The 56,510-nt window shown below is 63.1% G+C and carries 52 protein-coding genes and 5 pseudogenes (2 of these 57 cut by a window edge); 33 read left to right on the top strand and 24 right to left on the bottom strand.

All coding sequences use genetic code 11. The features are described 5' to 3' along the window. Window positions 1-553: the 5' end (the start) of an FG-GAP repeat domain-containing protein gene (locus K8U54_RS20120; protein ID WP_249907461.1), read on the bottom strand. It extends 788 nt beyond the left edge of the window; the window shows 553 of its 1,341 coding nt (coding positions 1-553); it begins with the start codon at window positions 551-553; its stop codon lies off the left edge, out of view. 216 nt (window positions 554-769) lie between these two features. On the opposite strand from K8U54_RS20120, the gene K8U54_RS20125 reads away from it, so the two are divergent. Next, a complete protein-coding gene (locus K8U54_RS20125; RefSeq protein WP_075929994.1) occupies window positions 770-1,663 on the top strand; it encodes a LysR family transcriptional regulator in 894 nt (297 codons plus the stop codon). Between the two features lie 257 nt (window positions 1,664-1,920). Here the strand turns inward: K8U54_RS20125 and K8U54_RS20130 are convergent, their stop codons facing one another. Then, window positions 1,921-2,817 (bottom strand): NAD-dependent epimerase/dehydratase family protein, encoded by an 897-nt coding sequence (locus K8U54_RS20130; protein ID WP_249907462.1) that lies wholly within the window; start codon window positions 2,815-2,817, stop codon window positions 1,921-1,923. Window positions 2,818-3,022: 205 nt separating this feature from the next. Here K8U54_RS20130 and K8U54_RS20135 point away from each other — a divergent pair, with 205 nt between their 5' ends. Next, window positions 3,023-4,018 carry an aldo/keto reductase gene (locus K8U54_RS20135; RefSeq protein WP_249907463.1) on the top strand — a complete coding sequence of 332 codons (996 nt, stop codon included), beginning with the start codon at window positions 3,023-3,025 and terminating at the stop codon, window positions 4,016-4,018. An 89-nt stretch (window positions 4,019-4,107) separates the two neighbouring features. On the opposite strand, the gene K8U54_RS20140 is transcribed toward K8U54_RS20135, so the two are convergent. The 4 genes and pseudogenes from K8U54_RS20140 to K8U54_RS25250 all read right to left on the bottom strand — a co-directional run. Continuing rightward, on the bottom strand, window positions 4,108-4,935 hold the full coding sequence (locus tag K8U54_RS20140) for an aldo/keto reductase (RefSeq protein ID WP_249907464.1): 828 nt from the start codon (window positions 4,933-4,935) through the stop codon (window positions 4,108-4,110). A gap of 83 nt (window positions 4,936-5,018) precedes the next feature. Next, window positions 5,019-6,176 (bottom strand): MFS transporter, encoded by a 1,158-nt coding sequence (locus tag K8U54_RS20145; RefSeq protein ID WP_434060036.1) that lies wholly within the window; start codon window positions 6,174-6,176, stop codon window positions 5,019-5,021. Window positions 6,177-6,383: 207 nt separating this feature from the next. Continuing rightward, complete coding sequence (locus K8U54_RS20150) at window positions 6,384-7,244, bottom strand: SDR family NAD(P)-dependent oxidoreductase (protein WP_249907466.1); 861 nt, start codon at window positions 7,242-7,244, stop codon at window positions 6,384-6,386. Further along, a pseudogene (locus K8U54_RS25250) lies at window positions 7,244-7,673 on the bottom strand (metallophosphoesterase); the annotation flags it as partial. The pseudogene K8U54_RS25250 and the gene K8U54_RS20150, both read right to left, overlap by 1 nt. 161 nt (window positions 7,674-7,834) lie before the next feature. Between K8U54_RS25250 and K8U54_RS20155 the strand changes: the two are divergent. Further along, on the top strand, window positions 7,835-8,755 hold the full coding sequence (locus K8U54_RS20155; protein ID WP_249907467.1) for a LysR family transcriptional regulator: 921 nt from the start codon (window positions 7,835-7,837) through the stop codon (window positions 8,753-8,755). A gap of 53 nt (window positions 8,756-8,808) precedes the next feature. Here K8U54_RS20155 and K8U54_RS20160 read toward each other — a convergent pair whose 3' ends face one another. Together K8U54_RS20160 and K8U54_RS20165 are read right to left on the bottom strand one after the other, a co-directional pair. Next, window positions 8,809-9,723, bottom strand: coding sequence for an alpha/beta fold hydrolase (locus K8U54_RS20160; RefSeq protein ID WP_249907468.1), 915 nt, complete (start codon window positions 9,721-9,723; stop codon window positions 8,809-8,811). 24 nt (window positions 9,724-9,747) lie between these two features. After that, complete coding sequence (locus tag K8U54_RS20165) at window positions 9,748-10,662, bottom strand: SMP-30/gluconolactonase/LRE family protein (protein WP_249907469.1); 915 nt, start codon at window positions 10,660-10,662, stop codon at window positions 9,748-9,750. A 377-nt stretch (window positions 10,663-11,039) separates the two neighbouring features. Between K8U54_RS20165 and K8U54_RS20170 the strand changes: the two genes are divergently transcribed. Continuing rightward, the gene (locus K8U54_RS20170) at window positions 11,040-11,690 is read left to right on the top strand and encodes a response regulator transcription factor (RefSeq protein WP_249907470.1); all 651 of its coding nucleotides are present in this window, start codon (window positions 11,040-11,042) and stop codon (window positions 11,688-11,690) included. A gap of 8 nt (window positions 11,691-11,698) precedes the next feature. Here the strand turns inward: K8U54_RS20170 and K8U54_RS20175 are convergent, their stop codons facing one another. Beyond that, window positions 11,699-13,309 carry a hybrid sensor histidine kinase/response regulator gene (locus K8U54_RS20175; RefSeq protein WP_249907471.1) on the bottom strand — a complete coding sequence of 537 codons (1,611 nt, stop codon included), beginning with the start codon at window positions 13,307-13,309 and terminating at the stop codon, window positions 11,699-11,701. Between the two features lie 231 nt (window positions 13,310-13,540). Here K8U54_RS20175 and K8U54_RS20180 point away from each other — a divergent pair, with 231 nt between their 5' ends. Next, window positions 13,541-14,029, top strand: coding sequence for a ProQ/FinO family protein (locus tag K8U54_RS20180; RefSeq protein ID WP_249907472.1), 489 nt, complete (start codon window positions 13,541-13,543; stop codon window positions 14,027-14,029). Between the two features lie 122 nt (window positions 14,030-14,151). Then, a complete protein-coding gene (locus tag K8U54_RS20185) occupies window positions 14,152-14,601 on the top strand; it encodes a hypothetical protein (protein WP_249907473.1) in 450 nt (149 codons plus the stop codon). Window positions 14,602-14,605: 4 nt separating this feature from the next. Here the strand turns inward: K8U54_RS20185 and K8U54_RS20190 are convergent, their stop codons facing one another. Next, on the bottom strand, window positions 14,606-14,827 hold the full coding sequence (locus K8U54_RS20190; protein ID WP_249907474.1) for a hypothetical protein: 222 nt from the start codon (window positions 14,825-14,827) through the stop codon (window positions 14,606-14,608). Window positions 14,828-15,022: 195 nt separating this feature from the next. On the opposite strand from K8U54_RS20190, the gene K8U54_RS20195 reads away from it, so the two are divergent. Next, window positions 15,023-15,241, top strand: coding sequence for a hypothetical protein (locus K8U54_RS20195; RefSeq protein WP_249907475.1), 219 nt, complete (start codon window positions 15,023-15,025; stop codon window positions 15,239-15,241). A 16-nt stretch (window positions 15,242-15,257) separates the two neighbouring features. On the opposite strand, the gene K8U54_RS20200 is transcribed toward K8U54_RS20195, so the two are convergent. Continuing rightward, a complete protein-coding gene (locus K8U54_RS20200; RefSeq protein WP_249907476.1) occupies window positions 15,258-16,034 on the bottom strand; it encodes a helix-turn-helix transcriptional regulator in 777 nt (258 codons plus the stop codon). Window positions 16,035-16,180: 146 nt separating this feature from the next. Between K8U54_RS20200 and K8U54_RS20205 the strand changes: the two genes are divergently transcribed. From K8U54_RS20205 to hrpA, 3 genes are all read left to right on the top strand, one after another. Further along, complete coding sequence (locus K8U54_RS20205; protein WP_249907477.1) at window positions 16,181-16,996, top strand: carbon-nitrogen hydrolase family protein; 816 nt, start codon at window positions 16,181-16,183, stop codon at window positions 16,994-16,996. Window positions 16,997-17,098: 102 nt separating this feature from the next. Then, window positions 17,099-18,421, top strand: coding sequence for an APC family permease (locus K8U54_RS20210; protein WP_249907478.1), 1,323 nt, complete (start codon window positions 17,099-17,101; stop codon window positions 18,419-18,421). 120 nt (window positions 18,422-18,541) lie between these two features. Then, window positions 18,542-22,585: an ATP-dependent RNA helicase HrpA gene (gene hrpA / locus K8U54_RS20215; RefSeq protein ID WP_249907479.1), complete on the top strand. Its 4,044-nt coding sequence runs from the start codon at window positions 18,542-18,544 to the stop codon at window positions 22,583-22,585. 401 nt (window positions 22,586-22,986) lie between these two features. Here the strand turns inward: hrpA and K8U54_RS20220 are convergent, their stop codons facing one another. Next, window positions 22,987-23,538, bottom strand: a complete 552-nt coding sequence (locus tag K8U54_RS20220; RefSeq protein ID WP_249907480.1) for a nucleotidyltransferase family protein — start codon at window positions 23,536-23,538, stop codon at window positions 22,987-22,989. Between the two features lie 32 nt (window positions 23,539-23,570). Beyond that, complete coding sequence (locus tag K8U54_RS20225) at window positions 23,571-24,476, bottom strand: LysR substrate-binding domain-containing protein (RefSeq protein ID WP_249907481.1); 906 nt, start codon at window positions 24,474-24,476, stop codon at window positions 23,571-23,573. A 159-nt stretch (window positions 24,477-24,635) separates the two neighbouring features. On the opposite strand from K8U54_RS20225, the gene K8U54_RS20230 reads away from it, so the two are divergent. The 5 genes and pseudogenes from K8U54_RS20230 to K8U54_RS20250 all read left to right on the top strand — a co-directional run bounded on the left by K8U54_RS20230 (window position 24,636) and on the right by K8U54_RS20250 (window position 29,835). Beyond that, complete coding sequence (locus K8U54_RS20230; RefSeq protein WP_434059961.1) at window positions 24,636-24,803, top strand: hypothetical protein; 168 nt, start codon at window positions 24,636-24,638, stop codon at window positions 24,801-24,803. 226 nt (window positions 24,804-25,029) lie between these two features. Continuing rightward, window positions 25,030-25,533, top strand: a pseudogene (gene ycaC / locus K8U54_RS20235) (isochorismate family cysteine hydrolase YcaC); the annotation flags it as partial. A 194-nt stretch (window positions 25,534-25,727) separates the two neighbouring features. Beyond that, a complete protein-coding gene (locus tag K8U54_RS20240) occupies window positions 25,728-28,076 on the top strand; it encodes an FdhF/YdeP family oxidoreductase (protein ID WP_249907482.1) in 2,349 nt (782 codons plus the stop codon). Between the two features lie 227 nt (window positions 28,077-28,303). After that, complete coding sequence (locus K8U54_RS20245; RefSeq protein WP_249907483.1) at window positions 28,304-29,209, top strand: SDR family oxidoreductase; 906 nt, start codon at window positions 28,304-28,306, stop codon at window positions 29,207-29,209. Between the two features lie 74 nt (window positions 29,210-29,283). Further along, window positions 29,284-29,835, top strand: a complete 552-nt coding sequence (locus K8U54_RS20250) for an ATP-dependent Clp protease proteolytic subunit (RefSeq protein WP_249907484.1) — start codon at window positions 29,284-29,286, stop codon at window positions 29,833-29,835. 132 nt (window positions 29,836-29,967) lie between these two features. On the opposite strand, the gene K8U54_RS20255 is transcribed toward K8U54_RS20250, so the two are convergent. After that, the gene (locus K8U54_RS20255; protein ID WP_249907485.1) at window positions 29,968-30,186 is read right to left on the bottom strand and encodes a hypothetical protein; all 219 of its coding nucleotides are present in this window, start codon (window positions 30,184-30,186) and stop codon (window positions 29,968-29,970) included. Between the two features lie 221 nt (window positions 30,187-30,407). Here K8U54_RS20255 and K8U54_RS20260 point away from each other — a divergent pair, with 221 nt between their 5' ends. Continuing rightward, window positions 30,408-30,845: a hypothetical protein gene (locus K8U54_RS20260; RefSeq protein WP_249907486.1), complete on the top strand. Its 438-nt coding sequence runs from the start codon at window positions 30,408-30,410 to the stop codon at window positions 30,843-30,845. Between the two features lie 3 nt (window positions 30,846-30,848). Here the strand turns inward: K8U54_RS20260 and K8U54_RS20265 are convergent, their stop codons facing one another. Both K8U54_RS20265 and K8U54_RS20270 read right to left on the bottom strand, forming a co-directional pair. After that, a complete protein-coding gene (locus K8U54_RS20265) occupies window positions 30,849-31,124 on the bottom strand; it encodes a DUF1652 domain-containing protein (protein ID WP_249907487.1) in 276 nt (91 codons plus the stop codon). Between the two features lie 82 nt (window positions 31,125-31,206). Further along, the gene (locus tag K8U54_RS20270) at window positions 31,207-31,431 is read right to left on the bottom strand and encodes a PLD nuclease N-terminal domain-containing protein (RefSeq protein ID WP_070885356.1); all 225 of its coding nucleotides are present in this window, start codon (window positions 31,429-31,431) and stop codon (window positions 31,207-31,209) included. 410 nt (window positions 31,432-31,841) lie between these two features. On the opposite strand from K8U54_RS20270, the gene K8U54_RS20275 reads away from it, so the two are divergent. Together K8U54_RS20275 and K8U54_RS20280 are read left to right on the top strand one after the other, a co-directional pair. After that, entirely contained in the window at window positions 31,842-32,183 is a 342-nt protein-coding gene (locus K8U54_RS20275) for a hypothetical protein (protein ID WP_249907488.1), read from the top strand. A 241-nt stretch (window positions 32,184-32,424) separates the two neighbouring features. Continuing rightward, window positions 32,425-33,278, top strand: a protein-coding gene (locus K8U54_RS20280) for an IS5 family transposase (RefSeq protein WP_249906677.1) whose coding sequence is annotated in 2 segments (ribosomal slippage) — window positions 32,425-32,773 and window positions 32,773-33,278 — 855 coding nt in all. Because the reading frame shifts where the segments join, the coding sequence is not laid out codon by codon here. Here K8U54_RS20280 and K8U54_RS20285 read toward each other — a convergent pair. The 3 genes from K8U54_RS20285 to K8U54_RS20295 form a co-directional block, all read right to left on the bottom strand. Beyond that, complete coding sequence (locus K8U54_RS20285) at window positions 33,275-35,074, bottom strand: methyl-accepting chemotaxis protein (RefSeq protein ID WP_249907489.1); 1,800 nt, start codon at window positions 35,072-35,074, stop codon at window positions 33,275-33,277. The genes K8U54_RS20280 and K8U54_RS20285 overlap by 4 nt on opposite strands. Before the next feature lie 258 nt (window positions 35,075-35,332). Next, window positions 35,333-36,493, bottom strand: a complete 1,161-nt coding sequence (locus K8U54_RS20290; RefSeq protein WP_249907490.1) for an L-talarate/galactarate dehydratase — start codon at window positions 36,491-36,493, stop codon at window positions 35,333-35,335. Between the two features lie 298 nt (window positions 36,494-36,791). Continuing rightward, window positions 36,792-37,829 carry a LacI family DNA-binding transcriptional regulator gene (locus K8U54_RS20295; RefSeq protein ID WP_249907491.1) on the bottom strand — a complete coding sequence of 346 codons (1,038 nt, stop codon included), beginning with the start codon at window positions 37,827-37,829 and terminating at the stop codon, window positions 36,792-36,794. A 186-nt stretch (window positions 37,830-38,015) separates the two neighbouring features. Between K8U54_RS20295 and K8U54_RS20300 the strand changes: the two genes are divergently transcribed. The 6 genes from K8U54_RS20300 to K8U54_RS20325 all read left to right on the top strand — a co-directional run bounded on the left by K8U54_RS20300 (window position 38,016) and on the right by K8U54_RS20325 (window position 42,686). Next, window positions 38,016-39,182 (top strand): zinc-dependent alcohol dehydrogenase, encoded by a 1,167-nt coding sequence (locus tag K8U54_RS20300; RefSeq protein ID WP_249907492.1) that lies wholly within the window; start codon window positions 38,016-38,018, stop codon window positions 39,180-39,182. Window positions 39,183-39,516: 334 nt separating this feature from the next. Next, complete coding sequence (locus tag K8U54_RS20305; protein ID WP_249907493.1) at window positions 39,517-39,870, top strand: DUF3509 domain-containing protein; 354 nt, start codon at window positions 39,517-39,519, stop codon at window positions 39,868-39,870. A gap of 298 nt (window positions 39,871-40,168) precedes the next feature. Continuing rightward, complete coding sequence (locus K8U54_RS20310; RefSeq protein ID WP_249907494.1) at window positions 40,169-40,678, top strand: ferritin-like domain-containing protein; 510 nt, start codon at window positions 40,169-40,171, stop codon at window positions 40,676-40,678. A gap of 75 nt (window positions 40,679-40,753) precedes the next feature. Then, complete coding sequence (locus K8U54_RS20315) at window positions 40,754-41,302, top strand: hypothetical protein (RefSeq protein WP_249907495.1); 549 nt, start codon at window positions 40,754-40,756, stop codon at window positions 41,300-41,302. A gap of 120 nt (window positions 41,303-41,422) precedes the next feature. Continuing rightward, entirely contained in the window at window positions 41,423-42,031 is a 609-nt protein-coding gene (locus K8U54_RS20320; protein ID WP_249907496.1) for an SCO family protein, read from the top strand. Between the two features lie 22 nt (window positions 42,032-42,053). After that, a complete protein-coding gene (locus K8U54_RS20325) occupies window positions 42,054-42,686 on the top strand; it encodes a cytochrome c oxidase assembly protein (RefSeq protein WP_249907497.1) in 633 nt (210 codons plus the stop codon). Window positions 42,687-42,727: 41 nt separating this feature from the next. On the opposite strand, the gene K8U54_RS25425 is transcribed toward K8U54_RS20325, so the two are convergent. Both K8U54_RS25425 and K8U54_RS25430 read right to left on the bottom strand, forming a co-directional pair. After that, window positions 42,728-43,567 (bottom strand): methyl-accepting chemotaxis protein, encoded by an 840-nt coding sequence (locus K8U54_RS25425; protein WP_434060037.1) that lies wholly within the window; start codon window positions 43,565-43,567, stop codon window positions 42,728-42,730. A gap of 63 nt (window positions 43,568-43,630) precedes the next feature. Continuing rightward, a pseudogene (locus K8U54_RS25430) lies at window positions 43,631-44,374 on the bottom strand (MCP four helix bundle domain-containing protein); the annotation flags it as partial. Window positions 44,375-44,714: 340 nt separating this feature from the next. Between K8U54_RS25430 and K8U54_RS20335 the strand changes: the two are divergent. The 9 genes and pseudogenes from K8U54_RS20335 to K8U54_RS20370 all read left to right on the top strand — a co-directional run bounded on the left by K8U54_RS20335 (window position 44,715) and on the right by K8U54_RS20370 (window position 55,087). Then, entirely contained in the window at window positions 44,715-45,566 is an 852-nt protein-coding gene (locus K8U54_RS20335) for an STAS domain-containing protein (RefSeq protein WP_249907499.1), read from the top strand. Window positions 45,567-45,570: 4 nt separating this feature from the next. Continuing rightward, window positions 45,571-45,933, top strand: coding sequence for an STAS domain-containing protein (locus tag K8U54_RS20340; protein ID WP_070885344.1), 363 nt, complete (start codon window positions 45,571-45,573; stop codon window positions 45,931-45,933). Then, window positions 45,930-46,334 carry an anti-sigma regulatory factor gene (locus tag K8U54_RS20345; RefSeq protein ID WP_249907500.1) on the top strand — a complete coding sequence of 135 codons (405 nt, stop codon included), beginning with the start codon at window positions 45,930-45,932 and terminating at the stop codon, window positions 46,332-46,334. Before K8U54_RS20340 ends, K8U54_RS20345 begins: the two co-directional genes overlap by 4 nt. Then, entirely contained in the window at window positions 46,331-47,341 is a 1,011-nt protein-coding gene (locus K8U54_RS20350) for an ATP-binding protein (RefSeq protein WP_249910484.1), read from the top strand. Before K8U54_RS20345 ends, K8U54_RS20350 begins: the two co-directional genes overlap by 4 nt. Continuing rightward, the gene (locus K8U54_RS20355) at window positions 47,334-48,209 is read left to right on the top strand and encodes a sensor histidine kinase (protein WP_249907501.1); all 876 of its coding nucleotides are present in this window, start codon (window positions 47,334-47,336) and stop codon (window positions 48,207-48,209) included. Before K8U54_RS20350 ends, K8U54_RS20355 begins: the two co-directional genes overlap by 8 nt. Further along, a complete protein-coding gene (locus tag K8U54_RS20360) occupies window positions 48,199-50,142 on the top strand; it encodes a response regulator (RefSeq protein ID WP_249907502.1) in 1,944 nt (647 codons plus the stop codon). Before K8U54_RS20355 ends, K8U54_RS20360 begins: the two co-directional genes overlap by 11 nt. 381 nt (window positions 50,143-50,523) lie before the next feature. Then, window positions 50,524-51,549: pseudogene (locus K8U54_RS25435) on the top strand (methyl-accepting chemotaxis protein); the annotation flags it as partial. Between the two features lie 198 nt (window positions 51,550-51,747). After that, window positions 51,748-52,455, top strand: a complete 708-nt coding sequence (locus K8U54_RS25440; RefSeq protein ID WP_434060038.1) for a methyl-accepting chemotaxis protein — start codon at window positions 51,748-51,750, stop codon at window positions 52,453-52,455. Window positions 52,456-52,624: 169 nt separating this feature from the next. After that, complete coding sequence (locus K8U54_RS20370) at window positions 52,625-55,087, top strand: PAS domain-containing hybrid sensor histidine kinase/response regulator (RefSeq protein ID WP_249907504.1); 2,463 nt, start codon at window positions 52,625-52,627, stop codon at window positions 55,085-55,087. An 18-nt stretch (window positions 55,088-55,105) separates the two neighbouring features. Here the strand turns inward: K8U54_RS20370 and K8U54_RS20375 are convergent, their stop codons facing one another. From K8U54_RS20375 to K8U54_RS20385, 3 genes and pseudogenes are all read right to left on the bottom strand, one after another. Next, window positions 55,106-55,489 (bottom strand): NUDIX hydrolase, encoded by a 384-nt coding sequence (locus K8U54_RS20375; RefSeq protein ID WP_249907505.1) that lies wholly within the window; start codon window positions 55,487-55,489, stop codon window positions 55,106-55,108. Between the two features lie 208 nt (window positions 55,490-55,697). After that, window positions 55,698-55,910 (bottom strand): annotated as a pseudogene (locus K8U54_RS20380) (OprD family outer membrane porin); the annotation flags it as partial. Between the two features lie 278 nt (window positions 55,911-56,188). Then, window positions 56,189-56,510, bottom strand: partial view of an OprD family outer membrane porin gene (locus K8U54_RS20385; protein WP_434059962.1) — the 3' portion only. 734 nt of this gene lie beyond the right edge of the window; the window shows 322 of its 1,056 coding nt (coding positions 735-1,056); its start codon lies beyond the right edge, outside the window; the stop codon is at window positions 56,189-56,191.

Raw genomic sequence — 56,510 nt, forward strand, 5'->3', positions numbered from 1 at the left:
CAGTGCTTCCTATGACGATGTCCGGTAGCCCGTCTCCATTAACGTCGCCGATTGCCAGCCCATTGCCCTGACTGGTTGCTGGTAGGCGGTCGGTCGCATCAGTGAAGCCGCCTTTCCCGTCGCCCAGAAACAACTGATGGTACTCATCCGATTCAGCGACAAACACGACATCCATGTTGCCGTCACCATTGAGATCAGCAGCGCGCACATGTTCGCTGTCGTGCATCCGTGTGCCGAAGGCATCGGGTTTATAGGTCAATCGACCGCTTCCATCATTCAAATACAGACGATTCACCCCGAGTTCGACAGACACTACGACGTCCAGGTCTCCATCCTTGTCGACATCGATGAACACTGAGTCTGTTGCATGCAGGCTCGGCGCTAACGGGACGTGTGTCGCCGTCGCATCAACGAAGAACGCTGATGGCTTTTCAGGTATGAGCGCAAACGCATCTCTTGCGGGATCTCGAACTGCCTCTTGAGCCGAGACAGCGACCGCCCCGAGGCAGCCTGACGCCACCAGTGCGAATTTTCTTTTGAAGTGATGAATCATTGTGATCTACCTCCACCATAGACATGGCCATCGATGACGGCGTGTTGAATTTCATTATGGTGGGAGGGAAGGCGGTTGATTAGGGGCGAAGATCGGGATGCAGATATGACGTTACGTCATTAATTGATGAGGGATTTCTAAGCGACTGCGACTACTATAAGCTTAGATCAACATTATAAACTGAAATATGTAACTAATAATGACGAGTTTTCATTAGTGCTTCATGATGAATTGGGCAGCCTGGTCGCCTTTGTCGCTGTCGCTGAAGAGCGCAGTTTCACGCGTGCTGCGGCTAGGCTCGGCACCTCTCAATCCGCATTGAGCCATAAAATTCGACGACTTGAGGCTCGCCTCGGGATTCGCTTGCTCACCAGGACTACTCGTAGCGTATCGCCGACCGAAGCTGGTGAAAGACTTTTGCAAACGCTGCGGCCTGCACTGGCGGACATCGGTACTCAACTAGCTGGATTGACTGATTTTCGCGACAAGCCGGCCGGGACTGTGCGAATCACCAGCGCCGATCATGTAGCAGAAACAATTCTCTGGCCTGCACTTAATCGGCTGCTACCCAATTTTCCGGACATCGCTGTAGAGGTGAACGTAGATAACGGCTTCGTTGACATCGTTGCCGAGCGCTACGACGCCGGCATCCGATTGGGGCACAACGTTGACAAGGACATGATCGCGGTACCGATCGGAAGGCCGGAGAGAGTCATCATCGTTGGCTCGCCTGCTTATTTTGCGAAGCGGCCAATCCCTAAGACGCCCGACGACTTATCGACGCATCAGTGCATCAATCGTCGGTTCCCCACCCAGGGCTCTCTGGAGGTCTGGAATTTCTGCAAGGATGGCGAGCAAGTCCGGGCCCGCGTATCTGGGCAGCTCGCTTTCAATCGACCCGAAATGATTCTAGAAGCCGTTATTTCAGGCTTCGGGTTAGGGCGTATGTTGGAATCGCAGGTGCTCAGGCACGTGGAGGCTGGCCGGCTTGTCAGGGTGTTGGAGGACTGGTGCCCCGAGCTTCCTGGCTATCACTTGTATTATCCAAGCCGAAATCAGAATACCCCGGCGTTTCAGCTAGTAGTGGATGCGCTGCGCTTGAAGGGGTAACGGCCGTTTGACGTGGTTGTTAAGGATAGGCTTGGAGATGCGCCTTTTAGAGCTTGAATCATCCTGCATCAGCGCGCGGATAACTACCTGTTACTCGGCGGACGCCTTAAAGCTGCCGCACGAAGCAACAGGATCATCCTTCATAAGCCGACCCCAGGATGGCACCTTTGTACCCGCGCCATCCTGGATCCTTTCAGCGGCTTCTGCTTGAAGACCGTATCTGGCTCCCGTAAGCAATCGGCCGGGAGCGGTCACTATTACTGCTCTTTGAGAGCGTCCATCCAGGAATAAGCGGGTTTGAAACCGAGTACGCGCTTTGCCTTCTCGTTGGATAGCAGGACTTCGTTGCCGGTGATCTCCTTGCGCCGCTCGATACCTGGATAGTGAAGGTCAAGCAACTCGCTGCTCGGCGTTCGCATGACCGTTTCATCGTTCGTGATGAAGAACTCATCCTTGCCTCGCACATCGTATTTGAGGGCAAGCTCGATGCTCTGCGCGACGTCGCGGTTGTCGACATACGTCCAGAAGTTCCAAAGGCGAACAGTGGGGGCATCCTGCCAGGACTCAAACTTCGAGTACTCGTCCTGGTTCATGACGTTGGACAGGCGCAGGCAAGTGATTCGTAGCGATGGATCATTGAGGCAGAACTGCCTAGCCATTTCCTCACCGAGCACCTTCGTCAACGAGTAGACGTTGTACCCTCGCATTGGGTAGTCCTCGTCCACCGGTACATACGGAGCATCGGTTTTGTCGTAGGGAACCCCTGTTGCCACCTCACTGGCAGACCAAACGATATTTTTGATCCCCAGTCGCCGGCAGGACTCGAAAACGTTGTAGGTCGTGATCATGTTCACTCGGAACTCATCGCTGTCTGGAATCATGCGTGGGTGCGGCATGCTCGCCAGGTGAACGACGGCATCGAATGCTTGTGGCTCTGCCCGGGCATAGACGTCATTGCCTACCGATGACAACGCATCCAGCGTTTGGCCAAAATCCTCCAGATCCGCAGTCATCATGGCCTCATCCGGATCAAGCGGGCCATCCTTGTCGATTACGAAGACGTCATACCCGCGCTCACGCAAGTAGGGCACTAGTACCGCACCTACCTTCCCATGACCTCCGGTAACAGCTACGCGTTTGATCGGTTTAGACATTTGATCCTCCAGGGTTAAGGCGAATATTCGCCGGTACCTTGAACTGACCTTGGCCGGGCAACATCAACCCTTCGTTGTACCTCAACGCCTGGTTGAAACCAGCTCAATGATCTAGCTGCGCTCAGCCATGTCGAATGGCCAAACCTCGTTCTCACGTGAGAGGCGAGTCAACGACTGGTGCGAAGCAGATGAGGAGGAAGCGAGTATGAAGTTCACCAAACTCGGGAGCACGGGCCTGGATATCTCTAGACTGTGCCTGGGATGCATGACTTTTGGAGACCCTGAGGCAGGCACCCATCCGTGGACGCTGGATGAAGATGACAGCCGGCCAATCATCAAGCATGCCGTCGAAAACGGAATTAATTTCTTTGATACAGCCAACAGCTACTCTGCGGGCACTTCTGAAGTCATCGTGGGTAGGTTGCTCAAGGAGATGACCCGGCGCGACGAGGTCGTCATCGCCACCAAGGTTTTTCACTCGCAAAGCATGCTGGACGATGCCCGAAAACCTAACGATAGAGGCTTGTCTCGCAAAGCCATAATGACTGCTATAGATGCAAGCCTGACCCGGCTTGGCACGGACTACGTCGATCTATACCAGATCCATCGCTGGGACTCTCACACTCCGATCGAGGAGACCATGGAGGCGCTGCATGACGTGGTCAAATCTGGGAAGGCTCGCTATATCGGTGCCTCGTCCATGTATGCCTGGCAATTCGCCAAAGCTCAGCACGTGGCGGCATTAAATGGATGGAGCCGCTTCGTCTCGATGCAAAATCACCTCAACCTGGTTTACCGGGAGGAGGAACGGGAGATGATTCCGCTGTGCATTGACCAGGGCGTCGGCATCATTCCGTGGAGCCCAATGGCGCGCGGTAGGCTGACGCGCCCGCATGGACAGCAGACGGAGCGAACAAAGACTGATGTTGCAGGGCAGTCGTTTTACCAACGCACCGAAGCAGAAGATGGTCGAGTCATTGACGTTGTTGAGCAGATTGCTCGCGAGCGAAGCGTGCCTATGGCACAGATTGCGTTGGCGTGGGTGTTAGCCAAACAGGGGGTGTCAGCACCCATCGTCGGAGCTAGCAAGAAGGGCCAGCTCGACGATTCGATCGCTGCATTGGATATCGTGCTGAGCGAAGATGAAGTCGGCCGATTAGAAGCACCTTATGTTCCTCACGCCGTGAGCGGTTTTTCCTGAGTCGACCGAGAGCGCTCAATGAGATGAGCAAGTTACGCCGGCACGCGACTTTGCCGGCGTCATCCCACCTCTAAGACGTAGGAATCGGGTTACCCGAAAGAGGCCGGATCCGGGCCAAGCCGCGTTCCAGTATTCATTTTCCCGATCGACTCCAGGTCAGCCGCATCGAGGGAAAAGTTGAATACATCCAGGTTTTCACGGATGCGCGAGGGCGTGATGGATTTGGGGATCGCAATGAGCCCTAGCTCCATATGCCACCGGATGATCACCTGGGCTGGGGTTCGGCCATGCTTTTGGGCCATGTCGATTATTCCCGAGTGCGTCAGCGCGCTGCCCTGACCCAGCGGGCTCCACGATTGGGTAGCTATTCCTAACGACGCGTGATGCTTTCGCAAGTACTGCTGCTGCAGGAAGGGATGCAACTCCACCTGATTCAAAACGGGCGATACGCCTGTCTCACCAATCAGCCGATGAAGGTGTTCAGGATTGAAATTGGATACCCCAATTGATCGAGCTTTTCCTGCTTGCTGAGCTGCGATTAACGCCTTCCAGGTTTCAACGTACTTGTCCTGAAAAGGTGCGGGCCAATGTATGAGGAGCAGGTCAACATAATCGACCTCAAGGCGGGCCAGGCTGGCGTCAATCGCTTTGGCCGCATTCTCCCGGCCCTGGGCATCGTTCCAGATCTTTGTAGTCAGGAAAATCTGCTCTCGGGGAACGCTCGCATTGCGGATGCCTTCACCCACACCTTCCTCGTTCCCATAGATTGATGCGGTATCGACGTGGCGATAGCCCGCCTCGATGGCTAGTTCGACGGCATGACGCGCTTCGTACTGGCTAGCTTGCCAGACGCCTAAACCGAGCTGTGGAATTCGATGCCCATCTGAAAGCTGCACGGTCAGCTGTGGCGTTACCATGTCTCTATGTCCTCTCACTGAAGTTGCTCTGTGGCCGGCTGCGCGCGGGCTATGTCACTGCGCCTACCGCGCGATTCACGCGTTCAGGCTGCGACTGCTTTAGCTTTGGCGCGTTTCTCAAGGCTGATCGAGATGGCGAAGAAGAGGGTGCCTAGCGCGGCAAGAGCAGCGCCTACCCAGCCAGTCGACGCCCAACCAAAGCCGCCTGCGATCGAGAGACCACCAAGCGTCGCGCCAATCGCGTTGGAGATGTTGAACGCGCTGTGATTGAGCGCTGCTGCCAAGGTTTGCGCCTCACCGGCGACGTTCATCAGGCGTACCTGCAGAGCAGGTACAAGGGCAAATCCGCAGCCTACAAGGAAGAGCACAGCCAAGGTGCCATCGCTTGAGGAAGCCAACACCGAGAAAAGAGCTAGAAAGACAGTGTTCCAGATCATGATGTAGAAGATGGCCGGCACCAGAGAGCGGTCTGCTAACCAGCCCCCAATCAAGTTGCCCACGATCATGCCCACGCCCCAGAGCGCCAGCACCATTGGCACTTGTCCGGATGTGAAGCCAGTTACCTCAGTAAGTGTCGGTGTGATGTAGCTGTACACTGAGAACATCCCGCCGAAGCCGATAGATGCTGTAGCTAATGTGAGCCAAAGCTGAGGCTTTTTGAGGCCTGACAGCTCGGATTTGGGGCTCGCTTTCTCATCCTTGGGAATCGACGGGATGAGCCACCAGAACAGGACGATTGCTAATGCACCACCGGCTGCCAGGCCGGAAAAGGCGCCCCTCCATCCGAACAACTGACCAATCCATGTTGCAGCTGGCACCCCGGCAACGTTGGCTGCTGCCAGACCTGCCATAACGTACCCAGCTGCCTGTGCTTTACGGTTATCAGCAACCATCGTGGCAGCAACGAGGCACGCTACCCCGTAGTAAGCCCCATGCGGCAGTCCGGCCAAGAAACGGGCGCCGAGCAAACTTGCATGATTCCAGGCAACTGCACTTGCGCCGTACCCTATTGCAAACAGCGCGAGCAGAGCGATCAACAGTGTCTTGCGAGGCCAGCGTGCCGCGAGGATGGCGATCATCGGAGCGCCAATTACCACGCCCAGTGCGTAGGCTGTGATGTACCCCCCAGCCACAGGAATTGATACGCCGGTGCTGGACGCGAGCCCCGGCAGCAGGCTCATTGACGCGAACTCGCCGGTGCCAATGAAGAGGCCCCCAAGGCTCAACATCGCGATAGCAATACCGACGCCATGAGGCACTTCGATTTTCGGAGCAGTGGCGGCAGATGTTTCTGTGTTCGATTGGCTTGTCATTCAATTGCGCCTTACGCCAAACGGTGCCAACGGCACCGCCCGGTGTAGCAAAAGGAGATTGTCTTAAGGGCGGAAAGGGCGGAGATGCCAGGCCTGCCTTGGCATCTCACCCAGGCAGATGTCAGGACAGGGATTTCACTGCGGGGCTATGTCTGCAACATAGGCAGAGAATTGATCCGCGTAATCCTTATGCCAGCGAGACAGGGCAGGGCGCTTCAAAATGAGGTCATCGGCAGCCCATTGCATGCGGCGCTGGTCGAGCTCCCAACTCGCCTCATTGTCTTCACAGAAAATGTAGAACTCTCCTTCAGCCATTTGCGCTACCAGCCGATCGGCTACTTGATCCGCAGTCCAAGGGGCGTCTGGTTTTTGGGTCGACGAGGTCATGTCGGGAAAATTCATCGGCGTGAAGGTGTATCCCGGGATCAATAGGTGCGCGGTGATTCGGTCACCAACCCTTTCGCGCAACTCGTGAGCTAACTGCTCGGTAAGTACCTTTATTGCGGCCTTCGAGACTGAATAGGCCGCGTTCCCAGGTCGCGTAGTTATGCCTTCCTTCGATCCAACGTTTACGATCGCCGCATTTCCTTCCTGAGAGAACATCGTTTCTACAAAAAGCTGCTGGAGGGTGAGAGCACTCCAGAAATTAACCTCCATGAGCGTCCTCCACTGGGACACTCCATCCCAAGGGCCAGCCCCTGTGATGATCGCAGCGTTGTTAACCAGCAGGGACACGCGACCGAACTCACATGCCTGTTCGTAGAGTCTGTGTAGATCCGCTTGCGACGTGACGTCCCCTTCGATTGCGAGGACGTTCACGTCGGGTGCATCTCTACGAATCGAGCTAGCTGCAGATTTGAGCGCCGCAGAATTTTTGTCGAAAAGCACGACATTCATTCCCTCTTTGGCAACCTTATGGGCGATGGCGTAGCCAATGCCCAACGCTGCTCCGGTGACGACGGCGACCGAGTTTTTGCAGATGGCTGGATGATTCATCAGGAATTCTCCTTGCTAGGTTTCAGTTGGGAAGCGGGGCTTGCTCGCAACACGATTTCAGTGATTTCAGCTGGAACGCCCAATCGAATAGGGAAGCCGTTCCAGAGGGCAGTGCCGTTGCTGACATAGAGCTTCACCGCCCGACGTCGTATTCGCCTGACACGAACCCTCCATTGGCGTATCGAGCGATGAGATCAAGCCCTTTGATCATTCCGCTGTGGGTGTGCCTGATAGCTAGATGCTCAGTCCTTCAGTTGCTGAGCGGGCCGCCCCTTCCGGGCGATGCTCCAGGAGGATGACTGGTGACTCTCGATCAGCGCCCTTGAGTGCTCGACCGAAGTTTGGCCCTTCCAAGCCGAAGGCAGGAGCCGCCTCGTCCGTCACGCCGGCAATCAGCAACAAGCTTTGATTACGCGTAAGCGCAACATGGCTAGGTGATCGTAAGGTAGATATGGGGCACGTAGATGAGCCCTGTAGGAATGTAATTCCCAATAATGTTGAATTAAATTGATGGTACCCTATGAGTTATCGCTCATTGTCGAGCGCTATTGCACCAAGCATTGAATTTAAATCAATAGTGGTTACCGCAGATGCCTGTACTACCGACAGCACGCCTTTCCCGTGCAGACTTGGCTGACTTGAATTCGTTTCTTGCAGTGGAAAGGCTCAGGAGCTTCACTCAGGCAGCGGTGGAGCTTGGTATCACTACTTCTGCGCTAAGCCATGCCGTGCGGAATCTTGAGCAGCGACTTGGGGTAAGGCTGCTTAATCGCACCAGCCGCACCGTTTCACCAACTGATGCCGGAGCGGCCCTGGCGAAGCGCCTCACAATCGGTTTCACGGAGATCAGTGGGGCTCTGGCGGCGCTCGATCGCCACCGTGACAGACCTTCTGGCAGGCTGCGCTTGAACGTTTTGAGTGACGGTGCTCGGTTGCTGTTTACAAAGTATCTGCCGCCTTTTTTGGAGGCCTACCCCGAGGTGTCCGTAGAAGTCGCGGTAGAAGATCGGATTGTGGACATCGTGGCTGCCGGGTTCGATGCCGGCGTTCGCTTCGGCGATAGGATTCCCGAGGACTTCATCGCAGTGAGGATCAGCGATGAGCTTCGCTGGGTCGCAGTGGCCTCTCCCCGGTATCTGAACAGCAATCCCAGGGTCGTCGAGCCTGAAGATCTAAAGCACCAGAACTGCATTCAGATTCGGATGGGCAACGGTGTAATCTACCGCTGGGATTTTGAGAGGGATGGCGAGCACCGTAGCATTGATGTGCCTGGGCAGCTTTGTGTGAACGAAACTGCCTTCGGTATTGAAATGGCGCTGGCTGACCGCGGAATCACATACTGCCTTGAAGAGCGAGTTCGCGGGCACCTCGAAAGAGGGGAATTGCAAATCGTACTGCCAGATTGGGCACCGATCGAACCCGCATTTCACATCTACTACCCGGGACGAAGACAAATGCCTCCGGGCTTGCGAGAGCTAGTCGATTCGTTTCGGCTAGGCCTCGCAGGTTGATCATCGACGGTGATGAGACCGATGGGAATCTGCTCTGCCTGCGAGTTCCAGCCTCAGCGCTTCTCTAGGAAAAATGCGTGAAGGGTTTCGGCCAGCCTTGCAGGTTGTTCTAGAGACAGTGCATGGCCGCAATTCTCAAAAGTGACGTGGCGCACCGGCTGTATCCCGAGTGCCTCGATACTTTGGCGAACCAGGTCCGCAAAGAAATGCGATGCTCCAATGGTCATTACCGGCAGCGAGGGAAGCTGCGATTGGAGCGAGTGGTTAATCTTGGCGTTTTCCAAGGTCGCCTTGTAGGTATCGAGCGTGCCTCTGAGGCCGTGGGGAGTGGACAGTAGCGCTATCCACTCTTCCTTGATGTCATCCGGCAAAGCGGTAGAGTCGTAGCTTTGCTTGTTTAGCCAGTACGTCCAGAATTCGCGCTCCTTTCCCGTAATCAGCATTTCTGGAACATCAGGAGTGAAAAAAAAGGGGATATGCCATTCCCATACTCCTCGGTGTTCTTCCCCCTCTATGACATTGCGCTCGGTAAAAAACGATCGTTCCTCTAACCCAAACCCGGACAGCATCATTTCGGCGAAGCTCAGCGCTTTAACACGGGTAGGGTGGGTGGCGGCGAGCACCAGTCCATACTCGGCGCCTCGGTCTTCACCGTGCACATAAGCTTCGTCGATACCCAATGCGTCAAGCAACTGCTTCATATCTTCAGCCATTGTCGATGACAGATAGCCTTTCTCCGCGTAGGGGTGGCCGCTAATCCCAGCGCCACGAAGATCCGGCGCAATGACCTGAAACCGCTTCGTCAGAAGGGGTAAGAGCTCTCGCCAGTAAATATGCGTTTTTGGCGTGCCATGTAATAAGAGCAGCGGTTCACCTTGTCCTGCTGTCACCGCATGGAGGTCGATGCCGTTGATATGAAAATGGTGTTGCTGCGCTGGTACGTTGACATGGTCATAAAGTTTGATCATGCAGAGCGTCCTCGTGGTTGAACGTTAAAAGGCTTTGCTGTCCCATTCGACTCGCGCCAATATCCCCGTGCTCGATAGCGTGACGTACGCTGCGTTTGGCTGATCGGGGTCGAAGCAAAGATTTGTAGGAAAATGCTCTGGCATTTCGAGGGTGGCGATATGTAATCCATTCGGCGTAATTACAGAGAAAACCCCAAGTGGCTGAGTGGCAACGAATATATTTCCGTCTGCTGCAATCGCGAGGCTGTCGAGTAACTGTGCGTCGGGTGCCTGCCAAACAAGCTTGCCGCCATGTCGGCTGTCGTTGTTGGTATTTTTTAGATAACCAGGTGAGTCTATATCCCACGACCATAGTCGTCCGGCACCATATTCAGTGGCGTACAACTTTTTCCCATCCGGCGAGAGCCCTAACCCATTGGCACCCATCTCGAGCGGATAGGCGACCTCCCTACATTTGCCTGACAGCCCACTTGCCCAGTAAACACCGCCATACGTTCTATGCCTGTCGCCGTCTCGCCCGAGATCGGTGAACCAGAAGCCGTGATGGCTATCAAAAACAAGATCATCAATTGCCTCGAACTTTGTGCCATTTATGTTATCGACGATTCGTTCGACCTGTTTGGTATCAAGGTCGATACTTTCGATTCTTGAGTCATAATCCTGCGTTTGAAAACCATGAGAGAGCGTCAGCCCGTCTCTGCTTTCCCAGCGCATATTGCCGCCATTGTTAGCCACATATATCTGGCCATCTGGCCCAATCGCAATGCCGTTAGGACCACCTCCTACAGTGCTGAGCACAGTAGGGAGGCCATTTGAAACTTGCCAGATTCTTCCTCCTCGTATATCACATGTATATATCACTCCGTCCGCGACGGCTGGCCCCTCGATAAAACCTAGGCCTGATGCAATAACGTTGACTTCGGGTTTAACCTTGATCATGTCGAATTTCCGTTGAGGCAGTATTGCTACTGAGTCAACGTTATGTCTAAGGTTTCTTCTTTATCGTTGAGTTAAATTACATGAGGCGTTGAGCATGTATAAAGGTCCAGGTTGGCGGCATCTGACATTTATAAATTCTTTGGTGTATTGAGTCGTTATGGTGCAGTTAAGCGGCGCTGCCGAGTATGCTTTTCGCTGGTGTCGAGTTTGGATTGACATAGTGGGCGTTGAAACTTCTTAGCCAGCGATGTTCTTGCGAGGCTCTTTTGGAAGTCCCTCAGACATTTAGGCAAATGCAGTCAACGCGAAGCCCAGACTGCGATGCAGGGGGCGATACGGTATCGTATCGCCCACAGACGCCCGGATGCTCACCGCAGATGCCCCATGATCTTTTCATCGTCGCTGACGATCACCCGCTGTTTCGCGACGGGCTGGTGCGGCTGCTCGCGCAGGCCCGGCCGGACGCCTCCATCGAAGAAGCGGCGACGCTGGATGAGGCATTGACGCTGGCACGGGCGCAGCCTCCGGCGGGCATCCTGCTGGACCTGATGTATTCGAGCGATAACCAGTGGGCATCCATCGCCGACTGGCGCCAGGAGTTTCCCGCCGCGTTGCTGGTGGTGGTGTCGATGTGCGAAGACCCGCTGGTGGTCGAGCGGATCATGAACCAGGGGGCCAGCGCCTTTATCGGCAAATCGCTGCCTCCCCACGAGGTCGCCGAGGCGTTGACGGCCGCGTTGAGTGGCGAACGTGTGGTTCGCTGCGCGCCCCAGGGCAGCTTCACCGCCTATGAGCCGCCAGCTGCGGCCGAGCATTTCTCGTCGCTCACTGCACGGCAATTCGAGGTGCTGCAGCTGATCACGGCAGGGCTGAGCAACAAGGAAATAGCGCGGATCCTGTGTATATCGCCGTTTACCGTGCGGATTCATGTCTCTGCGCTGCTGAGCGCGCTTGGCCTGGGCACGCGCTCGGCTGCCGCGGCGCTGGGCGCCCGGCATGGGCTGGGCGCGCAGAATCGAAGCGTCTAGGTCAGGCCCTAGCGCCCGGCCAGTTCGGCGATGACCCGCTGCAGCTCGGCGGAGCGCACCGGCTTGGACAGCAGCGGTATGCGTGGATCCGGTAGCGCCGAGCGGATCTTCTCCGGGTCGTGGCCGGTCAGGATCACTGCCGGTAACGGACGGCCACGCCACTTCTCCAGCTGCGCCAGGCATTCGATGCCAGTGGCCTCGCGGCCCAGATCGAAATCCGTCACCAGCACGTCGCAGGGCAGTGCTGACGTGGGCGGGGCGTCGATGGCGGTCACCTGGCATCCCCATGCCCGCAGCAGTCTGGCCATCGCTTCCAGCACGCTGCGATCGTCCTCGATGAGCAGCACGTGAATGCCTTGCAGATCGGCGCCAGGCTCGGCTGGCGGCAGCAAAGGGGTCGGCCCGTGAGGCATGACCGCCGGTAGCCCTTCCAGAGTGATCGAGGTGCCATGGCCTACTCGCGAGGCGACCGCGATGCGCAGATCGAGAAGGGTGGCGATGCGCCTGACGATGCTCAACCCCAGCCCGATGCCTTCGACATCCCGGTCCCGCGCCTGGCGCACCCGATAGAACTCTTCGAACAGGTGCGGCAGGTGCTCCGGGGCGATGCCCGGGCCGCGATCATGCAATTGCAGGGTAAGGGTCGAGCCACGCCGGCGGCAGGCGATCAGCAGGGGGCTGCCCGGCGCGTATTTGATGGCGTTGGAGATCAGATTCTGCAGCAGGGTGCTGAGTAGCGCCGGGTCGCTGTAGGTGAGTGCGGCGGCGCCACGTATGCGGATATCCACCCCGGCCCAGCGTGCGGCCTCGCTGTTCTGCTTCTTCAGATCGGCGAGCAGTCGATGCAGATCCACCGTCTGTTTGCGCGGCAAGACCTGCTGCTGGTCGAGCGTGTAGATGTCGAGCAGCGAGCGGAACAGCTGTTCGACGCTGAGCAGCGAGCGGTCGACGCTGTCGATCAGTTGATGTTGTTCGGCATTGAGCGGGGTGCCACGCAGGCAGGTGGTGAACAGGCCGATGGCGTGGATGGGTTGGCGCAGGTCATGGCTGGCCTGGGCCAGAAACCGCGACTTGTCCTGGTCGGCGCGCTTGGCGGCGGCCATGGCCTCCTGCAAACGGCCCAGCAGGAAGTAGCTGAAGGTGGGCAGCACCAGCATGCTCAGCACCATCATCACCAGGACGGCCGGGTGCTCCTGCAGGAAGGGCACGAACACCGCGATGAGCGAGAGGGACGCAAGGCCGAAGGTGGTGGCCAGGATCAGGTAGGGCCGGCCGAAGCGCACGCCATTGCCGACCGTCATGCTCAGCAGTACGCAGAACGTGGGCAGCAGCGTCTCCTGGCCGAGGATCATCACCGCGCAGGCGCCCAGGTTGTCCAGCAGCATGGCGGCAACCCGGCGCCACACCATGGGCTGCGGCAAGAACCAGAGGTGGGCGAGCAGCAGCATCGAGAGCAGCGTGAACAGCGCTCCGGTCACCAGCACGGCCTTCAGCAGCTCGGCATCGAGCAGCCCCAGTGGGTACATGATCAGGGCATAGAGCGATACCACGAACGCCACCACCAGGCGCAGTTGTGCCTGGCTGAACTCCAGATCTTCCAGGCGAAACAGCGACTTCATGAAGGGGCTTCCGAAACCTGATCGAGCGGGCGACCTTAACGGATTTCGCCGCCAAAAGGGGCCATGAAGGGTTTGGTTTCCAAGGGTTGTCAGCATTGCACTGCTGCCGTGAGCCCTCATCGAGGTATGAGCGAGGCGAATATCATCGGCATTTGCCCCCTGCGGGCTGCCCTCGACGGCTGCATGGGATAAGCTTCGCCCCAAATCAACCACCAAGCTGTGAATTGAACGATGGGTTTTGAGCAATTAGCGGATCTACGTGACCGCCTGCGGGCCGAGAAGGAGCAGGTGAAGACCGAGACTACCAAGCAGCGCAAGCGCCCGCCTGCCGCGCCTCGGAAGTCTCAGGAACAGGATCCTGCCCTGGAGGCGATCTGGCGTCTGCAGAAGCACTTTCCGCTGGCCTTCCCGGTCAACCCCGCCCCTAAAGTGCCGCTCAAGGAGGGCATTCTCAAGGATGCCGAACAGCACCTGGAACAACTCGGCATCACCCAGGAGCAGCTCAAGCTCGGCCTGGCGTCCTGGTGTCGGGGCGGTCGGTACTGGGCCAGCATGGTCGAAAATGCCCCGCGCCTGGACTTGAACGGCCAGGCGGCTGGCAGCGTGACGGCGGCCCAGGCGCTGCACGCCAAGCAGCAGGCCAGGCGCCAGCGCAGCCAGATGCGCCGAGCGCAGCAGAAGCCGAAAGAACCCGCCGCAAGCGCAGATGGCGACGCCTGACAGCGTAGCGATCATGGGCACAGCTTCTGTGCGATAACGAAACCAGTGAACCGCTGCCCGGGGCGAATGGCGTCAGCCTTTCATTCAGAGTGGCGTCGCTGCCTGCCGTGGAGCCTTCCGTCATGCTGCGTAAACTCGGCCTGTGCCTGGGCGCCATGCTCTTGCCGTTGCTCACCGCGTGTACCGGCAAGCCGGTGGAGCGCAAGGTGGTCTACGAGAACTCTGTGTATCACTGGCGCATCGAGCATGTGATCGTGCGTAACTTCCCGGCGAGCAGCCACCAGTACTTCGAGGTGTTCCTCGGGGATCGGCCGCTGGTATTGCCGGCGGCGGCGTTCAACGATCAGCGCGATATCGGGCAGTTCATCGCCGCCGGTGGCTTCGATGTCGGGCACTGGCGCAACCAGTCCATCGTGGTGGCGTTCGAGAACATTCAGGCGCGCGAAGGGCAGGAAGTGCGGCTGATCCGCTCGGTGATGATCACCCCGGACCTCACCGAAGGCGAGGTGGTGCTGACGGACATGTACACCCAGCAGGAGGTGGTGGTGCAGCGGGTCGAGCCGAGCGACTGAGGCGCTAGGCTTCGCGGTGGCTCAGCACGTTGGCTTCGCGGGCGATGGCGAGGATGTTGGCCTTCGACTGTTTGCACAGGTGCGCATCGATGGCGCGGATGATCTCGTCGGTGACGGTCGAGTTCTGCGCCGCCACCAGGGCTTCGAGGCGCGGGGCCATGCCGACGGGCAGCCACTTGAGGATATCGGCGGAAAGATCTCGGACGGAATGTTCGCTCAGCTTCATTGTTAGGTCTTCCGTGAACGTGGGTGCAGGCACAGAAAAGTGTGAACGCTATCTAAATCCGAGACGGCCTGTTGCAAATGGTTCCGCTTTTATTTTGCATATCCTCGAAACATGAACCATTCTGCATTAACGCCGCGAAACAGTGGCGACGCTACGTCCTTGTGTGCCTGTCGAAATCCATGGAAAGGGTTATCTATGAGCGCCAAACCTACCAATCGCCAACTCGCCGATTATCTGGGCCTCTCGGAAGAGGAGGTCGGCAGTTACCGGCTCGATTCCATCCGCGAGGGCTCCCACTGGCGGGTCGCGTTCGCCCTCGAAACGCCGACCAGCCTGCGCCGCAAGCTGCCGGCCTGCCTGATGGTGGTGGTGCCGGGCAGCAGTCAGCCGGGCAGCGCGCTTCGCCATCCTTGATCGCCGTACTGCAGGCCTAGCCGCGCTGGGCCTGCAGGAACAGAGCGAACAACTCTGACTGCGACTTGATGCCCAGCTTGCTGTAGACATGCTTGCGGTGCACCTTGACGGTCTCCGCCGAGATGGCCAGCTTGCGGGCCACCTCCTTGCTGGAATGGCCGGCGAGCATCAGGCGCACCACTTCCAGTTCACGACCGGTCAGCGCCGTTTCCACCTGCTGTGCCATCTGTTCCAGGCGTTCCTGCCAGGGCGGAGCGGCGGCGGGCTCGCTGGGTTCCGGCTCGAAGCCCAGGCGCTGGCGCATCAGCGCTGCCACCCAGGGCTGCACCAGGGAGAGCAGGGCGATCTGCTCCGGCAGGAAGCGTTGCCGTGAGCCCAGGGACAGGCAAAGGGTGCGCGCGCCGGGCAGGGCGACGTTGAACTGCACCTCGTCGGCCACCACGTTGAGGCTGAAGTAGCGCTGGTAGTAGTCCGTCTGCTCGAAGCATTCCGGGGCGACCTCGCTCAGACGCACCAGGCCTTCACGGCCGCTTTCCCGGCTGGCGATGTAGAAGGGGTCGAGCAGGTAGAGGCCGTGCAGGTAGTCCTGGAACAGCAGGTCCGGCGCGCCGTCGTTGCCGGGGCTTTCGGCCAGCACCTGGGGACGACCTTCGCTGAAGATCAACGCCACCCAGCTGTCATGGTGCACGTACTGGGCCAGGGCGCGGGCCAGGGTGCGCCAGAACGGCGGGCTGTGCAGGGCTTCGATGAGCTCGGCCACGCTGCGGTGAAAGGCGATGTCGTGCAAGGTCATGGTCGTCTGTCTACCCCTGTGGGGTTACCCCGCGTGCGTGATTTCGCCCGGGTGGCTCAGCCTCCATACTCGAACCCAGGCGGATGGGTCCCGGCATTCTGTGGGTGCCCTCTGCGTCATGCAACAACAAGAACGGAGCCCCCGTCATGCAAGTCGAACTCGCTCAGCTCACCGGTCGTGACGGTGATACGGCCCACAACCTCGCCCAGGCCTTGCAGGCCATCGCCTCGTGCCAGGCGGGGACGCGCCTGCTGGTGTTCCCGGAAACCTACCTGACCGGCTTCCCGACCGCGGACAACATCGCCGCGCTGGCCGAACCCCTGGACGGCCCGAGCCTGACCGCCATCGGCCAGGCCGCTGCGGCCCGCGGGCTGGCGGTGGCCATCGGTTTCGCCGAGAACGACGGCGGCACCTTCTACAACACCACGGTGCTGCTGGACGGGCAGAACCTCCTGCTCAGCTACCGCAAGACCCACCTGTGGGCCTCGGACCGCGGCGTGTTCACCCCGGGCGACCGCTACGCCACGGCGCTGCTCGATGGCGTACGTGTCGGCCTGCTGGTGTGCTTCGACATCGAGTTCCCGGAGAGCGCCCGCGCCCTGGGCGAACTGGGCGCCGAGCTGCTGATCGTCACGAACGGCAACATGGACCCCTACGGGCCGACGCACCGCACCGCGATCATGGCGCGGGCCATGGAGAACCAGGCCTATGCGGTGATGAGCAACCGGGTGGGCGAGGGCGACGGCGGCCTGGTGTTCGCCGGTGGCAGCGCGGTGGTCGACCCCAACGGCAGCCTGCTGCTGGAGGCCGGCCGCGAGCCGTGCCGGCAGACCATCGCCCTGGACTTCCAGCGCCTGGCCGAGGCGCGCCGTGACTATCGCTACCTGGAAGAGCGGCGCATGCCGCTGCCGGGCACGCGCGTCGAGCATGCCAACGGCCTGCGTGAGCTGCTGATTCCCTGATTGACCTGCCGGGCGCCACAGAAGCGCCCGCTGCGGCCCAGCCGCGTGCTTTTGCCGACTTCGGCCCTGCCATAAAAACACATAAAACGGGAGTAGCAAGTAATGGCTCGTCTGCAACGATCCCTTTCTCTGGGCGCGGTGGTGCTGTTCGGCATCGCCTACATGACGCCGATCATCGTGCTCGGCACCTTCGGCATTCTTGCCGAGATCACCCGCGGCGCCGTCCCGGCCGCCTACGTGGCCGCCTCGCTGGCGATGTTGTTCACCGCGCTCAGCTACGCGCGCATGGCCAGGCTGTTTCCGGTCGCCGGTTCGGCCTACAGCTACGTGCGCCGCAGCATCAGCGATCACCTGGGCTTCATCGCCGGTTGGGCGGTGCTGCTCGACTACCTGTTCCTGCCGATGGCCATCTGGCTGATCGGCGCGGCCTACCTGCACTCGGCGTTCCCCCAGCTGCCCCAGGCGCTGTGGGTGCTGACCTTCATCGTGGTCACCAGCCTGATCAACGTGGTTGGGCTGCGCCTGGCCAAGGGCATCAACGGCGTGCTGATGCTGGTGCAGTTCCTGGTGCTGCTGGCCTTCGTGGCGCTGTGCGTGCACTACGTGCTGGGCGATGCCAGCAAGCCGTTGTGGTCGCTGGCGCCGTTCTTCGGTGAGGGCATGAACCTGAACCTGGTGATGGCCGGCGCGGCAGTGGCCTGCTACTCGTTCCTGGGCTTCGATGCGGTCAGCACCCTGACCGAGGAAACCCATGAGCCCGAGCGCACCATCCCGCGGGCGATCCTGCTGATCACCCTGATCGGCGGGCTGATCTTCGTGGCCACGGCCTACTTCGTGCAGCTGGCCCATCCCTCCCTGGTGTTCCAGAGCAGCGATGCGGCGGCCTACGAGATCGCCCGCAATATCGGCGGCGATGTGTTCGTGTCGGTGTTCCTGATCGGCCTGATCGTCGGCCAGTTCACTTCGGGTCTGTCGGCCCAGGCCAGCGCCTCGCGGCTGATGTTTGCCATGGGCCGCGACGGCGTGCTGCCCCGTGCGCTGCTCGGCACCCTGAGCACGCGTTTCGGTACGCCGGTGGGCGCCATCCTGGTGTGCGCCGTGGTGGCCCTGCTGGCCCTGAAGCTGGACGTGACCACCTCGACCTCGTTCATCAACTTCGGCGCCTTCCTGGCCTTCAGCCTGGTCAACCTCTCGGTGATCGTCCACTTCGCCCGCCAACCCCAGGCGCGCGGCCCGCTGCAGCTGCTGCTGTACCTGCTGTGCCCGCTGATCGGCCTGCTGGCGACGCTGTGGCTGATGGCCAGCCTCGACCACCTGGCGATCATGCTCGGCTGCGCCTGGCTGGTACTTGGCGGCCTCTACCTGGCCTGGCTGACCGGCGGCTTCCGCCGCCGCCCGCCGCAGCTGCAGTTCGACGCCGAGTAAAGCGTGAGTGCCGCGAGCCGCCCGGCAGGCGGCTCGCGGCATGCCCTCGACAGCGCGGCCTGCCCGCCGCGGGCCGAATCTGCGACAATCGGCGCTTTCCCGCGACCCGCCCCGAGCCTGATGACCGACGCCCCCTTCGATATCGCCGCCCTGCAGAAGAACCTCGACCACGCCCTGATCGCCGACCGCCATCGTCTGCGGCGGCAGTTGCACGAGCTGCAGAAAAAGCCCGATGCGGCCAAGCAGGCGCAGTGGCTGGAGCGTTTTCAGGCGTCGTGCGCCAAGGTCGAGGCGCGGCGCTCGAGCGTGCCGGTGATGCGTTATGACGACGCCTTGCCGATTGCCGCCAAGCGCGACGAGATCAAGGCGGCATTGGAAAAGAGCCAGGTGGTGGTGATCGCCGGCGAGACCGGCTCGGGCAAGACCACCCAGTTGCCGAAGATCTGCCTGGAGATCGGCCGTGGCCGGCACGGCCTGATCGGTCACACCCAGCCGCGGCGGCTGGCGGCGCGCAGCGTGGCGACGCGGGTGGCGGAGGAGATCGGTACGCCGCTCGGTGAGCTGGTGGGCTATCAGGTGCGCTTCGAGGATCAGAGCAAGGACAGCACGCTGGTCAAGCTGATGACCGACGGCATCCTGCTCGCCGAAACCCAGCACGATCGCTACCTGGAAAAGTACGACACCCTCATCGTCGACGAGGCCCACGAACGCAGCCTCAATATCGACTTCCTGCTCGGCTACCTGAAAACCCTGCTGCCGCGCCGCCCCGACCTCAAGGTGATCATCACCTCGGCGACCATCGACCTGGAGCGCTTTTCCAAGCACTTCGGCGGCGATGGGCGGCCGGATGCGCCCATCGTCGAAGTCTCCGGGCGCACCTACCCGGTGGAAACCTGGTACCGCCCGCTGGCCGCCGAGGTGGACGAGGAGGGCGAAAGCCTGCTCGACGACCTGACCGTCGACCAGGGCATTCTCGCGGCGCTGGACGAGATAGTCGCCCATGAGAAGAGCGTCGGCCAGCGCCCCGGCGATGTGCTGATCTTCCTGCCCGGCGAGCGCGAGATCCGCGATGCCGCCGAGGTGCTGCGCAAGGCCAACCTGCGCTTTACCGAAGTGCTGCCGCTGTATGCGCGGCTCACGCCCGCCGAGCAGCAGAAGATCTTCGCGCCCATGGCCGGGCGCAAGATCGTGCTGGCCACCAACGTGGCGGAAACCTCGCTGACGGTGCCGGGCATTCGCTACGTGATCGACAGTGGCACCGCGCGCATCAGCCGCTACAGCTACCGCGCCAAGGTCCAGCGCCTGCCCATCGAGGCGATTTCCCAGGCCAGCGCCAACCAGCGCAAGGGCCGTTGCGGGCGGGTCGAGCCGGGCATCTGCGTGCGCCTGTACAGCGAGGAGGATTTCCTCGGCCGGCCGACCTTCACCGACCCGGAAATCCTGCGTACCAACCTGGCGGCAGTGATCCTGCAGATGCTCCATCTGCGCCTGGGCAGCATCGAGGATTTCCCCTTTATCGAGCCGCCGGATGGCAAGGCCATCAGCGACGGTTTCAACCTCTTGCAGGAGCTCTCGGCGGTCAACCGTGAGAGCCAGTTGACGCCCCTGGGCCGCCAGCTGGCGCGCCTGCCCATCGACCCGCGCCTGGGTCGCATGGTGCTGGAAGCGGCCAAGCTCGGCAGCCTGCAGGAGCTGCTGATCGTCGCCAGTGCGCTGTCCGTGCAGGACCCGCGCGAGCGGCCGATGGATCGCCAGCAGGCGGCCGACCAGGCCCACGCGCAGTGGAAGGATGTGGACTCGGATTTCGCCGCGCTGATCAACCTGTGGCGCGGCTTCGAGGAAAAACGCCAGGAGCTGGGCAGCAACCCGCTGCGCACCTGGTGCAAGAAGAACTTCCTCAACTACATGCGTCTGCGCGAGTGGCGCGATGCCCACCGCCAGCTGGTGCTGCTGGCCAAGGATCTGCAGCTGACGCCCGGCAAGGCGGGCGCTCAGGCGGCGGACGGCGGCAAGCCCGCACAGAACCCGGTGCAGGCCACCACCGATACCAAGGTCAACGTGATCCTGCGCGAGCAGGCCGAGGCCAGCGAAGCAGCGCAGCGCGCCAAGAGCTATGCCGCGGTGCACAAGGCGATCCTCAGCGGGCTGCTCAGCCAGATCGGCCAGAAAACCGAGGAGGGCGATTACCAGGGGGCGCGGCAGCGGCGTTTCTGGGTGCATCCGTCGTCGGTGATCGGCCGCAAGAAACCCAACTGGATCATGGCCGCCGAACTGGTCGAGACCACCAAGCTGTTCGCCCGCCAGGTCGCCAAGATCGAGCCGGACTGGATCGAGCCGCTGGCCGGGCACCTGATCAAGAAGAACCACTTCGAGCCGCACTGGGAGAAGAAGCGCGGCCAGGTGGTGGCCTACGAGCAGGTCACCCTGTACGGCTTGATCGTGGTGGGGCGCCGCCCGGTGCATTACGGGCCCATCGATCCGCAGGCCTCGCGTGAGCTGTTTATCCGCGAAGGCCTGGTGCGCGGTGAAATCAACAGCCGCGCCAAGTGCCTGAACGCCAACCGCGCGCTGCTGGAACGGCTCGACGAGCTGGAAGCCAAGGCGCGCCGCCGCGACATCCTCGCCGACGAGGAAACCCTGTTCGCCTATTACGAAGCGCGCATCCCGGAGGACATCTACCAGGCCGCCACCTTCGAGAGCTGGTACAAGCGCGAGAGCGCCAAGGACCCGCAACTGCTGATGATGCGCGAGGAGGACGTGCTGGCCCGCGAGGCGCTGGAAGTCACCGCCGCGCAGTATCCGGACACCCTGCATATCGGTGAGCTGCAACTGCCGCTCACCTATCACTTCGAGCCCAATCACCCGCGCGATGGGGTGACCCTGCGCGTACCAGCGCCACTGTTGCCGCAACTGCCAGGCGAGCGCCTGGAGTGGCTGGTGCCGGGGCTGATCGAGGCCAAGGCCATCGACCTGGTGCGCGGCCTGCCCAAGGCCATTCGCAAGAACTTCGTGCCGGTGCCGGACTTCGTCGGCGCCGCCCTGAGCAAGCTCACCTTCGGCCAGGGCAGCCTGCCGGAAAGCCTGGCCCGCGAGCTGCAGCGCATGACCGGTGCGCGGATCGACGCCGAGGCGTGGAGCGAGGCCACCCGCCAGCTCGAGGATCACCTGAAGATGAACATCGAGGTGGTCGACACCCACGGCAAGTTGCTCGGCGAAGGCCGCGACCTGGCCGAGCTGACCGCCCGCTTCGCCGAGGCCAGCCAGGCTGCGCTGGCCATTCCGCAAACCGACAAGGTGCAGAAGCCGGTGGAGGCCAAGGGCTTCGCCCAGGTTGCCGAGAAGACCCAGCAGCAGGTGGCCGGGCTGTCCATGACCGTGTTCCCGGCGCTGGTCGAGGACGGTGGCGTGGTCAAGGAAGGGCGTTTCCCGACCCAGGCCGAAGCCGAGTTCCAGCATCGTCGCGCCTTGCAGCGCTTGCTGCTGCAACAACTGGCCGAGCCCGCCAAATTCCTGCGTGGCAAGCTGCCGGGGCTGACCGAGCTGGGCCTGCTGCATCGCGAACTGGGCCGCGTCGAGGCGCTGGTCGAAGACATCCTGCTGGCCAGCCTGGACAGCTGCATCCTCGATGGCGAACAGCCGCTGCCCCGTGACGGCGCCGCATTGGCCGCCCTGGCCGAGAAGAAGCGCGGCGCCTGGACCGAGCACGCCGAAAAGCTGGCGCGCCTGACCCTGGAAATTCTCAAGCTGTGGCACGGCCTGCAGAAGCGCTTCAAGGGCAAGATCGACCTGGCCCAGGCCGTGGCGCTCAACGACATCAAGGCGCAGCTGGGCAATCTCGTCTACCCCGGCTTCGTGCGCGAAACCCCGGCCGAATGGCTCAAGGAACTGCCGCGCTACCTCAAGGCCATCGAACAACGCTTCGACAAAATCGCCGCGCAGCTGCAACGCGACCGGGTATGGAGCGGCGAGCTGGCCGGCTACTGGGAGCAATACCAGGCGCGCCTGGGCAAGCACCTGCAGGAAGGCAAGCGCGACCCCAACCTGACCCTGTACCGCTGGATGCTCGAGGAATACCGCGTATCCCTCTGGGCCCAGCAGCTGGGCACCAAAATGGCCGTGTCGGACAAGCGCCTGAGCAAGCAGTGGAGTCAGGTGGAGGGGTGATCGCCTGGCGCTCTGTTAGCCCGGGTCGAGCGTAGCGACACCCGGGAGGTCGATGCCCTGGGTATCGCTGCGCTCGACCCAGGCTACGAAGCGGAGATGCTCTTGCCTGTGTGGGAGCGCGGCATGGGCGCGAGATCATGGGCGTAGACCAGCCCGTAGGGCGGATGTCGCTGTTTACATCCGCCATGGTGGATCGGTGAAGCGTGATCCACCCTACGGGTTACTGAGCAAGCAGTGGAGCCAGGTGGAGGGCTGAGAGGCGCTCTGGTAGCCCGGGTCGAGCGTAGCGACACCCGGGAGGTCGATGCCCTGGGTATCGCCTCGCTCAACCCAGGCTACGAAGCAGATCTGCTTGCTTTTGTGGGAGCGCGCCATGGGCGCGATATGAAGGCTTGCCGCGCCTAGTCGACCAGAGTCAAACCAGGCCATCTCGTCAGCCACTGTTTGCTATACAGCCGCTCATGAAATAGGTGCCTTTTCTCATCTCGAAACCTCCCCACTGGCCGTACGACGAGATCGAAAAGATCATCCAAACCGAATGGCGCGGCGACCTCCACTTCATCACTTGCACTCAGCCGCGCGGCAACCGCCGTTGCGGTTTCGGGCCAATAAGTCATTGCGTCCGTCGCTGACGCATAAGGCCGATCACCGTTGCGCAGGTGCATGCGTGCCTGGTTCTTCACTGACCAGTTCAGTGTGTTATCAGCGCTCAGCAACCTGGCTTCCAGCTCTATATCCTGCTCCAGCGAAGCGTTATCGGGATCGAACCAGATCACATCGATATCCATTGGCAGGGTAGATGAGGTACGACCATGCAAATGATCCCAGACAGCACTGCGGACGAAGCCCGCAGCCACCCAGCAGTCCGGCAGGCATAGCTCACGTACGTGCCTCAGTATCCAGCGGCGTGCGTCAGCGCTCATGAGCGCCTGGATATGGGAGAGGCGATTCATGTGGATTACCGCGGATGAAGACATAGGGTGACTCACGCCATATCACTCTGCCCAAACTCCTCCGCCAGAAAGTCGATCAGCGTGCGCACCGAGGGCAGCAGGCCGCGGCGGGAGGGGAAAATGGCGTGGACGATGCCGCATTTGGGTTCCCAGCCCGGCAGCATTTCCACCAGGGTGCCGGCCTCCAGGTCCTCGCGCACGGCCACCCGTGGCACGTGGGCGATGCCGACGCCGGCCAGGGCGCCGTGTCGCAGGGCGATCAGGTCGTCGGTGACCATGCGCGGGCGGTGGGGGATGACCAGCTTCGCATTCTCCGCGCCGAACAGTTCCCACTGGTAGTCGCGCTGCGAGCCGCCCCAGTGCAGGCTCGGCAGCGCGCTCAGGTCGGCCGGCTGAAAACCTTCTGGCAATTGCTTGAGAAAGTCCGGTCGGCCGACCAGGCACTGGCGGCTGTTGCCGAGCACCTTCATCACCATGTCGGTATTTTCCAGTGGCGGAAAGCGCACGCGCAGGGCGATATCGAAGCCTTCGTGGAGCACGTCGACGCGCCGGTTGGTGCTCTCGATAAACAGCTCCACCGCCGGGTAGCGCAGCATGAAGCGGGTCAGCATGGGCCCGACCCAGGAATTGAGCAGCGTGGTCGGGCAGGCCAGGCGCACCAGGCCGCGGGGCTCGCTGCGGTTGCGCTCGATCACCTCGGCAGCGCCCTCGGCTTCCACGCGCATGGCCACGCAACGCTGGTAGTACTCCTGGCCGATCTCGGTCAGCGAGCAATGCCGGCTGGTGCGTTGCAGCAGGCGCACGCCGAGGCGCTCCTCGAGCAGGGCGATGCGCCGGCTGAGCTTGGACTTGGGAATGTCCAGTGCACGGCCGGCCGGGGCGAAGCCGCCGTGCTCCACCACCTGGGTGAAGTAGTAGAGCGTGTTCAAGTCTTCCATGGGCTTACCGTTCTGAAAATGGAACGCTAGAGGCGATTTTTGCCGTCTGGTGCGAGATGGGTGTCGAATTTAATCTTTCCCACATGCAGCGACAACTGCAAACCACCCAACCAGATCAGCCGAACGTTTCGGCAACCATCAAAAAACGAGGATCACACCATGACCACTTCCAACAAATACAACCGCCTGGACAAAGACAACGCCGCCGTTCTGCTGGTCGACCACCAGGCCGGTCTGCTCTCGCTGGTGCGCGACATCGACCCGGACAAGTTCAAGAACAACGGTAGGGACTGCTCCCGTTTCAGCGCGAGCCGCGTTGCCGCGTAAGACCTCGCCAGGCTAGGCGGAGGACGCAGGGAATGGCATGCCCTTTTCAAGTCCTCCAACGACGTATGGCGAGGTCTTACGCGCAACCCGTAGGGCCGGGCCAGTTTTTGCGCGATGCTGCGTTTCTCGGTGACTCATTTGGCCAGCCAAACTTCGCACCTCGTGCCTTGCCTCGCGCAAAAACTGACTCCGGCGCGGTCGCCCTGAAACGGGAGCAGTCCCTTGGGCCCTGGCCGACATCGCCAAGTTCTTCAACCTGCCGACCATCCTCACCACCAGCTTCGAAACCGGCCCCAACGGCCCGCTGGTACCCGAGCTGAAGGAGCTGTTCCCGGACGCGCCGTACATCGCTCGCCCTGGCCAGATCAACGCCTGGGACAACGAAGACTTCGTCAAGGCGATCAAGGCCACCGGCAAGAAGCAGCTGATCATCGCCGGCGTGGTGACCGAGGTGTGCGTGGCGTTCCCGGCACTGGCGGCCATCGAAGAAGGCTTCGACGTGTTCGTGGTCACCGATGCCTCGGGCACCTTCAACCAGATCAGCCGCGACTCGGCCTGGCAGCGCATGACCGCCGCCGGCGCGCAGCTGATGAACTGGTTCGCCGTGGCCTGCGAGCTGCACCGCGACTGGCGCAACGATGTGGAAGGTCTGGCGAAGATCTGCTCGGATCACATCCCCGACTACCGCAACCTGATGACCAGCTACGCGGCGCTTACCGCCAGCAAGTAAGCCTGATTCATCCGCCAAGGCACCTCCTGCAGGTGCCTTTCTGCGTTGCCGAACACCTCGCCAAACCGCCGTTTCGCTTGCGGTCGGCTGACACACTTGCTCATCAATGGCCCGCCGGACCACAGGGCCGTTAGCCCGAACCTTTCGCGGCAGCGCTTCGTCGTACCAGAACGAACCACGCGCAGGAGAGGGACATGCTGACTGATCCAAAGACCCGTTATCGGCCATACACAGACGCATCCGGGGGCTGGGGATCGGCCAAGTCGGTGGCGGGCATCGTGCTGCGCGAACAGGCGGTGGTGAAGATCGGCGCGGCGTTGCTCAAGCAGAACAAGCCCGACGGGTTTGCCTGCGTGAGCTGCGCCTGGGCCAAGCCGGGCGACACCCATCCGATGGAGTTCTGCGAGAACGGCGCCAAGGCCACGGCCTGGGAGCTGACCGCCAAGCGCAGCAGCCCGGCGTTCTTCGCCGAGCACAGCGTCAGCGAGCTGCGCGGCTGGTCGGCCCACGCCCTGGAGCAGCATGGCCGCCTGACCCATCCGCTGCGTTACAACCCGGGCACCGATCGCTACGAGGAAACCGGCTGGGAAACCGCTTACCAGGAAATCGGCGCCAGCCTGCGTGCCCTGCCGCCGGACGAGGTGGTGTTCTACGCCTCCGGGCGTGCCTCCCTGGAAGCCTCGTTCATGTACCAGCTGCTGGCCCGCGCCTATGGCACCAACAACCTGCCGGACAGCTCCAACATGTGCCATGAAAGCACCTCGGTGGGCCTGCAGGAAAGCATCGGCGTGCCGGTCGGCACCGTGACCCTGAACGATTTCGAGCACACCGACTGCCTGCTGTTCTTCGGCCAGAACGTGGGCAGCAACAGCCCGCGCATGCTTCACCAACTGCAGGAGGCGCGGCAGCGCGACGTGCCGATCATCACCTTCAACCCCTTGAAGGAGCGCGGCCTGCAGGAGTTCGTCAATCCGCAGTCGCCGGGCGAGATGCTCGGCCCGAACTCGACGCAGATCAGCACCCAGTATCACCAGGTGGCCATCGGTGGCGATACCGCGGCCATCGTCGGCGTCGCCAAGGCGCTGCTCGACCTGCACGATGCGGCCCTGCAGCGCGGCGAGCCCGGCGTGCTGGATCAGGCATTCATGGCCGAACACACCCAGGGCGGCGACGATTTCATCGCCTATGTACGCCGCCAGGAGTGGGCGCAGATCGAGGCCATCACCGGCCTCAAGCGCGCAGCCATGGAAGCCACCGCGCTGGTCTATGCCCAGTCGCAGCGGGTGATGATCGTCTACGGCATGGGCCTGACCCAGCACCGCCAGGGCGTGCAGAACGTGCAGATGCTGGTGAACCTGCTGTTGCTGCGCGGCAATATCGGCAAACCCGGCGCCGGCATCTGCCCGGTGCGCGGCCACTCCAACGTGCAGGGCCAGCGCACCGTGGGTATCTCCGAAGACCCGGCCAAGGTGCCGGTCAAGCTGATCGAGCAGTACTTCAAGTTCAAGGTGCCCGAGCGCATGGGCCTGAACACCGTCGACGCCTGCACCGCCATGCTCGATGGCCGGGTGCGCGGCTTCGTCAGCCTGGGCGGCAACTTCCTGCGCGCGGTGCCGGATACCGGGCGGATCGAGCCTGCCTGGCAGCGCCTGGCGCTCAACGTGCAGGTGGCCACCAAGCTCAACCACTCGCACCTGCTGCCCGGCGAACAGGCCTGGCTGCTGCCGTGCCTGGGGCGTATCGAAATCGACCGCCAGGACGGCGTCGAGCAAAGCCACAGCACCGAAGACAGCACCGGCTGCATCCACGGTTGGCGCGGCAAGAGCGAGCCGGCCAGCGAGCAGCTGCGCTCGGAACCGGCGATCATCGCCGGGCTGGCGCGGGCCACCTTGAGCGCCGAGATCGGTATCGACTGGGACGCCTGGCGCCGCGACTACGGGTTGATTCGCCAGGCCATCGGCCAGGTGTATCCGGAGATCTTCCACGACTTCGAACAGCGCATGTGGGAGCCGGGCGGCTTTCACCGGCCGCTGGGGGCGGCGCAGCGCGAATGGGCAACCGAGAGTGGCAGGGCGCAATTCGTGGTGCCGCAGTGCCTGATCGCCGACGACGACGTGAGCGCGCCCTACGGCCGGCGCGACGTGCTGCAACTGATGACGATCCGCAGCAACGACCAGTTCAATACCACCATCTATGGCTACGACGACCGCTTCCGCGGCGTGCATGGCACCCGTTCGGTGATCTTCATGAACGCCGACGACATCGTGCGCCTTGGCCTGGCGGGTGGAGACTGGGTGGACGTGACCACCGCGGTGGAGCCGGAGGTGGAACGTCAGGTGGGGCCGCTGCAGATTCTCGCCTACGACATTCCCCAGGGCTGCTGCGCCGCCTACTACCCGGAGTGCAACCCGCTGGTGCCGCTCTGGCACCACGCCGAGCGCAGCAAGGTGCCGGCGGCCAAATCCATTCCGGTGACGCTGAGCCTGAGCACCGCCACGGCGCCGGGGGATGCGCGGCCGGTATTGATCGCCGCGCAGCGCTGATCAGCCCGCCGCGCAGCGCTGATCAGCCCGCCGCGTCGCGAGAGGAGCAAGCGAAGCGGCGGCAAGAAGGCCGTGCCAGAGCAGTTGCTGGCCACTGCTCGGATGGGTGGAACTTCAAGCGGCGAGCCTTCCTCCCAACTTGTAACGCAGGCGATTGGTGCCTGCGGCGATTGCGCTTCACACGTGGCGGCAACCGTGAATCCACCAGCAACCAGCAGGAGAATCCGATGACCCGCAATACCACCAACCAGTTCGCCATGCAGAATCCGCTCACCCAGTACCCGCAGCCCGAGTTTCCGGCACAGCACCAGCCCGAGCCGGGCCTGGATCTGAACATGACCCCCGAGCCGGACCATGGCGAAGAGAGCTACGTCGGCTTCGGGCGCCTGGCCGGACGCAAGGCGCTGATCACCGGTGCCGACTCCGGCATCGGCCGCGCGGCAGCTATCGCCTATGCCCGCGAAGGCGCGGACATCGTGCTCAACTACCTGCCCGAGGAAGAGCCGGACGCCCAGGAAGTCATCAAGCTGATCGAGGCCGAAGGCCGTCGTGCGGTGGCCATCCCAGGCGATCTGAAGGACGAAGCCTTCTGCGTATCGCTGGTGCGTGATGCCGTCGGCGCGCTCGGCGGCCTGGACATTCTGGTCAACGTGGCCGGCAAGCAGATCACCCAGAAGCATATTACCGAGATCACCACCGAGCAGTTCGACCACACCTTCAAGACCAACGTCTATGCCATGTTCTGGCTGTGCAAGGCGGCGGTGGCGCATATGCCGCCGGGTGCGGCGATCATCAACACGGCGTCGATCCAGTCCTACGATCCGTCCGGCACGCTGCTCGACTACGCGTCCACCAAGGCGGCCATCGTCGCCTTCACCAAGGCGCTGTCGAGCCAGGTGATCGAGCAGGGCATCCGCGTCAACGCGGTCGCGCCAGGGCCGATCTGGACCGTGCTGCAGCCCAGCGATGGCCAGCCTCAGGAGAAGATCCCCACCTTCGGCTCCCAGGTGCCGATGAAGCGTCCGGGCCAGCCCGCCGAGTGCGCGCCGCTGTACGTGTTGCTGGCGTCCCAGGAGTCGAGCTACATCACCGGTGAAACCTTTGGGGTGACCGGCGGCAACCCGCTGCCGTAATACCCTGTGGCCCGCAGTACGCCCGCTGCGGGCCCGTTTCGCCATTTCGCCCATCTCGGACAAAGGTGCGCGCCATGACCCTTCACGTCGTTCACTTCACCGCCCCGATCAACTCCCACACCTGCGGCCAGTTGATCGACAGCTGCACCAAGGCGCTGCAGCAGGGCGCCAGCGAAATCGTCCTGAAGATCGCCACCATGGGCGGCGAGTGCAGCTACGGTTTTTCCCTGTACAACTTCCTGATTTCCCTGCCCGTACCGGTGCATACCCATAACCTGGGCACCGTCGAGTCGATGGGCAACATCATTTTCCTCGCCGGGCAGCGGCGCACCGCCTGCGCCTACAGCAAGTTCCTGTTCCACCCCTTCCACTGGACGCTCAACGGTTCTGTAGACCACGCGCGCATGGCCGAGTACGCCATGAGCCTGGACTACGACATGCACCTGTACCGGCGCATCGTCGAAGAGCGCACCGCAGGCGCGCGCGAGCCGCTGGACATAGTTGCCTGCCTGACCGCGTCGCCGCGTATCGTCGATGCCGAACAGGCCCTGGGCGCCGGGCTGATCGACGCGGTGGATTGCCTGACGGCCAAGGCGGACGCGGGACAGTGGGTGGTGCATTCCTAGCCGCCTCGCGGTCGCCTGAAGGCGCCGCCCTGGCGTGGATCGACAGCGATGGTGCCGGGAGCGCGGGGTTACCCGCGCTACGAGCCGCAGCCCGTGGCTCCCTGCACGTGCAGGGAGCCCGAGCCGCCGGGCTTATTCGTCGAGCTTCTGACGGGCCTGTTCCGACGCCTGCTTGATCTTTTCCGCTTCCTGCTCCTTGGTCTTTATCGAGGTCGGGGTGATCGCCCGGTCCACGGCTTCGGTCTTCTCCCCGGGGCGTTGATTTTCCTTCTTCACCACGTTGACGTTGTCACCTTCCACGTCCTTGGCCGGGCTGTTGGGTGGCGTCGGGTTGATTGGCGTCTGGCTCATGGGCGCTTTCCTTTTTTGGCTGGATGGTCAGAGGGGCCGATCAGGCAGCCCTTGATAGTTACGAGGCCCTGACCGGCCGTTGAGTTCGCACAATCGATGCTTGTATCCGGATGCTTCAAACGTGCAGGTTTCGCGGCTTGCGAGCGTTAGAAAACCTGAATCCCTTGCCGCCGGCCGAATCGAATGCAGCGACAGTCGACAATCATGTGGAGAAGAACGACATGGGCGAATTCAGGATTTACCTCGATGACGAGCTGCAGTGCACGACCACCTCGCCAGCATTGGCGCAGGCCGCCTGGAACCGTGCCTCGCGTGATGCGCGGGTCGCCGAAAAGGGCGGCTCGGTGTGCGCCTACGAGGGGGAGGTGACCGTGGCGGAAATGCGCCCCGAGCCGCGAGTGGGCCACCCCTGGCCCGATGGCCGTGATCATCAGCCCGATCTGCGTGACGTCTGGGACAGCCTGATGCGTGTCCTCAACCAGCAGGGGCTGGACGATCAGGCGCTGACCGATGCGTTGAACCGCTTCGGGCTCGTCACCAGGAGCGTGGCGGCTTCGGTGCAGGACGAGCTGGGGGGTCGTACCGTGCCTTCGGCAGCCGAGCTGGTGGTGCTGCTCGATGCCGTCTACCAGGATCGTCAACGCGAGCCCCAGGCTTGAGCCTCAGGGCAGCCGCAACTTGTTCACGCAATGGCGTTTGAACAGCTCGGGCTTTTCGCGGTGAATACGCTCTTCGATCTGCTCGATGATGGCGAAAACCTCCATCGGAGTCAGCGATGTCCTGCAGGGGATGTCGCGAACTTCGAAGGAGGTGGTTGAATCCGTTTCCGATAGTCGCACGACCATTCGGGTCGGTGACTCCAATGACACCTGTACAACAAGTGGCTGGAAATAGTTGTACAGCAACTTAGCGGCGTCCAGGAATTTAATCTTTGCCACAGTTAGTGCTCTCGGTATTACTCCTTTGTAGTGGCTATTAGTGTCGGCCCAGACGCGCTTGTCAATTTAATAAGGGTTCTAATTATTTGCTTTGCTCGGGTGAAGTTGGCGGTTTCGGCATGCCCCGTGGGCCTGCGAACCCCCAAATGATCAAACCGATTACCGGCAACAACACGATGACCAGTGCCCACAGCAGCCGAGTGTTCTGGCTCTTTTCGCTGCGCCACAGGTTCATGATGGTGACCAGATCAACGAAGGCGATAACGACGAATGCGCCAAGCCAGAAAAGCATGGAAGGATCGCTCATGGCAGATCTCCTGTCGTTGCGGCGAGCCCCGGAAACAGGGTTCGCGAGAGTGGATGGGACATGGACGGCATTGGCCCTCTGGCCATCGATTGCCAAATGTCCCGAGGCGGTACAGGGCACAGGCTCTGTTTTATTTCGAAATAACGGGGCGTAATTAAGTTCGCCTGAAAAGATGGTCGGCCATGGTGGCCTTTTGCAATTGAATGGATACGAACGTTTAATGAGGCGTGCACGATGCCCGTGCAATAAAAAGCGTTCATGCAAAGTGCAAGAAGTTTGCACAAGCGTAAGCGGCACGATGTTCAGTAAAACCGGGTGATTTTCTCCAATTGCGAAGTTGGCATATGTGATGCACTTATCCGGGGGCATCCAATGAATATCTGCCTGCTACGCCATAAAAGGATCATCCGATGAACACTGCCACTCTCGACCAACTGAGCATCGCACTACCGGACCATACGATTTCCATCACACCGCGCCCGGATGGCATGTACCTGCTGAGCATCAGCAAGGAAGGGGAGGCCATCTTCCTCAAGGCGGTCGACAAGATGGCCGTGGATACCGAGGACGGCGCTCGCGCCCTGGAGCGTGAGATCTTGCGTGATCGCAAGCTGGTCAGTGGCGAAGTGAACTGGAAGGGCAGCGGGGCACAGTGGGTGTCGCGCAAGCTGCCGACCTTTACCGGCGCCCCGGTGAATCCCACCGCTGCCAAGCTGATGTGGTCGCGCCGCAATCTGGACGCCGTGCATTGAGCGCGGTGCGCCCATAGGAAAAGCCCCGCATCAGCGGGGCTTTTTCGTGGGCCGTGAGTGCTGGTCAGCCCCGTGGCGCGTACTCGTGAAGCCGCAGGGCGTTGCCGTGATGTCAGGCGCTGGCGGACCGTTCGCTGCGCTCCTGGGTCCGCCCCACGAACTGCAGCTGCCAGCCGAACCTAGGTTTTGTACGAAAAGTCGGTACGGGTAAAATTGCCGCCATGATTGGCTGGAGGCCCGCATGGCAAAGCGTTACGAACTCACCGACGCATCGTGGGAATTGATCAAGGATCTGGTTTCTCCAGAGCAGAAGATGGGTCGCCCACGCAGTGATGATCGTCTGGTACTCCACGCAATCCTGTGGATCCTCTGCTCGGGCGCTGCCTGGCGTGATCTGCCGGAACGCTTTGGGCCTTGGTCGACGGTGTATCAGCGTTTTCGTGACTGGCGCGACGACGGTACGTTCGACCGGATACTGGAGCGCTTGCACATCCGATTAAACCGGGAGGGACTGATTGATCTGGACACCTGGATGATCGATTCCACTGCGATACGTGCAACCCGAGCCTCTTCAGGCGCCGGGAAAAAAGGGGGCCTGAAGAACCGCTAGATCATGCTTTGGGGCGTAGTCGAGGCGGCCTTACTACCAAGATTCACATGATCTGTGACGCCAATGGTGTTCCATTACGCTTCATTCTTTCGCCGGGGCAAACCAGCGATATCGCTCATGCCCAGCCGTTGCTGGATCAGGTGCGAATTCCCGGTAAGCCGGGGCGTCCACGCAAACGCAGTCGCTGGTTACTGGCTGACAAAGGCTATGACGCGCAACACTTGCGCCATTACTGCGACCGCTACCGAATACAGCCGGTGATCCCGCTGCGTGCCATGCCCCGCAAGCCTCGGCCTGGCCTGCCCCGACTCTTTGATCGTCCAAAGTATCGGCAGCGGAACATCATTGAGCGGATGTTTGGCTGGCTGAAAGAGAACCGCAGAATAGGTACTCGCTACGACAAGCTGGCGAGAAGCTTTTCAGCCATGGTCACGCTGGCCTGCAGCCTGCGTTGCATGCGTCAGTACTTTTCGTACAAAACCTAGGATTTGCCCAGCAGCCGCGAGGCATCGAAGCCCATGCGCATGTTGCCCCAGTGGCGGCCTTCGAAGAAGAACGGCACGTCGATCTCGGTCATGATCTCGCCGGTGTCACGCAGGTAAGTCTGCAGCAGGAAGCGCTGGGTGTTGCTCGCCGCGCGCAGGCCCACCGGGTCGGAGAACATGCGCTTGTTGCGGCACACCGGCAGGTCGACGGCGCGATCGCCCGTCGGTGCCTTGGATACCCAGCTGTTGTTCACCGGGCAGTAGCCCTTGGTGTCGACGATAAAGGTCACGATGCCCCCAGGGGTGCCCTTGGTCAGGCGGTCGATCTCTTCCTGGCAGATCTGCGCGAAGCGCTCGGTGTAGCCGGTCAGGTACTGCTTCGGATCGGTGTTGGGAATCAGCTTGTAGTTCTGGTCGAACAGGTTGACGCCTTCGCGCTGCAGCGTCGCCAGGCGCGCCTGCAGGGCGTCCCGGCACCCGGTGGCGCGGGTGATGGCGGCATCGAGCTCACCCTCGCCGAGCACGAAGCGGCCCAGCAGCGTCTGCACCCGTTCGGCCACGGCGGACAGGTCGCGCGTGGCGGTGGCCGAACGCTGCATGCGCTGGTCGATGGCCTGGCTATCGGCATGGATCTGGGTGACGCGATCATTGATGCCGGTATTGGCATCGGCGACCTGCTGGATGTGCTCGGCGATCTCCGCCAGCTTGCCGTTGGTGGATTCGAAATCACTGATCATGGTCTCGAAGTGGCCCGTGGCGCGCTCGACCACCACCTGGGTTTCCCGGGCGCTCTGGCTGATGCGCGCGGTCTGCTCGTGGGTGGTGCTGACTTCCTTGAGCATGGCGTCGATGTTCTGCGAGATATCGCCGGTGGCGCGGCTGACGTTCTGCGCCAGGGTGCGAACCTCGTCGGCGACCACCGCGAAGCCACGGCCGCTTTCCCCGGCACGGGCCGCTTCGATGGCCGCGTTGAGGGCCAGCAGGTTGGTCTGCGAGGAAATCTGCTGGATCAGCCCGACCACCGACTTGATGTTCGAAGATCGCTCGTTGAGCGCCGAAACCAGGGTGCTGAATTCGTTGAGGCTGGTGGAAATGGCGCTGATGTTGCCGGTCACTTCCAGCAGTTCGGCGTAGGAGTCCTGGGCCATGCTCAGGTTGTGCGCGGTGGTGCCGGAGATCGCCTGGGTCTGCTGCGATACCTCTTCGATGCGGCCGACGGCGCTGTTGCTCTCGCTCATCACTTCGTTGGCGAAGCGCGCCTGGTGGGTGGCGCTGTCGCTGGAGTCGCTGATGTTCTTCAGCGAGCGGGCGGACTCGACGGCGATCTGCACGGTCAGCGCCTGCACGTTGCTGATGATCTCGCGCTGCTTGGCCAGGAAACGGTTGCAGGTGCTTGCCAGGGTGCGGATTTCATCGTGGGTGAGCAGGGGCAGGTCGCGGGACAGGTCGCCTTCGCCGCTGGCGATCTCCTCCAGGGCGCGGGTCATGTTGTCGACCGGGCGCACGATCAGGTGGCGGAAATACCAGACCATGAAGCTGACCATGCCCAGGGTGAACAGCGCGCTCAGCGCCAGGGCGGTGCCCAGGGTGTCGAGCTTGTCTTCGACCTGCCTGAGCAGCACCGGGTCGAGCTGCGCGCCGTGCAGCAGTTGCACGATGTCCGCGCGCAGGCTGAGGGCCACCCAGACCAGCAGACCGCTGACCAGCACCAGCAGGAACAGGCTGGACAATTTCTTGGTCAGGGTATCGAAAAAGTGCATCTCGATAGAATCGTACAGCGACTTCAACGACTGCATGCCGCAGCTCCTGGCAGAGAATATCCTTGGAATTTTTATTACTTCGACCGGCCGGTCAGAACCTTTAATTAAAAAGTCACCGGTTCGACGACGTTGCACGCGAGATTCTGGCGGAAAGCCCGCAAGGGGCGCGCAGTGTAGTGCCTCGCCTGTTACGGTTAAAGAGTTCAGCATACAAAAAAATGACGTCAATTCACCTGGGGTGAAGACCATTACCGGCGCCATGCCGGTAATGGCTGTTCCGCTCGGGGCACGGCGTCAGCCGCGCTTGCCGAACTCCACCTGCTGGGCCGTCCAGCCGGCCACCCGTTCACTGAGCGAAAGGCCCAGGCCAGGGCGGTTCGGCACCTGCATGCGGCCGTCGCGGGTTTCCAGGCGTTCGTTGAACAGCGGCTCCAGCCACTCGAAGTGCTCCACCCAGGGCTCGGTGGGGTAGGTAGCGGCCAGGTGCACGTGCAATTCCATGGCGAAGTGCGGCGCGAGCATCAGCCCGGCCTGTTCGGCCATGGCGGCGATCTTCAGGAACGGGGTGATGCCGCCCACCCGCGGAGCATCGGGCATCAGGTAATCGGCACCACGGGTTTTGATGAACTCGGCGTGCTCGGCGACGCTGGTGAGCATCTCGCCGGTGGCGATCGGCGTGTCGAATGCGCCGGCCAGGGCGGCGTGGCCCTCGGCGTCGTAGCAGTCCAGCGGCTCTTCGATCCACACCAGGTTGAACGCCTCGAAGCGCCGGCACATGCGCTGGGCGGTGGGGCGATCCCATTGCTGGTTGGCATCGACCATCAGCGGGAAGTCATCGCCCAGGTGCTGGCGAATGGTGCTGACGCGGTGCAGGTCGAGGGCTGCGTCGGGCTGGCCGACCTTCAGCTTGATGCCACCGATGCCTTTCTCCCGGGACAGGTCGGTATTGACCTTCAGCTCGTCCAGTGGCGTGTGCAGGAAGCCCCCTGAGGTGTTGTAGCAGCGTACCGAGTCGCGCTGGGCGCCGAGCAGGCGGGCCAGGGACAGCTTGGCGCGCCTGGCCTTCAGGTCCCACAGGGCCACGTCGAAGGCGCCGATGGCCTGGGTCGACAGACCGCTGCGGCCCACCGAGGCGCCCGCCCAGCACAGCTTGGTCCAGAGTTTCTGGATGTCGCTGGGGTTTTCGCCGAGCAACGCCGGGGCGATCTCCCGGGCATGGGCGAACTGGCCGGCGGCGCCGGCGCGTTTCGAGTAGCTGAAGCCCAGGCCGCGATGGCCGTCCTTGCTCTCGATCTCCACGAACAGCAGGGCGATCTCGGTCATCGGCTTCTGCCGGCCGGTCAGCACCTTGGCATCGCTGATCGGGTTGGCCAGGGGCAGAAACACCGAGGCGATGCGCACCCAGGCGATCTGGTCCTGGTCGGCGCTGCCGTGGGGGAGGGTGTGTTCACTCACGCGGATTACCTCGCTTGACGTTCTCGTTGAGCGCCAGGTGACGGAAAGCCCTGGCGTGAAGGCGGACGTTAGGCTGATTAGGTAATCATTCAAGCGACTGGGCAGGGCTTCAGGGCTTCAAGGCAGCAGCGGCCATCGTTGCTTCACCTGTGGGAACGGGCGGGGGCGCCTGGTCCATGCCCGTGATTTTTCGCGGGCATGGCCCGCTCCCACAGATAATCACCAGTCCATCCCACGAGGACGACCGGCCGCTTCTGCCACCAATCGGCCAAACAGCAAAGTCGAGGATTTCGGCGCCTCAGGCGCTCTGCCGCTCGACGATGCTGAAGCCGGTATCGATGCGCACTTTCACCGGTTCCTCATCAGGATGGTCGAGGCGCTGCAGCAGGGCACGGGCGGCCTGCAGGCCGATCTCGGCGCCGTTGATACGCACGGTGGACAGCGACGGCTGCAGGTGTGCGGCGATGTTCAGGTCGCCGAAACCCATCACGGCCAGATCGTCCGGCACGCGGATGCCGCGCTCGGCGGCTTCAGCCAGCACGCCATGGGCCAGCGTGTCGGAGCTGCAGACCAGCACCTCGGGGCGCTCGCCGGCAGCCAGCAGGCGCCGTAGCCCCTGGCGCCCCAGGTCGACCGTCGCCGGTGGCGGCAGCACCACCCGGGGCACATCGTCGATGCCCTGGCGGGCCAGTTCCTCTTCCAGGCTGGCGCAGCGCCGCTGGCCGCGTGGGTCATCCAGGGTCACCACGGCGAAGCGACGGTAGCCTTTGGCCGCGAGGTAGCGGGCGATGGCCGCGCCGACCGCTTCGTGGCAAAAGCCCACCAGCATGTCCAGCGGTCGTGGCGCCAGGTCCCAGGATTCGACGATGGCGATGCCCGAGCGCGACAGGCGCGTACGACTGGCCCTGGTGTGCAGCGTGCCGGTCAGCACGATGCCGTCGGGACGGCGGCGCAGAATGGTGTCGAGCAGCTGTTCCTCGCGCTCGGCGCTGTAGTTGGTCAGGCCGATCAGGGTCTCGTGGCCGGCTTCGGTGAGGGTGTCGATCAGCGCCTGCACGGTGTCGGCGAAGATCGAGTTGGCCACGGTCGGCACCAACAGGGAAATCAGCCGGCTGCGCTGCGCGCCGGGCGCGGTGAGCATCGCCGGCAGGTAGCCGGTCTGCTGCACGGCGCGAAAGACCTTTTCGCGCAGCTCGGCGCGCACGATCTGCGGCTGGTTGAGGGCGCGCGACACGGTGATCGGCGACACCCCGGCGACCTTGGCGACGTCTGCCAGGGTCGGCGCCTTGCCAGCTGGCAGGTTCGGGCGCTTGCGGGTGGGGCGGTCATCACTCATGGGCGTCCTCGCACGGGGTGGGCAGCGGGCGATAGTAGCAAGTCGGCGGCTCGTGCTTGCCCTCGACATGCCGCAAGGTGGCGCCCCACAAGCGTAAGCGGCCACTCATCCCTGGGGCTGAACCAAAGGACTCGGCGCTTTCTCGGACTTTAGGACAGGCACCCAACACTCGTTCTGGAGAGCAGCATGCGCGCATTGACCTACCACGGCAGTCACGACGTACGCGTCGACAACGTACCCGACCCCGTCATCCAGGAGCCGGACGACATCATTCTGCGGGTGACCGCTACCGCGATCTGCGGCTCGGATCTGCACCTGTACCGCGGCAAGATCCCCCAGGTGAAACACGGCGACGTGTTCGGCCACGAATTCATGGGTATCGTCGAGGAGGTCGGCAGCGCCGTCACCGCGGTAAGCAAGGGCGACCGGGTGATCGTGCCGTTCGTGATCGCCTGCGGCAGCTGCTTCTTCTGCGACATGAACCTGCATGCCGCCTGCGAAACCACCAACGACGGCCGCGGCGCGATCCTCAACAAGAAGCAGATTCCTTCCGGCGCCGCGCTGTTCGGCTACAGCCACCTGTATGGCGGCATGCCCGGCGGCCAGGCCGAGCTGGTGCGGGTGCCCAAGGCCAACGCCGGCCCGTTCAAGATTCCCGATGAACTCGACGACGAACGCGTGCTGTTTCTCACCGACATCCTGCCGACCGGCTACCAGGCGGTGATCAATGGCGGCGTGAAGGAGGGCAGCAGCGTGGCCATCTACGGCGCCGGTCCGGTCGGGCTGATGGCCGCCGCCTGTGCGCGGATGCTCGGCGCCAGGCAGATCTTCATGGTCGATAACCAGCCGTACCGCCTCGAATATGCGCGGGCGACCTATGGCGTGGTGCCGATCAATTTCGACAAGGTCGATGACCCGGCCGAGGCGATCATCGAGCAGACCGAAGGCTATCGCGGTGTGGATGCCGCCATCGATGCCGTGGGTTTCGAAGCCAAGGGCAGCGCCACGGAAACCCTGCTCACCCAGCTCAAACTCGAGGGCAGCAGTGGCAAGGCGCTGCGCCAGTGCATCGCTGCGGTCCGCCGTGGCGGCACGGTAAGCGTACCCGGCGTATACGCCGGCTTCATCCATGGGTTCCTGTTCGGCGATGCCTTCGACAAGGGGCTGACCTTCAAGATGGGCCAGACCCATGTGCACGGTCTGCTGCCTGACCTGCTGGAGCGCATCCAGAGTGGCGTGCTGCAGCCGGAGGTGATCATCAGCCATCGCATGAATCTGTCCGATGCGGCCGAAGGTTATCGCCTGTTCGACAAGCAGGAGGACGATTGCCGCAAGGTCATCCTGCGCCCTTGAACCTGGTGCCAACGGCAGGGCCGTCCATGGGCGGACCTGCCGTGAGCGATTGGCTTCGCTGCTTATATAAGGCAGCCATTATTAATTTGTAAGCATTGTAAATTAACTGGCGGAAATCTCCGCAACCATGAGTGTGGATAAAAGCGGGTAGTTGTATTTTGATGGCATGCAAAATGCGGCACCCCGGAAGTTGCATCTTGCACTTTGCAATATGGAAGTTTGCTCGAGTTGTGCGAAGTCCCCTGTTTACAGGCGTTCACCAACTTCCCTGGATTGGCATGTAGTGTGCAATAACGAGTGACGTTAAATCGTCATTCACCAAGGGAGTTTTCCGATGACTGCTGTTGCCATTGAAGTGCTTGCGTCTGCGCTGCCCGATCACGAGATCACTCTGACGCCGCGCCCGGATGGAAAATTTCTGCTGACAGTTGCCAAGGGTGGCGCGACTCAATTGTGTAGGGCTGTCGACCGCCACACGGTGGTCGATCAGCACGAGCTGCGTGCCCTGGCGCACGAGCTCGAGCGCGACCAGAAGCTGGTCAGCGGCGAGATTTCCTGGAAGGGCGCCGGTGCCCGCTGGGTGCGCCGCCAGCTGCCCACCTTCACAGGGGCGCCGGTGAGCCCGACTGCAGCCAAGATGATGTGGACCCGCCGCAACCTCGATCGCCGTCAGCGCCCCACTGCCTGAACATTGGTCGATTCCGAGCCCCGCACTTCGCGGGGCTTTTTATTTGAGATTGCGGACGGTAATACCCAGATATCTATACAAACAACTATATATAAGTGGCTACTTGTATAAGTTGCTCGAGGGCTGTGCAGCGCTTGGTCATTTTATTAGGGAGTTGCCAGCGAATCATTGCCGACGTCGATCCTCATTCGGTAATTGCACGCGCTTGCAATTAACCGCTCGTCCTTAATTGCGAACGTATCGGCCATCGCCCCGTTCCCAATAATGAATCCCCCATCAAGTCCAGGAGCGAACGATCATGGCGACCAAGACCGAAAATCTGTTGAGCTGGCTTCGCGATGCCCATGCGATGGAGCAGCAGGCCGAGCAGATGTTGAAAGCGCAGGCATCGCGCCTCGAGCATTATCCCAAGCTCAAGACCCGTATCGAACAACACATCGAGGAAACCCAGGGCCAGCGCGAGCTGCTGGAAGGGTGCCTGGAGCGCCTCGGCGAGAAGCCCTCGATGCTCAAGGACATCGCTGGCAAGCTCACCGCCTTCGGCCAGGCGGTCGGCGGTTCGGTCATGAGCGATGAAGTGATCAAGGGCGCCATGAGCGGCTACGTGTTCGAGAACCTCGAGATCGCCTCCTACACGGTGCTGATCGCGACCGCCAAGGCAGTTGGCGACCGCGAGACCCAGCGGGTCTGCGAAACCATCCTGCCCCAGGAGGAAGCGATGGCCGAATGGATCAAGGACCATCTGCCGGAGCTTACCGATGCGTTCCTGACCCGCTCGGAAGCGCCGGATACCGAAGCCAAGCGTTAATGGTCAGCGGCGCCCTGCAGCACGGTTGCAGGGCGCCGCGCTCTCTCTTTCCCCGTCGCACCGGTAGCCTTAGCAGTGTCCAGAATCATCACCTCCACCGATCCCGATCCATCTGCAGACAACACGGAAGTATCCGACTCGCTGATGTTCGGCACCCCCAAGGAGCGCCTGGATTTCTACCGGCGGGAAATCCAGTACGAAACCAACCTGATGGCCGACCGCACCAACGCCTACCTGGCAGCGCAGTCGTTTCTGGTCATCGCCTATGCCTCGTCGATGGCCAATGCCAATCCGGACTGGGGCGACCTGTTCACCCTGGTGGTGCCCACGTTGCTGGCCCTGCTGGGCGTCGTCAGCTCGCTGAACGCCTGGCCGGGCATCCGCGCCTCGGCGGCAATCATCGGCCACTGGCACTTCAAACAGGAGCAGCTGCTACGCAGCGAGCCGAAGTTCGGCCATGCCTATGACGAGTCGCCGCTGTTCAGCGAGCACGAATCCAGGGAGGACCGTTATTTCAAGTCCCTGCGCTTCTCGCTGCGTTCACCCTGGATGTTCACCATCTTCTGGGCCGGGCTGGGCGCGTTCTCGGTCTGGCTGCAGCTGTCGTCGTCGGCCAAGGTCTGAGCGGCCGCGCCTGAGACCTGCGGTTACCTTTAACAGATCGCACGGCAGCCGACCGCCCGTGGTCATTAACTCGAGGCAGGCACCGGGGCACTGCCGGCAATGGGCGAGGAGGCCGCGCACGTGAAACCCACCTGGATCGCCAGCGCGGTGATCATCGTCCTGCTGCTCGCCGCGCTGCCGCTGTCATACCAGCTCTGGCCGGCGCGCACGCCAGTGGCCGCTGCCGTCGAGGCGGGCACGCCCATCGGCGGGCCGTTCGAGCTGCGTGACCAGCATGGCCGTTCGGTGAGCCAGCGCAGTTTCGACGGAAAGTGGCTGCTGGTGTTCTTCGGCTTTACCCGCTGCGCCGATGTCTGCCCGACCACCCTGGTGCAGATCGCCAAGGTGCTCGACGGCCTCGGCGAGCAGAGCGCCCGGCTCCAGCCGCTGTTCATCAGCCTCGACCCCGAGCGCGACACGCCCGAGGTGCTGGCCGCTTACACATCCTTCTTCGACCAACGCATCCTGGGCCTGACCGGCAGCCCGGAGCAGATCCAGCAGGTTGCCGAGGCTTATGGTGTGTACGTGCGCAAGGTGGCCATGGGCGACACCTATATGCTCGACCACACCGGCGCGGTGTACCTGATGAACCCGGACGGCGAGCTGGCCAGCCTGATCGCGTTGCAGAGGGCGCCGGCTGATGCGGTGCAGGACATCGCGAGCGCGATGGGGCGTTCACCCGATGGCTGAGCGGCTCGGGGAGGGCGCTGCCGTGGGCAGAGTGGCTTGGAACTGGCCATTGGTACTCGGTCTGCTGGTGTTGGCCGGGTGCTGGCTGGGGCCCTTGCCGGCGATGAGTCGCACGGCCTTTTCCGCGCATATGCTCTTGCACCTGGGCGTGGTGGCGCTGGCTGCGCCGCTGCTGGCCATCGGCCTGGCCCGCGCCGGCCTGCGGGTGGACGGGTTGCGCCACAGCAGTGCGGCACTGTGTCTGGTGTTCGCCGCGGAAATGCTGGTGGTATGGGGCTGGCACGCGCCACCGCTGCACGAAGCGGCGGCGCTCAGCGTCTGGGCCTTCGTCGCCCAGCAGGCCAGCTTTCTCGCCGTGGGGCTCGGCGTCTGGCTGCTGGGCTTCGCCAGCGACGTGCGCCGCGGGCTGGCGGCCGCCATGTTCGGTTTCTTCCTGACCTTCGTGCACATGACCATGCTGGGCGTGGTGCTGATCATGGCGCCCAGGCTGATCTATCCGGCCGAGCTGTGCCTGGGCGCATTCGGTTTCGAGCAGCTGGACGACCAGCGCTTCGGCGGCATCCTGATGGCAGCCTGGAGCGCCGTGGCATATCTGGGCGGGGCAGTGGTGCTGGGCGCGCGCCTGCTGGCGCCGGGGCGCGAGGCAGAGGCTTAGCGCGGCGCCACCGCCGGCATCGCGCCAGCGGTGGCGGGGGCTTAGAGCTTGAAGTTGCCGACCAGCTCGTCGAGCTGGCGTGACAGGTTCTGCAGGTTGCTGCTGGCGTCGTTCAACTGATCGGCGATCTGGGTGGTTTCCTGGGTGAACTGGTTGATCTGCTCGACGTTATGGTTGATCTCTTCGACCACGGCGGACTGTTCCTCGGTGGCCGTGGCGACCTGGATGTTCTGGTCGCTGATCTGGCCGATATGGCCATTGATCTGCGCCAGCGCCTCGGAGGCCTTGCCCGCGTATTCGACCACCCGCTCGCTCTGCTGGCGGCCCTTGGCCATGGCCTCGACCGCCGAGCGCGACTCGGCCTGCAGGCGGTCGATGACCTTCTGGATTTCTTCGGTGGACGCGCCCGAGCGGCTGGCCAGGGTGCGTACCTCATCGGCCACCACGGCAAAGCCGCGGCCCTGTTCGCCGGCGCGGGCCGCTTCGATGGCGGCGTTGAGAGCCAGCAGGTTGGTCTGCTCGGAAATGCTGCGAATGGTGCCCAGGGTGGCGCTGATCGCCTCGATCTGCCCGGCCAGGGCGCCAACCACGCTGGCGGTCTGCTCCAGCTCACCGCTGAGCGCATCGATCTGCCGGTTGGCCTGGTCCACCACCTCGCGTCCGCCATTGGCATGCTCGGTGGCTTCACGGGCCACCCGGGCGGCGTTCTCGGCGTTGCCGGCGATCTCGTTGACCGTCGAGCCCAGTTCGTGGATGGCGGTGGCCACCTGCACCGTGCGGTCGCTCTGGGCCACGCAGTTGCTCTGGGTCAGGCGTGCACGGTCGGCCACGTCGCGGGCCATGGCCGAGAGCTGGCGGGAGTTGCCGGCCAGCTGCTGCATGATGCCGTGCACCTTTTCCAGAAAGCGGTTGAAGCTCTGGGCGATGTCGCTCAGCTCGTCGCTGCCACTGAGTTCGATGCGCGAATTGAGCGCCAGGTTGTCGGCGGCATGGCCCAGGCTGCTCTGCAGGGTGGACACCCGGCGCCGCAGGTTGGCGACGATCAGCCAGGACGCGACGAAGGACACCAGCAGGCCCAGGGCGATGATCGTCAGCTGCTGCAGGCGGCCCTGTTCATAGTTGTCGGTGCTGCGCTGATTCTGCTGCTCGGCCTGCTGCAGCAGGGTGTCGAGCAGTTCGCCGGCACCCTGGCGCATCACCCCGTAGCTCTTGGCGTACTGGTCGCGGTAGATCTGCTGGGCGCGGGCCATGTCGCCCGCGTCGAGGGCCTGCAGCATCGGCATGAGTTCCGCGCTCACCATGGCCTCGAACTGGTCGAGCAGGCGCTGCGCCTGGGCACGGCGTTCCGGGTTGACCTGGGCCTCGACGGCGTGGCGCATGGCCTCGCGCATGCCGGGAATGTCTTCGTTGAGCGCCTCCTGCACCCGGGTCTTGACCCCGCGCTCGTCGCGCAGGGCGGTGTCCTGCAGCAGCATCATGTCGATACCGACGCGCATGCGCGGGATGCGCGAGGCGGCCTCGGCCATCGCGCGCATGGGGGCGGAGGTATTGAGATAGAGCGCGCTGGCCTCCTTCTGCATGTTCGACATGCTGGTAAGGCTGGTCACGGCGACCAGAACCAGGGCGATGCAGGGGATGGCCACTGCGATGATCAGACGGGTCTTGAGTGTCAGTGTGTCGAGGCGCATGGGTGGGTTTCCATGTCATTGGAGTGGCGCCAGTATACGGTCACTTGGTGATTACTGCGCCATCATTTCCGATCATTCGCAGCGTTGTACGCAGGCCTGGAAAACTGTGCGTTAGAGGGCTCTGTGGGATTTTTTCCCGGCGTGCCGGAAAGCATGGCCAGGCCGCCGGTCCGCCGGGTTGCGAATGATGTCACTTTGGCGGCGTTTTTCGCTTCTGTAGGCGACATATTTACCCGTACTATTCGCGGCCAAAACCTGCTCCAACTATTGCCTCCCCTCACTGTCACTTTTTCAAGCCGATCGAAAAGGTCGGCCTGTATCCGTTTAGGAGTTTTGGCTCATGGCAGCACTGCAGACCGGCACCGTCCAGGCGATCAAGAACAACCAGGCGCAATTGCTGGGTGAATGGAGCAGAGGCCTGGAGGCCAGTGGCTCGACCCGCAATCTCAAGGAGCAGGAGCTGCAACAGCAGACCAGCGAGTTCCTGCAATTGACCCTGGCTGCGCTAGAAAGCGACAACGGTTCGAACATCGCCACGCCGGGATGGGAGAAGGTACGCCAGTTCCTCGAGCGCCTGTCGGCCAGCCGTGCCTTGCTCGGCCATGACTCGCACCAGACCGCCGCCTTCATCTTCGCCCTCAAGGGCCCGCTGTTCGCCCTGCTGCAGCGCCACTACCGCGACCAGCCCGAGGCGCAGGCGCAGCAATTGCTGGATATCTCCGAGCTGTTCGACAGCCTGGGCATGCATACCATCCGCACCTTCCAGAAATCCCGCGAGGCGGTGATCAAGCGCCAGCAGGAAGAACTGCTGGAGCTGTCCACCCCGGTGGTCAAGCTGTGGGACGGCATCCTCGCCCTGCCGATGATCGGTACCCTGGACTCCCAGCGCACCCAGGTGGTGATGGAGTCGCTGTTGCAGCGCATCGTCGACACCGGCTCGGAGATCGCCATCATCGACATCACCGGCGTGCCGACCGTCGACACCCTGGTCGCCCAGCACCTGCTCAAGACCGTGACCGCCATTCGCCTGATGGGCGCCGATTGCATCATCAGCGGCATTCGCCCGCAGATCGCCCAGACCATCGTGCACCTGGGCCTCGACCTGCAGGGCGTGAGCACCAAGGCCAACCTGGCTGACGCCCTGAAGCTGGCGCTGAGCCGCCAGGGCGTCAGCCTCGACAAAGTGGTGTGAGCCCATGGAGCGCATTCCGATTTTGCGGATGGGTGAGTTCCTGCTGGTGACCATCCAGGTCGACATGCACGACCAACTGGCCCTGACCCTGCAGGACGACCTCGCCGAGCTGATCAGCAAGACTTCGGCCCGCGGCGTGTTGATCGACATCTCCGCGCTGGACATGGTCGATTCGTTCATCGGCCGGATGATCGGCACCATTTCCGGCCTGTCACGCATCATGGACGCCGAAACCATGCTGGTCGGCATGCAGCCGGCGGTCGCCATCACCCTGGTGGAGCTGGGCATGACCCTGCCGGGCGTGAGCACCGCGCTGGATGTCGAGCGCGGCATGCAGCGCCTGCGCGAACGAGTGGCGCGGCGATGATCGTACGCAGCAGTGGTACCCAGCCGATCGCCATCGAGCAGGACGTGGTGCTGGCCCGCCAGACCACCCGCAAGCTGGCCAGCGAGTGCGGCATGCGGTTGATCGACCTGACCAAGCTGGTCACCGCGGTCAGCGAGCTGGCGCGCAATACCATGGTCTACGGCGGCGGCGGCGACATGGACTGGCAGGTGCTCGACGACAGCACCCGCGTCGGCCTGCGCCTGACCTTTCGCGACGAAGGCCCGGGCATCCCCGACCTCAAGCTGGCGATGACCGATGGCTGGACCTCCGGCAACGGCCTGGGCCTCGGCCTCACCGGCGCCAAGCGCCTGGTCGACGAATTCGAACTGGACACCGAGCCGGGCAAAGGCACCAGGATCACGATCACCCGATGGACATGAACATCAGCGGCAGCGTCACCCAGGTGCTGCCCATCGACGACGACAGCCAGGTCGGCCATGCCCGACGCAGCGCACAGAAGCTGGCCGAAGGGCAGGGGTTCGACGCGTCCGACGCCGGCCGCGTAGCGCTGGTGGCCACCGAGCTGGCTAGCAACCTGCTCAAGCATGCCGGGCGTGGCGAACTGCACCTGCGGGTGTTGCCGCGCAGCAATGGTGCCGGGGTGGAAATCGTCGCCGTGGACCGCGCCGCCGGGTTCGACCTCGACGCCTGCCTGGCCGACGGCTACTCCACGGGCGGTACCCAGGGCATCGGCCTGGGGGCGATCACCCGCCAGGCGGACGTGTTCGATGCCTACGCCGATGGCCGCGGCGCCGTGCTGCTCGCGCGCTTCTATCCGCGCTCGGCCAGGAAGCCCGATCTGCCGATCGGCGTCAGCCAGCACGCGCTCAATGGCGACCCGGCCTGCGGCGACGGCTGGCACCTGGTGCTGGGGGAGCAGGCCATCAGCGCGCTGGTGGTCGACGGCCTGGGCCACGGCGAAGAAGCGCAGCAGGCCGCGGTGCTGTGCAGCAATGCCTTTGCCCAGGGGCCGTTCAACGATCCGCTGTTGCTGATCGATGACCTGCACCGCGCCATGCAGGGCTCGCGCGGTGGCGCGGTGGCCATCGCCCAGGCCCGGCTCGACAGCGGTCAGCTGCGCTTCGTCGGCATCGGCAACATCACCGCCAACCTGATCAGCGCCGACAAGTCCCGCGGCATGGCCTCGCACCCCGGCATCGTCGGCGGCCAGTACCGCAAGGCGCAGCCGTTCGACTTCGAACAGGTCACCGGGCAGTTGCTGATCATGCACAGCGATGGCCTGCAGTCGCGCTGGAACCTGGGCGACTACCCGGGGCTGGCCTACCGACATCCGGCGGTGATCGCCGCCGTGCTGCACCGAGATTTCTGCCGCGGCCGTGACGATGTCACGGTCGTGGTCATCGCCCTGGAGGCCGTTCATGGCTGAGCCCGAAAACCTGAGCCACGCCGAGCAGGCCGCACTGATCGCCCAGTTGCGCAGCGAGAGCGCCGCGCTGCGCGAAGAGCTCGAGGAAACCAACCAGGGCGTGCTGGCCCTGTACGCCGAGCTCGACAACCAGGCCGAGGAGTTGCGCCAGGCATCGGATCTGAAAAGCCGTTTCCTGTCCTACATGAGCCATGAGTTCCGCACCCCGCTGGGCTCGATCCTGAGCATCACCAGCCTGCTCAGCGACGAGCTGGACGGCCCGCTGAGCGCCGAGCAGCACCGCCAGGTCGCCTTCGTCAGCACCGCCGCCCGGGAGCTGAGCGACATGGTCGACGACCTGCTCGACCTGGCCAAGATCGAGGCGGGGCGGATCAGCATTTCCCCGGCCTGGTTCGACATGCTCGACCTGTTCTCGGCGCTGCGCGGCATGTTCCGGCCCATCGTCGATGCCCGCGCGGTGGACCTGATCTTCGAAGAGCCGGTGGGCCTGCCGCGCCTGTACAGCGACGACAAGAAGCTCGCGCAGATCCTGCGCAACTTCATTTCCAACTCCCTGAAGTTCACCGCCCTTGGCGAGGTGCGGATCTCGGCACACCTGGAAGGCACCGACCGCATCCGGTTCGCGGTCAGCGACACCGGCATTGGCATTCCCGCCGAGCTGCACGACACCCTGTTCGAGGATTTCTCGCAGATCGACTCGCCCCTGCAGAAACGCCTGCGCGGTACCGGCCTGGGCCTGTCGCTGTGCAAGCGTTTCGCGGCGCTGCTCGGCGGCGAGGTGGGGGTGCAGAGCGAGCCCGGCGTCGGCTCGGTGTTCTCGGTGATCATTCCGCTGGCCATCGCCGTCGAGGTCGCCGATGAACACTGACAGCCGCGTCCTGATCGTCGACGACAACGCCGCCACCCGCTATGCCCTGCGCCGGCGCCTGGAGCGTCACGGTTACCAGGTGCTCGAAGCCGGCACGGGCAGCGACGGCCTGGCGCTGATTCGCGGCGACGCGATCGATGCCCTGGTGCTCGACGTCAACCTTCCGGACATGAGCGGCTTCGACATTGTCCGCACCCTGCGCAGCGAACCGCGCACCGCGCTGCTCCCGGTGATCCACGTGTCCGCCGCTTCGATTCTGACAGGCGATATCGTCACCGGCCTGGAGGCGGGCGCCGACGCCTATCTGGTGCATCCGGTCGACCCGGACGTGCTGCTGGCCACCTTGCGTACCCTGCTGCGCGTGCGGGTGACCGAAGACGCCCTGCGTGCCAGTGAGGCGCGTTTTCGGGAGATCTTCGTCAACGTCAGCGCACCCATCGCCGTGCTGGACGCCAACCTGGCGGTGCATGAGTGCAACCACGCCTTCGCCCAGTTGATCGATGGCGACGTGGCCGACCTGGGCCTTAGCCAGTGCTTTGCCGATGGCCAGGCCGCCATGCTCGACGAGTTGCGCGGGCGGCTGGCGGCGGGCGAGCGCTGGCGAGGCTCGCTGACCATGCAGGTGCATGGCGAGGCGCGGGAAACCGAGTGGCAGCTCTCGCCCTATCGGGATTCGGCGTTGAGCCTGGTGTTCGTCGAGGACGTGACCGAGCACCGCCGCCGCGAGCGCCTGCACAAGGCCCAACTGGACGACGCCACCACCCAGTTGGCCCACGAGGTGGCCGAGCGCGCGCGTACCGAAGCGCAGCTGTTGCAGATGCAGAAGATGGAGGCGCTGGGCAACCTCACGGGCGGCATCGCCCACGACTTCAACAACATGCTCACCGGCATCATCACCAGCCTGGAGCTGATCCAGAAACGGGTGGGCGAGCACCGCCTGGATCGCGTGCAGCTGTATACCGACGCGGCCCTCAATTCGGCGATGAGCGCCGCCGCGCTGACCCACCGCCTGCTGGCCTTCGCGCGCAAGCAGCCGCTGGACAACCGCGCGGTGGACGTCAACGAGCGCATCCGTTCGCTGGAAGACATGCTGATGCGGACCATCGGCGAGCAGATTTCCCTGACCCTGGAGCTCAACGGCAAGCCGTCGATCGCCCTGGTCGACCCCAGCCAGCTGGAAAGCGCGGTGCTCAACCTGGTGATCAACGCCCGTGACGCGCTGCCCCAGGGCGGCCATATCTGGGTGACCACCTACACCGCCCATTCCAGCGGAGACCCGAACCTGGCCGACGGCGCCTATATCGCCCTGTCGGTGCGCGATGACGGCACCGGCATCGAGCATGCATTGATCGACAAGGTGTTCGACCCGTTCTTCACCACCAAGCCGGTAGGCCAGGGGACCGGGCTGGGGCTGTCGACCATCTACGGCTTCGCCCGCCAGTCCGGGGGGCATGCGGGCATCCGCAGCGCGCCCGGGCGCGGCACCGAAGTGACCGTCATGCTGCCGGTCAGCAGCGAACCGCTGGTCGTCCAGGGGGCCGTCGAGCAGGCGGACTACCTTGGCGCCGGTGAGTACGTGCTGATCGTCGAGGACGTGCCCTCGGTACGCTCGTTCGTGGCCGAGGTGCTCGAGGAGGCGGGCTACCGCTGTATCCAGGCCGGTGATGTGGAAACTGCACTGGTTCACCTGCAAGGCGATGGGCAGATCGACCTGCTGCTCACCGATGTGGGCCTGCCGCGCATGAACGGCCGCGAACTGGCCGAGCGGGCGCGCACCCTGCGCCAGGGCCTGCCGATCCTGTTCATGACCGGCTACGCCGAGAAGGCCATCAACCGCGAGGTGTTCCTGGGGCGTGGCATGGAACTGCTGGCCAAGCCGTTCAAGATGAACGAGCTGCTGGAAAAGGTGCGGGCCTCGCTTCCCGAACACTGATCGATGCGTCCACCGCCCGGTGGACCTCGGGCCGCGTTCGGCGGCCCCGCTACGCTCATGATGCCCGGCGCCGACCGGTCGGCTGAGCGGCTTTGTCTTCCCCTTCTCCAGACCTTACGCCAGACGAACGGCCCGTCCCCTGGGCGCCCTGTGCCGGCCGCGGACCGCAACGGGCGCGTCGCCTGATCGCGAATATTTACAAAATTTACAGTTTTGCAGTCGGCCGCCGATAGGGTGGGTCACGCCGCAGGAACCGCCGCCATCTGCGCCGCGGTTTCCAACGCGCTTGTGGCAAGCGCCCGGGCGCACGTGACCAGAGGGCTTTGGCCTTATCGCACTATCAGGGAGTTCGTCATGTCCGTTGCCAACCTACTGCTCAACATGAGCGTCAAGAAGAAGCTGTTCAGCGGTTTCGGCCTGATCCTGGCCATCACCTTGGCCATCGTCTGGGTCGGCCAGTCGGCCCTGCAGACCACCTTGCGACGCTTCGACGTCCTGCTGGGGGTGAGCAGCATCGATGCCAAGCTGACCGAGGCCCGCCAGCAGGAAAAGAACTACCTGCTGCGCGACGACGACAGCTACATGCAGCAGGCCATCACGCTGACCGAGCAGATCCAGCAACAGGCCAAGGCCAGTGAAGAGCAGATGCAGCGCCCGCAGAACAAGGCGTTGATGCGCAAGATCCAGGAGGACGTGCAGGGCTATCGCGATGAATTGCAGAGCCTCCAGCAAGCCACCGACAGTAGCCAGTCGGCGCAGGCGGCCATGGAGAATGCGGCCCGCGCTGCGCTCGAGCGTTTCTCGGTGCTGGAGACGCGCCTGCGCCAGGCCGCCGTCGAGCAGATTCGCCTGACCGGCGACCAGACCAGTATCGACGTACTGAACCAGGCCAACCAGGCCAATTCCCTGGCCATGGAGCTGCTCGAAGCGCGCCGCCGGGAGAAGGATTTCCTGCTGCGCAAGGACGAGCAATACGCCACCTTGCTGCAGCAGCACTTCGCATCGCTGGAGCAAAAGGGCCGCAGCCTGACCCGTGAGCTCCGCAACCCCACCGATCAGGCGGACGTGGAGGCAGCGCTGGCCCAGCTGCAGCAGTACAACCAGCAGTTCGGCAACATGCGCAAGGCGATCGCCGACTACGCCACCACCGAAGACGACATGACCCAGCGCGCCCGGCAGGTGGCGGCCAGCTCCAGTCAAGCCTTGGAACTGCAGTTCGGCCTGCTCAACAGCGATGCCAGTCAGGCCAAGACGCTGCTGTTCAGCGCCGCGGCCATCGCTTTCGTACTGGGCGTGCTGTGCGCGCTGCTGATCACTCGCCTGATCGTCGGCCCGTTGCAGCGTGTGGTCGGCGTGGCGCGCCAGGTGGCCAACGGCGACCTGTCCAGCGATATCGTGGCGGACCGCCGCGACGAGCTGGGCCAGTTGATGCAGGCCATGCAGGACATGACCCTGAGCCTGCGCGACCTGCTGGGGCGCCTGGGCAATGGCGTGGCACAACTGGCCACGGCGGCCGAGGAGCTGTCGGCGGTGACCGAGCAGACCAGCGCCGGGGTCGCGCAGCAGCGCATGGAAACCGAGCAGGTGGCCACCGCGATGAACGAGATGACCGCCACTGTGCTCGACGTGGCGCGCAATGCCGAATCGGCCGCGCAATACGCCCGTAACGCCGACGAACAGACCCAGGAGGGCCAGCAGACCGTGCAGCAGGCGGTATCGCGCATCGAGACCCTGGCCATGTCCATCGAGGACTCGGCCCATGCCATCGAGTCGCTCAAGCATGACAGCGGCAATATCGGCACCGTGCTCGACGTGATCAAGGGCATCGCCGAACAGACCAACCTGCTGGCCCTCAACGCCGCCATCGAAGCGGCGCGGGCGGGTGAGTCGGGGCGTGGTTTCGCCGTGGTGGCCGATGAGGTTCGCGCCCTGGCACGGCGTACCCAGGAGTCCACCGAGCAGATCGAAGGGTTGATCGTAACCCTGCAGAGCGGCGCGGAAAAAGCCGTGGCGATGATGGGCCAGAGCTGCACCCAGGCGCAAACCACGGTGCATGCCGCCAAGCAGGCCAACGGCGCGCTGAACGCGATCAATGCCGCGGTCTCGGAAATCCAGCAGATGAACCAGCAGATCGCCACCGCCGCCGAGCAGCAGAGTTCGGTGGCCGAGGAGATCAACCGCAGCGTGTCGAGCATCCGCGACGTGGCCGAGCAGTCGTCGGCCGCCACCGAGGAGACCTCGGCGGCCAGCATCGACCTGGCCCGCCTGGGCGCGGATCTGCAGGCCCAGGTCAACCGCTTCAAACTGGCGTGAGCGGCAGCCGCTGAGCCACCTCGGCGCGCGGGCCACCGCGCGTCGTCGCAGCGGCGCGGGGTGGTGGCCATTGCCGCAGATAAATTGCCGGTTCGGTGGCAAAAAACCGCCAGACAGGCTTCAATGGCGCCTCGCTTCGCTTCTTCCCTCTGCCGGCCTGGGTCCTATCGTGATATCTGATGACGCCGAAGCGCTTCGGCAGCGGTTGCACGCGCTCGAGGCCGAGAATGCCGATCTGCGGGCTCGTCTGGCGGTCGCCACTGGTAGCTGTCCCGTCACGGCCGGCGAGGAACACTTCCAGCAGATCTTCGAACAGGCGCCAGCCGCCATGGCCGTGCTGCGTGGCGCCGACCTGCGTTTCGAACACGTCAACCCGGCCTACCAGCGCCTGCTGGGCCTGGGCGATGTAATCGGCCAGCCGGCCCGACAGGTACTGAGCGGGCGCATGGCGCGGCGCTTCATCGACCTGCTCGAAGAGGCCTATCGGCGCGGTCGTGCGGTGCGGGCGCGCAATTTCGAGGTGCCGGATCGACCCGGCCAGCAGCTGGATTTCAACTACCAGCCGCAGTTCGATGCCCTGGGCCGGGTCGAAGGCCTGTTCATCCAGGAACTCGACGTCGCCGAACAGCGCCGTGTCGAGCACGCCTTCGCCCAGGAGCGCGAGCGCTACGAATTCCTGTTCAACACCATGGATGAAGGCTTCTGCGTCATCGAATTCTTCGACGGTCCCCACGGGCCGCTCAGCGACTACATCCATATCGAGGCCAACCCGGCCTATGCCGAGCACGCGGGTATCCGCAACGTGGTCGGGCAGAAGCTGCGCGAGATGGTGGGCGAGGAGGCGGACAGCTGGGTCGAGCGCTACGCCCATGTGTTGCACACCGGCGAGCCGATCCGCTTCGAGCAGGAGCTGATCGCCACCGGCCGTCACCTGGAGATCAGCGCCTTTCGCGTTGGCCCGGCCAGCCGCAAGCAGGTGGCGGTGCTGTTCCAGGACATCACCCAGCGCAAGCAGGTCGAGGCGTCGCTGCGCCAGCTCAACGAAACCCTGGAAGCCCGGGTGCGCGACGCCATCGAGGCACGGCGGGTGCTGGCCGGGGTGGTGGACGGTGCCGATGCGCTGATCTTCATCATGGGCTTCGATTACCGCTGGATCGCCATCAACGGCTCGGGCATGCGCGAGTACGAGCGCCTGTTCGGCAGCTGTCCGCAGATCGGCGAGAACCTCAAGGACGCCCTCAGGGACCAGCCCGAGCACCTCGACGCCGTGCTCGGCCCCTGGCAGCGTGCGCTGGCCGGTGAAGAGTTCGAGGTGGTGGTGCCGCTGCGAACCGAGCAGGGGACCCGTCACTATGAGATGCACTTCAGCCGCCTCAACGACAGCGAGGGCCGGCAGATCGGCGCCTACCAGTTCGTCTACGACATCACCGAGCGGCTGCAGGAGCAGGAGCGTCTGCGGGTGGCCGAGGACGCCCTGCGCCAGTCCCAGAAGATGGAGGCGGTGGGTCAGCTGACCGGCGGCATCGCCCACGACTTCAACAACCTGTTGACCAGCATCAGCGGTTCGCTGGAGCTGCTGCAGATGCGCCTCGGCCAGGGGCGTCTGGGCGATCTGGACCGCTATGTCAGTGCGGCGCAAAGCGCGGCGCGGCGGGCCGCGTCGCTGACCCACCGGCTGCTGGCTTTTTCGCGCCGGCAGACCCTGGATCCCAAACCGACCAACGTCAACCGCCTGGTCACCGGGATGGAAGAGCTGGTGCGTCGCAGCGTCGGCCCGCATATCACCACCGAGGTGGTGCTGGCCGCCGGGTTGTGGTCGAGCTTCATCGACGGCCCGCAACTGGAGAACGCCTTGCTCAACCTGTGCCTCAATGCCCGGGATGCCATGCCCCAGGGAGGCCGGCTGACCATCGAGACCGCCAACAAGTGGATCGACGACTACGCGGCGCGTGGTCGCAACGTGCCGCCGGGCCAGTACGTGTCGCTGTGCGTGACGGACACCGGCACCGGCATGAGCGAGGAGGTGATCGAGCACGCCTTCGAGCCGTTCTTCACCACCAAGCCCATAGGCGAGGGCACGGGCCTCGGGCTGTCGATGGTCTATGGCTTCGTGCGCCAGTCCGGCGGCCAGGTGTGCATCTACTCCGAGCTGGGCCAGGGCACCACCATGTGCCTGTACCTGCCACGCCTCTACGGCAGTGACGAGGCGGATGCCGAGCCGATCGAGCAGGAGACCGACGGGCACAATGCCGGCCGCGAAACGGTGATGATCGTCGACGACGAGCCGGCGATCCGCATGCTGGTGATGGAGGTGCTCGAAGGGCTGGGCTACACCACCCTGGAAGCCGGCGACGGGCCTTCAGGGCTGAAGATCGTGCAGTCCGACGTGCGTATCGATCTGCTGGTCACCGATGTCGGCCTGCCGGGTGGCATGAACGGCCGCCAGCTGGCCGACCTGGCTCGCCTGGAGCGCCCCGAACTGAAGGTGCTGTTCATCACCGGCTATGCGGAGAACTCGGTGATCGGCAATGGTCACCTGGAGCCGGGCATGCGCCTGTTGACCAAGCCCTTCACCATGCAGGCGATCGCCAACCGCATTCACGAGATGATCGAAGGCGACCTGCAGGCCTGAGCCCGGCATCGCCGTCCCTCAGGCGGGCTCTCCGGACTTGGGAAAATACAGCTCCAGCAGCTTGCGTGCGGATTTCTTGATCGCCGTGTCCAGGTCGACGGTGGAGAACCAGCGGCAATCGGCGATTTCGTTCAGCGGCCGTGCGGCCAGGGTTTCCGGCACCGCTACGCGAAAGACATGGTGGGGGCGGCTGTCGAATTGGTGCAGGGCCAGAAATTCCAGGGCCTGGCTGTCCAGCCCGGTTTCCTCGCACAGTTCGCGCAACGCCGCTTCGGCCGGCCCTTCGTTGGCTTCGATCTTGCCGCCTGGCAGTGTCCATTTCGCGTCGGCCTTGCGCACCAGCAGGACTTTGCCCTGCTGGTGGCAGATCACGGTGGCGCGGTGTTTGGCGGATTTGATCATGGTGTTCCCGTACGTCGGTTGCAGTGTTCTTACAGGGTGCGGGAACGGCGAAAAGTTCGGATTGTTTGACCAATAACCGCCATCGCCGCCACGCCCCACAGTTCGACTGTAGACGCTTGCGCCGAGGATTTCAGTCACCACGCCTGCCGTGTGTCGAATCGGTCACGACTTGTCCTCGGCGATCCCGGTGTTGGTGGGCCGGGTTCGCTCAGAAGGCGCCGCCGATCGGGTACTCGACCACCAGGTACAGGCGATCGATGTCAGCACCGGCTTGCGCGGCGTTGGCACGGTGGGCGACGTGGGAGAGGGCGACCGACAGGTCCTTGGCCGCGCCGCCGGGCACCTGGTAGCGCAGCTCGATATCACGCTCCCAGTGTTTGCCGCCGTCACCCTGTTGCGGCACGTAGCGCCCGCTTTGCCCATCATAGGGGGCTAGGGTCTGTTGCCGTTTCAGCGCGAGCCGCGTTGCCGCGAGAAATGGCCTCCGGTTAGGCGCAGGACGCCGGGAATGGTTGCTCCCTTGCCAAGTCCTGCAACGACAGCGGAGGCCATTTCCCGCGCAACCCGCAGGGCTGGGCCCGTTTTGTCGCGATGCGGCGTTTCTCGCCGGCTCATTTAGCCCGCTAAACTTCGCGGCTCGTGCCTTGCCTCGCGGCAAAACGGGCTCCGGCGCGGCCGTGCATGAAACGGCAACAGACCCTAGTCGCCACCTCGTGGGGCCTGGCTGCCGTCGATACCGCGGCCGGTGACATACCGCGCCATGGCACTCAGGCCGGGAACGCCCAGGGCGCTCATGTCGAGGTCGTAGCGAAGCTGCCAGGAGCGCTCGTTGGCACCATTGAAATCGGCATACTTGATCGCGTTGGCCAGGTAGATCGAGTCGCCACCGACGAAGTCGAATGGCGTGTCGCCCTCGATGCGCTGATAGGCCAGCATCAGCCGTTGGGCGCCGTAGCGATAGCGCGCCGCCAGGCTGTAGGCCAGGGTGTCGATGGCACCGGAATTGGCGGCGCCCTGATCG

This window comes from Pseudomonas fulva (assembly GCF_023517795.1).
Taxonomy (GTDB): Bacteria; Pseudomonadota; Gammaproteobacteria; order Pseudomonadales; family Pseudomonadaceae; genus Aquipseudomonas; species Aquipseudomonas fulva_D.

Coding starts and splice junctions, on each gene's coding strand:
- K8U54_RS20255 (WP_249907485.1), bottom strand. CDS start 30,186: ATGAGCCAGACGCCAATCAACCCGACGCCACCCAACAGCCCGGCCAAG.
- K8U54_RS20270 (WP_070885356.1), bottom strand. CDS start 31,431: ATGAGCGATCCTTCCATGCTTTTCTGGCTTGGCGCATTCGTCGTTATC.
- K8U54_RS20170 (WP_249907470.1), top strand. CDS start 11,040: ATGCCCCATGATCTTTTCATCGTCGCTGACGATCACCCGCTGTTTCGC.
- K8U54_RS20220 (WP_249907480.1), bottom strand. CDS start 23,538: ATGAATCGCCTCTCCCATATCCAGGCGCTCATGAGCGCTGACGCACGC.
- hrpA (WP_249907479.1), top strand. CDS start 18,542: ATGACCGACGCCCCCTTCGATATCGCCGCCCTGCAGAAGAACCTCGAC.
- K8U54_RS20225 (WP_249907481.1), bottom strand. CDS start 24,476: ATGGAAGACTTGAACACGCTCTACTACTTCACCCAGGTGGTGGAGCAC.
- K8U54_RS20275 (WP_249907488.1), top strand. CDS start 31,842: ATGAACACTGCCACTCTCGACCAACTGAGCATCGCACTACCGGACCAT.
- K8U54_RS20140 (WP_249907464.1), bottom strand. CDS start 4,935: ATGGTAACGCCACAGCTGACCGTGCAGCTTTCAGATGGGCATCGAATT.
- K8U54_RS20340 (WP_070885344.1), top strand. CDS start 45,571: ATGGAGCGCATTCCGATTTTGCGGATGGGTGAGTTCCTGCTGGTGACC.
- K8U54_RS20355 (WP_249907501.1), top strand. CDS start 47,334: ATGGCTGAGCCCGAAAACCTGAGCCACGCCGAGCAGGCCGCACTGATC.
- K8U54_RS25425 (WP_434060037.1), bottom strand. CDS start 43,567: ATGCAGCAGCTGGCCGGCAACTCCCGCCAGCTCTCGGCCATGGCCCGC.
- K8U54_RS20205 (WP_249907477.1), top strand. CDS start 16,181: ATGCAAGTCGAACTCGCTCAGCTCACCGGTCGTGACGGTGATACGGCC.
- K8U54_RS20200 (WP_249907476.1), bottom strand. CDS start 16,034: ATGACCTTGCACGACATCGCCTTTCACCGCAGCGTGGCCGAGCTCATC.
- K8U54_RS20300 (WP_249907492.1), top strand. CDS start 38,016: ATGCGCGCATTGACCTACCACGGCAGTCACGACGTACGCGTCGACAAC.
- K8U54_RS20155 (WP_249907467.1), top strand. CDS start 7,835: ATGCCTGTACTACCGACAGCACGCCTTTCCCGTGCAGACTTGGCTGAC.
- K8U54_RS20240 (WP_249907482.1), top strand. CDS start 25,728: ATGCTGACTGATCCAAAGACCCGTTATCGGCCATACACAGACGCATCC.
- K8U54_RS20230 (WP_434059961.1), top strand. CDS start 24,636: ATGACCACTTCCAACAAATACAACCGCCTGGACAAAGACAACGCCGCC.
- K8U54_RS20335 (WP_249907499.1), top strand. CDS start 44,715: ATGGCAGCACTGCAGACCGGCACCGTCCAGGCGATCAAGAACAACCAG.
- K8U54_RS20375 (WP_249907505.1), bottom strand. CDS start 55,489: ATGATCAAATCCGCCAAACACCGCGCCACCGTGATCTGCCACCAGCAG.
- K8U54_RS20165 (WP_249907469.1), bottom strand. CDS start 10,662: ATGATCAAGGTTAAACCCGAAGTCAACGTTATTGCATCAGGCCTAGGT.
- K8U54_RS20260 (WP_249907486.1), top strand. CDS start 30,408: ATGGGCGAATTCAGGATTTACCTCGATGACGAGCTGCAGTGCACGACC.
- K8U54_RS20160 (WP_249907468.1), bottom strand. CDS start 9,723: ATGATCAAACTTTATGACCATGTCAACGTACCAGCGCAGCAACACCAT.
- K8U54_RS20285 (WP_249907489.1), bottom strand. CDS start 35,074: ATGCAGTCGTTGAAGTCGCTGTACGATTCTATCGAGATGCACTTTTTC.
- K8U54_RS20245 (WP_249907483.1), top strand. CDS start 28,304: ATGACCCGCAATACCACCAACCAGTTCGCCATGCAGAATCCGCTCACC.
- K8U54_RS20180 (WP_249907472.1), top strand. CDS start 13,541: ATGGGTTTTGAGCAATTAGCGGATCTACGTGACCGCCTGCGGGCCGAG.
- K8U54_RS20250 (WP_249907484.1), top strand. CDS start 29,284: ATGACCCTTCACGTCGTTCACTTCACCGCCCCGATCAACTCCCACACC.
- K8U54_RS20310 (WP_249907494.1), top strand. CDS start 40,169: ATGGCGACCAAGACCGAAAATCTGTTGAGCTGGCTTCGCGATGCCCAT.
- K8U54_RS20295 (WP_249907491.1), bottom strand. CDS start 37,829: ATGAGTGATGACCGCCCCACCCGCAAGCGCCCGAACCTGCCAGCTGGC.
- K8U54_RS20305 (WP_249907493.1), top strand. CDS start 39,517: ATGACTGCTGTTGCCATTGAAGTGCTTGCGTCTGCGCTGCCCGATCAC.
- K8U54_RS20185 (WP_249907473.1), top strand. CDS start 14,152: ATGCTGCGTAAACTCGGCCTGTGCCTGGGCGCCATGCTCTTGCCGTTG.
- K8U54_RS20210 (WP_249907478.1), top strand. CDS start 17,099: ATGGCTCGTCTGCAACGATCCCTTTCTCTGGGCGCGGTGGTGCTGTTC.
- K8U54_RS20130 (WP_249907462.1), bottom strand. CDS start 2,817: ATGTCTAAACCGATCAAACGCGTAGCTGTTACCGGAGGTCATGGGAAG.
- K8U54_RS20150 (WP_249907466.1), bottom strand. CDS start 7,244: ATGAATCATCCAGCCATCTGCAAAAACTCGGTCGCCGTCGTCACCGGA.
- K8U54_RS20190 (WP_249907474.1), bottom strand. CDS start 14,827: ATGAAGCTGAGCGAACATTCCGTCCGAGATCTTTCCGCCGATATCCTC.
- K8U54_RS20195 (WP_249907475.1), top strand. CDS start 15,023: ATGAGCGCCAAACCTACCAATCGCCAACTCGCCGATTATCTGGGCCTC.
- K8U54_RS20135 (WP_249907463.1), top strand. CDS start 3,023: ATGAAGTTCACCAAACTCGGGAGCACGGGCCTGGATATCTCTAGACTG.
- K8U54_RS20360 (WP_249907502.1), top strand. CDS start 48,199: ATGAACACTGACAGCCGCGTCCTGATCGTCGACGACAACGCCGCCACC.
- K8U54_RS20350 (WP_249910484.1), top strand. CDS start 46,331: ATGAACATCAGCGGCAGCGTCACCCAGGTGCTGCCCATCGACGACGAC.
- K8U54_RS25440 (WP_434060038.1), top strand. CDS start 51,748: ATGACCGCCACTGTGCTCGACGTGGCGCGCAATGCCGAATCGGCCGCG.
- K8U54_RS20345 (WP_249907500.1), top strand. CDS start 45,930: ATGATCGTACGCAGCAGTGGTACCCAGCCGATCGCCATCGAGCAGGAC.
- K8U54_RS20175 (WP_249907471.1), bottom strand. CDS start 13,309: ATGAAGTCGCTGTTTCGCCTGGAAGATCTGGAGTTCAGCCAGGCACAA.